The organism is Corynebacterium sp. CCUG 69979, from assembly GCF_024454095.1.
In the GTDB taxonomy this organism is placed as follows: domain Bacteria; phylum Actinomycetota; class Actinomycetes; order Mycobacteriales; family Mycobacteriaceae; genus Corynebacterium; species Corynebacterium genitalium.
Genome location: NZ_JAGPZA010000001.1, coordinates 56,081 through 112,859 on the forward strand (window position 1 = coordinate 56,081; position 56,779 = coordinate 112,859).

55 protein-coding genes, 4 tRNA genes, 1 pseudogene and 1 riboswitch (2 of these 61 cut by a window edge) are annotated in these 56,779 nt (G+C 63.7%); of the genes and pseudogenes, 46 read left to right on the forward strand and 14 right to left on the reverse strand.

Features of this window, described 5'->3' with window-relative positions; all coding sequences use genetic code 11:
• Nucleotides 1–682, reverse strand: the 5' portion of a protein-coding gene (menE, locus tag KBX18_RS00290; RefSeq protein ID WP_305082859.1) for an o-succinylbenzoate--CoA ligase. 395 nt of this gene lie to the left of the window's left edge; the window shows 682 of its 1,077 coding nt (coding positions 1–682); its start codon is at nt 680–682; its stop codon lies beyond the left edge, outside the window.
• Nucleotides 683–813: 131 nt separating this feature from the next.
• Between menE and KBX18_RS00295 the strand changes: the two genes are divergently transcribed.
• Genes KBX18_RS00295 through KBX18_RS00310 form a run of 4 tightly spaced genes read left to right on the forward strand, consistent with a single transcriptional unit; the run spans nt 814 to nt 4,772 of the window.
• Complete coding sequence (locus KBX18_RS00295) at nt 814–1,929, forward strand: sensor histidine kinase (protein WP_255994391.1); 1,116 nt, start codon at nt 814–816, stop codon at nt 1,927–1,929.
• A gap of 1 nt (nt 1,930) precedes the next feature.
• Nucleotides 1,931–2,599: a response regulator transcription factor gene (locus tag KBX18_RS00300; protein WP_255994392.1), complete on the forward strand. Its 669-nt coding sequence runs from the start codon at nt 1,931–1,933 to the stop codon at nt 2,597–2,599.
• Between the two features lie 41 nt (nt 2,600–2,640).
• Complete coding sequence (locus tag KBX18_RS00305) at nt 2,641–3,336, forward strand: ATP-binding cassette domain-containing protein (RefSeq protein ID WP_255994393.1); 696 nt, start codon at nt 2,641–2,643, stop codon at nt 3,334–3,336.
• 8 nt (nt 3,337–3,344) lie between these two features.
• Nucleotides 3,345–4,772 carry a hypothetical protein gene (locus KBX18_RS00310; RefSeq protein ID WP_255994394.1) on the forward strand — a complete coding sequence of 476 codons (1,428 nt, stop codon included), beginning with the start codon at nt 3,345–3,347 and terminating at the stop codon, nt 4,770–4,772.
• Here the strand turns inward: KBX18_RS00310 and KBX18_RS00315 are convergent.
• Nucleotides 4,769–5,689: a 1,4-dihydroxy-2-naphthoyl-CoA synthase gene (locus tag KBX18_RS00315; RefSeq protein WP_255994395.1), complete on the reverse strand. Its 921-nt coding sequence runs from the start codon at nt 5,687–5,689 to the stop codon at nt 4,769–4,771. The two genes, KBX18_RS00310 and KBX18_RS00315, sit on opposite strands and share 4 nt — an antisense overlap.
• A gap of 36 nt (nt 5,690–5,725) precedes the next feature.
• On the opposite strand from KBX18_RS00315, the pseudogene KBX18_RS00320 reads away from it, so the two are divergent.
• The 9 genes and pseudogenes from KBX18_RS00320 to KBX18_RS00360 form a co-directional block, all read left to right on the forward strand.
• Nucleotides 5,726–6,922: pseudogene (locus KBX18_RS00320) on the forward strand (nucleoside recognition domain-containing protein); the annotation flags it as partial.
• Nucleotides 6,923–7,000: 78 nt separating this feature from the next.
• A complete protein-coding gene (locus KBX18_RS00325; RefSeq protein ID WP_005286861.1) occupies nt 7,001–7,288 on the forward strand; it encodes a hypothetical protein in 288 nt (95 codons plus the stop codon).
• 131 nt (nt 7,289–7,419) lie between these two features.
• On the forward strand, nt 7,420–8,454 hold the full coding sequence (locus tag KBX18_RS00330) for an o-succinylbenzoate synthase (protein WP_255994396.1): 1,035 nt from the start codon (nt 7,420–7,422) through the stop codon (nt 8,452–8,454).
• Nucleotides 8,455–8,457: 3 nt separating this feature from the next.
• Entirely contained in the window at nt 8,458–10,041 is a 1,584-nt protein-coding gene (locus KBX18_RS00335; protein WP_005286854.1) for a DASS family sodium-coupled anion symporter, read from the forward strand.
• 54 nt (nt 10,042–10,095) lie between these two features.
• Nucleotides 10,096–10,767 (forward strand): hypothetical protein, encoded by a 672-nt coding sequence (locus tag KBX18_RS00340; RefSeq protein WP_040423427.1) that lies wholly within the window; start codon nt 10,096–10,098, stop codon nt 10,765–10,767.
• Nucleotides 10,767–12,419 carry a 2-succinyl-5-enolpyruvyl-6-hydroxy-3-cyclohexene-1-carboxylic-acid synthase gene (gene menD / locus KBX18_RS00345; protein ID WP_255994397.1) on the forward strand — a complete coding sequence of 551 codons (1,653 nt, stop codon included), beginning with the start codon at nt 10,767–10,769 and terminating at the stop codon, nt 12,417–12,419. The genes KBX18_RS00340 and menD overlap by 1 nt, the downstream gene beginning before the upstream one ends.
• Nucleotides 12,416–12,859: a DUF3592 domain-containing protein gene (locus KBX18_RS00350; RefSeq protein ID WP_005286845.1), complete on the forward strand. Its 444-nt coding sequence runs from the start codon at nt 12,416–12,418 to the stop codon at nt 12,857–12,859. The genes menD and KBX18_RS00350 overlap by 4 nt, the downstream gene beginning before the upstream one ends.
• Before the next feature lie 23 nt (nt 12,860–12,882).
• A complete protein-coding gene (locus KBX18_RS00355; RefSeq protein WP_005286842.1) occupies nt 12,883–14,040 on the forward strand; it encodes a glycosyltransferase family 1 protein in 1,158 nt (385 codons plus the stop codon).
• Between the two features lie 11 nt (nt 14,041–14,051).
• Nucleotides 14,052–14,738: a demethylmenaquinone methyltransferase gene (locus tag KBX18_RS00360; protein ID WP_005286839.1), complete on the forward strand. Its 687-nt coding sequence runs from the start codon at nt 14,052–14,054 to the stop codon at nt 14,736–14,738.
• Nucleotides 14,739–14,764: 26 nt separating this feature from the next.
• Here KBX18_RS00360 and KBX18_RS00365 read toward each other — a convergent pair whose 3' ends face one another.
• The gene (locus KBX18_RS00365) at nt 14,765–16,048 is read right to left on the reverse strand and encodes a geranylgeranyl reductase family protein (protein ID WP_370687212.1); all 1,284 of its coding nucleotides are present in this window, start codon (nt 16,046–16,048) and stop codon (nt 14,765–14,767) included.
• Nucleotides 16,049–16,133: 85 nt separating this feature from the next.
• Here KBX18_RS00365 and KBX18_RS00370 point away from each other — a divergent pair, with 85 nt between their 5' ends.
• The 17 genes from KBX18_RS00370 to KBX18_RS00450 all read left to right on the forward strand — a co-directional run bounded on the left by KBX18_RS00370 (nt 16,134) and on the right by KBX18_RS00450 (nt 35,039).
• Nucleotides 16,134–17,129: a polyprenyl synthetase family protein gene (locus KBX18_RS00370; RefSeq protein WP_255994398.1), complete on the forward strand. Its 996-nt coding sequence runs from the start codon at nt 16,134–16,136 to the stop codon at nt 17,127–17,129.
• Between the two features lie 66 nt (nt 17,130–17,195).
• Nucleotides 17,196–17,280: transfer RNA gene (locus KBX18_RS00375), tRNA-Tyr, on the forward strand.
• 154 nt (nt 17,281–17,434) lie between these two features.
• Nucleotides 17,435–19,012 carry a lamin tail domain-containing protein gene (locus KBX18_RS00380; protein WP_255994399.1) on the forward strand — a complete coding sequence of 526 codons (1,578 nt, stop codon included), beginning with the start codon at nt 17,435–17,437 and terminating at the stop codon, nt 19,010–19,012.
• 109 nt (nt 19,013–19,121) lie between these two features.
• A tRNA-Thr gene (locus tag KBX18_RS00385) sits at nt 19,122–19,194 on the forward strand.
• Between the two features lie 53 nt (nt 19,195–19,247).
• Nucleotides 19,248–19,319, forward strand: a tRNA-Met gene (locus tag KBX18_RS00390).
• Nucleotides 19,320–19,385: 66 nt separating this feature from the next.
• Nucleotides 19,386–19,461 (forward strand) — tRNA-Trp (locus tag KBX18_RS00395).
• Between the two features lie 27 nt (nt 19,462–19,488).
• Nucleotides 19,489–19,812, forward strand: a complete 324-nt coding sequence (secE, locus tag KBX18_RS00400) for a preprotein translocase subunit SecE (RefSeq protein ID WP_255994400.1) — start codon at nt 19,489–19,491, stop codon at nt 19,810–19,812.
• A 289-nt stretch (nt 19,813–20,101) separates the two neighbouring features.
• The gene (nusG, locus tag KBX18_RS00405; protein WP_370687213.1) at nt 20,102–20,959 is read left to right on the forward strand and encodes a transcription termination/antitermination protein NusG; all 858 of its coding nucleotides are present in this window, start codon (nt 20,102–20,104) and stop codon (nt 20,957–20,959) included.
• A 239-nt stretch (nt 20,960–21,198) separates the two neighbouring features.
• The gene (gene rplK, locus KBX18_RS00410) at nt 21,199–21,627 is read left to right on the forward strand and encodes a 50S ribosomal protein L11 (RefSeq protein WP_005286826.1); all 429 of its coding nucleotides are present in this window, start codon (nt 21,199–21,201) and stop codon (nt 21,625–21,627) included.
• Nucleotides 21,628–21,728: 101 nt separating this feature from the next.
• Nucleotides 21,729–22,439: a 50S ribosomal protein L1 gene (gene rplA, locus KBX18_RS00415; RefSeq protein ID WP_255994402.1), complete on the forward strand. Its 711-nt coding sequence runs from the start codon at nt 21,729–21,731 to the stop codon at nt 22,437–22,439.
• 221 nt (nt 22,440–22,660) lie between these two features.
• Complete coding sequence (locus KBX18_RS00420) at nt 22,661–23,665, forward strand: choice-of-anchor M domain-containing protein (RefSeq protein WP_255994403.1); 1,005 nt, start codon at nt 22,661–22,663, stop codon at nt 23,663–23,665.
• 71 nt (nt 23,666–23,736) lie between these two features.
• Nucleotides 23,737–24,714: a serine hydrolase gene (locus tag KBX18_RS00425; protein ID WP_255994404.1), complete on the forward strand. Its 978-nt coding sequence runs from the start codon at nt 23,737–23,739 to the stop codon at nt 24,712–24,714.
• 320 nt (nt 24,715–25,034) lie between these two features.
• Nucleotides 25,035–25,559 carry a 50S ribosomal protein L10 gene (gene rplJ / locus KBX18_RS00430; RefSeq protein ID WP_005286808.1) on the forward strand — a complete coding sequence of 175 codons (525 nt, stop codon included), beginning with the start codon at nt 25,035–25,037 and terminating at the stop codon, nt 25,557–25,559.
• A gap of 73 nt (nt 25,560–25,632) precedes the next feature.
• Nucleotides 25,633–26,025, forward strand: coding sequence for a 50S ribosomal protein L7/L12 (gene rplL / locus KBX18_RS00435; RefSeq protein ID WP_005286806.1), 393 nt, complete (start codon nt 25,633–25,635; stop codon nt 26,023–26,025).
• A gap of 122 nt (nt 26,026–26,147) precedes the next feature.
• Entirely contained in the window at nt 26,148–27,119 is a 972-nt protein-coding gene (locus KBX18_RS00440; protein ID WP_255994405.1) for a DUF3068 domain-containing protein, read from the forward strand.
• Nucleotides 27,120–27,432: 313 nt separating this feature from the next.
• Nucleotides 27,433–30,930: a DNA-directed RNA polymerase subunit beta gene (locus KBX18_RS00445; RefSeq protein ID WP_255994567.1), complete on the forward strand. Its 3,498-nt coding sequence runs from the start codon at nt 27,433–27,435 to the stop codon at nt 30,928–30,930.
• A 98-nt stretch (nt 30,931–31,028) separates the two neighbouring features.
• Complete coding sequence (locus KBX18_RS00450) at nt 31,029–35,039, forward strand: DNA-directed RNA polymerase subunit beta' (protein WP_255994406.1); 4,011 nt, start codon at nt 31,029–31,031, stop codon at nt 35,037–35,039.
• A 203-nt stretch (nt 35,040–35,242) separates the two neighbouring features.
• Here the strand turns inward: KBX18_RS00450 and KBX18_RS00455 are convergent, their stop codons facing one another.
• Nucleotides 35,243–35,899 carry a DUF1707 domain-containing protein gene (locus tag KBX18_RS00455; RefSeq protein ID WP_255994407.1) on the reverse strand — a complete coding sequence of 219 codons (657 nt, stop codon included), beginning with the start codon at nt 35,897–35,899 and terminating at the stop codon, nt 35,243–35,245.
• A 284-nt stretch (nt 35,900–36,183) separates the two neighbouring features.
• Between KBX18_RS00455 and rpsL the strand changes: the two genes are divergently transcribed.
• The 5 genes from rpsL (at nt 36,184) to KBX18_RS00480 (ending at nt 41,582) form a co-directional block, all read left to right on the forward strand.
• Nucleotides 36,184–36,555, forward strand: coding sequence for a 30S ribosomal protein S12 (gene rpsL / locus KBX18_RS00460; RefSeq protein ID WP_005286791.1), 372 nt, complete (start codon nt 36,184–36,186; stop codon nt 36,553–36,555).
• A gap of 3 nt (nt 36,556–36,558) precedes the next feature.
• Nucleotides 36,559–37,026 (forward strand): 30S ribosomal protein S7, encoded by a 468-nt coding sequence (rpsG, locus tag KBX18_RS00465; RefSeq protein WP_005286788.1) that lies wholly within the window; start codon nt 36,559–36,561, stop codon nt 37,024–37,026.
• Between the two features lie 165 nt (nt 37,027–37,191).
• Nucleotides 37,192–39,315: an elongation factor G gene (fusA, locus tag KBX18_RS00470; RefSeq protein WP_255994408.1), complete on the forward strand. Its 2,124-nt coding sequence runs from the start codon at nt 37,192–37,194 to the stop codon at nt 39,313–39,315.
• 264 nt (nt 39,316–39,579) lie between these two features.
• Nucleotides 39,580–40,770, forward strand: a complete 1,191-nt coding sequence (gene tuf, locus KBX18_RS00475) for an elongation factor Tu (RefSeq protein WP_005286783.1) — start codon at nt 39,580–39,582, stop codon at nt 40,768–40,770.
• 107 nt (nt 40,771–40,877) lie between these two features.
• Nucleotides 40,878–41,582 (forward strand): hypothetical protein, encoded by a 705-nt coding sequence (locus tag KBX18_RS00480; RefSeq protein WP_255994409.1) that lies wholly within the window; start codon nt 40,878–40,880, stop codon nt 41,580–41,582.
• On the opposite strand, the gene KBX18_RS00485 is transcribed toward KBX18_RS00480, so the two are convergent.
• From KBX18_RS00485 to KBX18_RS00510, 6 genes are read right to left on the reverse strand one after another with little or no spacing between them, the layout of a single operon-like run.
• Complete coding sequence (locus tag KBX18_RS00485; protein WP_255994411.1) at nt 41,579–42,142, reverse strand: hypothetical protein; 564 nt, start codon at nt 42,140–42,142, stop codon at nt 41,579–41,581. The two genes, KBX18_RS00480 and KBX18_RS00485, sit on opposite strands and share 4 nt — an antisense overlap.
• Nucleotides 42,139–42,771, reverse strand: a complete 633-nt coding sequence (locus KBX18_RS00490) for a DUF6286 domain-containing protein (protein WP_255994412.1) — start codon at nt 42,769–42,771, stop codon at nt 42,139–42,141. Before KBX18_RS00490 ends, KBX18_RS00485 begins: the two co-directional genes overlap by 4 nt.
• Complete coding sequence (locus KBX18_RS00495) at nt 42,764–43,783, reverse strand: Asp23/Gls24 family envelope stress response protein (RefSeq protein WP_255994413.1); 1,020 nt, start codon at nt 43,781–43,783, stop codon at nt 42,764–42,766. Before KBX18_RS00495 ends, KBX18_RS00490 begins: the two co-directional genes overlap by 8 nt.
• On the reverse strand, nt 43,783–43,983 hold the full coding sequence (locus KBX18_RS00500) for a hypothetical protein (RefSeq protein ID WP_005286768.1): 201 nt from the start codon (nt 43,981–43,983) through the stop codon (nt 43,783–43,785). Before KBX18_RS00500 ends, KBX18_RS00495 begins: the two co-directional genes overlap by 1 nt.
• A gap of 17 nt (nt 43,984–44,000) precedes the next feature.
• Nucleotides 44,001–44,336 (reverse strand): hypothetical protein, encoded by a 336-nt coding sequence (locus tag KBX18_RS00505; RefSeq protein WP_005286765.1) that lies wholly within the window; start codon nt 44,334–44,336, stop codon nt 44,001–44,003.
• Nucleotides 44,336–44,866, reverse strand: a complete 531-nt coding sequence (locus tag KBX18_RS00510; RefSeq protein ID WP_005286763.1) for an Asp23/Gls24 family envelope stress response protein — start codon at nt 44,864–44,866, stop codon at nt 44,336–44,338. The genes KBX18_RS00505 and KBX18_RS00510 overlap by 1 nt, the downstream gene beginning before the upstream one ends.
• Before the next feature lie 637 nt (nt 44,867–45,503).
• Between KBX18_RS00510 and rpsJ the strand changes: the two genes are divergently transcribed.
• The 11 genes from rpsJ to rpsQ are packed head-to-tail and all read left to right on the forward strand — an operon-like array spanning nt 45,504 to nt 50,701.
• Nucleotides 45,504–45,809, forward strand: a complete 306-nt coding sequence (gene rpsJ, locus KBX18_RS00515) for a 30S ribosomal protein S10 (protein ID WP_003848085.1) — start codon at nt 45,504–45,506, stop codon at nt 45,807–45,809.
• A gap of 13 nt (nt 45,810–45,822) precedes the next feature.
• On the forward strand, nt 45,823–46,476 hold the full coding sequence (rplC, locus tag KBX18_RS00520; protein ID WP_005286757.1) for a 50S ribosomal protein L3: 654 nt from the start codon (nt 45,823–45,825) through the stop codon (nt 46,474–46,476).
• Nucleotides 46,473–47,135 (forward strand): 50S ribosomal protein L4, encoded by a 663-nt coding sequence (rplD, locus tag KBX18_RS00525; protein WP_005286755.1) that lies wholly within the window; start codon nt 46,473–46,475, stop codon nt 47,133–47,135. Before rplC ends, rplD begins: the two co-directional genes overlap by 4 nt.
• Complete coding sequence (gene rplW, locus KBX18_RS00530) at nt 47,135–47,440, forward strand: 50S ribosomal protein L23 (RefSeq protein ID WP_005286752.1); 306 nt, start codon at nt 47,135–47,137, stop codon at nt 47,438–47,440. Before rplD ends, rplW begins: the two co-directional genes overlap by 1 nt.
• Nucleotides 47,441–47,486: 46 nt before the next feature.
• A complete protein-coding gene (gene rplB, locus KBX18_RS00535; protein WP_005286747.1) occupies nt 47,487–48,323 on the forward strand; it encodes a 50S ribosomal protein L2 in 837 nt (278 codons plus the stop codon).
• A 16-nt stretch (nt 48,324–48,339) separates the two neighbouring features.
• Nucleotides 48,340–48,615, forward strand: a complete 276-nt coding sequence (gene rpsS, locus KBX18_RS00540) for a 30S ribosomal protein S19 (RefSeq protein WP_005286746.1) — start codon at nt 48,340–48,342, stop codon at nt 48,613–48,615.
• A 3-nt stretch (nt 48,616–48,618) separates the two neighbouring features.
• Complete coding sequence (gene rplV, locus KBX18_RS00545; protein ID WP_005286744.1) at nt 48,619–48,975, forward strand: 50S ribosomal protein L22; 357 nt, start codon at nt 48,619–48,621, stop codon at nt 48,973–48,975.
• A gap of 6 nt (nt 48,976–48,981) precedes the next feature.
• A complete protein-coding gene (gene rpsC / locus KBX18_RS00550; RefSeq protein ID WP_005286742.1) occupies nt 48,982–49,731 on the forward strand; it encodes a 30S ribosomal protein S3 in 750 nt (249 codons plus the stop codon).
• 4 nt (nt 49,732–49,735) lie between these two features.
• Nucleotides 49,736–50,152: a 50S ribosomal protein L16 gene (gene rplP, locus KBX18_RS00555; protein WP_005286739.1), complete on the forward strand. Its 417-nt coding sequence runs from the start codon at nt 49,736–49,738 to the stop codon at nt 50,150–50,152.
• Nucleotides 50,152–50,382, forward strand: a complete 231-nt coding sequence (gene rpmC, locus KBX18_RS00560) for a 50S ribosomal protein L29 (RefSeq protein ID WP_005286736.1) — start codon at nt 50,152–50,154, stop codon at nt 50,380–50,382. The genes rplP and rpmC overlap by 1 nt, the downstream gene beginning before the upstream one ends.
• Nucleotides 50,383–50,386: 4 nt before the next feature.
• Nucleotides 50,387–50,701 carry a 30S ribosomal protein S17 gene (gene rpsQ, locus KBX18_RS00565; protein ID WP_005286733.1) on the forward strand — a complete coding sequence of 105 codons (315 nt, stop codon included), beginning with the start codon at nt 50,387–50,389 and terminating at the stop codon, nt 50,699–50,701.
• Between the two features lie 71 nt (nt 50,702–50,772).
• On the opposite strand, the gene KBX18_RS00570 is transcribed toward rpsQ, so the two are convergent.
• From KBX18_RS00570 to KBX18_RS00585, 4 genes are all read right to left on the reverse strand, one after another.
• Nucleotides 50,773–51,648: a carbohydrate kinase gene (locus tag KBX18_RS00570; protein ID WP_255994414.1), complete on the reverse strand. Its 876-nt coding sequence runs from the start codon at nt 51,646–51,648 to the stop codon at nt 50,773–50,775.
• Nucleotides 51,645–53,204: a bifunctional hydroxymethylpyrimidine kinase/phosphomethylpyrimidine kinase gene (locus tag KBX18_RS00575; protein ID WP_255994415.1), complete on the reverse strand. Its 1,560-nt coding sequence runs from the start codon at nt 53,202–53,204 to the stop codon at nt 51,645–51,647. Before KBX18_RS00575 ends, KBX18_RS00570 begins: the two co-directional genes overlap by 4 nt.
• Nucleotides 53,194–53,297: riboswitch (TPP riboswitch) on the reverse strand. (Overlaps the previous gene by 11 nt.)
• A 356-nt stretch (nt 53,298–53,653) precedes the next feature.
• On the reverse strand, nt 53,654–55,252 hold the full coding sequence (locus KBX18_RS00580; protein ID WP_255994416.1) for a GTPase: 1,599 nt from the start codon (nt 55,250–55,252) through the stop codon (nt 53,654–53,656).
• Nucleotides 55,252–56,779, reverse strand: the 3' portion of a protein-coding gene (locus KBX18_RS00585; RefSeq protein ID WP_255994417.1) for a GTPase domain-containing protein. The gene runs 341 nt beyond the window's last position; only the last 1,528 of its 1,869 coding nucleotides appear in the window; its start codon lies off the right edge, out of view; the stop codon is at nt 55,252–55,254. Before KBX18_RS00585 ends, KBX18_RS00580 begins: the two co-directional genes overlap by 1 nt.

Here is a 56,779-nt window from a genome sequence, read left to right on the forward strand (position 1 = left end):
AGCCGTGGGCGATGGTGGGGCCGCCGAGGTGGATGCGGTCGTCGATAAGCGTGATCTGCGTGCCGGGGAGCGGGCGACCGTTGTAGACGCAGCCGCCGGACGTCTCGGATGACCCGTACGTGGTGACCACGCGGATGCGCAGCTTGCCCGCAGCCTCAAGAATTTTCGGGTGAATGGCGCCACCGCCAACGAGCACAGCGCTGTAGAGGCGCAGCGCCTCGATACCCGCGAGCGTGCTCATCGCCTTGTCCAGCTGCATCGGCGTCATCGCGGTGTACATGCGCTCGCCGGTGTCCGCGAGATCGTGGGTGCGCGCGGCGAATTCGCTGATGTGGAAGCCGCTCGAGAGGTCCACAAACTCTGGCTCCACACCCGCGACCATACTGCGGACCAGGACCTGCAGCCCCGCGATGTGGTGGGCCGGCATGGCCAAGAGCCACTGGCCGGGCCCGCCGAGCGCCTGGTGCGTCGCATCCGCGCTGGAGACGAGGTTTGCAGCCGTGAGCTGCGCGCCCTTTGGCACACCGGTCGAACCGGACGTGGCCACAACGACCGCGATCTCGTCCGCGATCGACTGGCCCGCGCGCATCGTCGTGCGCAGCTGGTCCGCTCGCCGCGGGTCGTCTTTGGGGACGGGCAGCACCGCGCACTGGCCGCTGATCGCGGCTTCCAGGTCGGGCATGATCGCCAGCGGGTCGGCGAGGTCAACAGGCAGCAGTTCGAGGATGTGGGGCACGCTGGCAAGCTTACGGGGGTCAGTCTCCTCCCACGGGAGGAGGTCGCAGCGTGGGCGGAGCGGATACGCTGAGCAGGATGCGTGTGAAAAACGGTGATCTCGTGGTGGCAGCGCTGGCGGCCGTGCTGGCGAGCATGCACACGGGAGTGCTGTTCTCCGATTGGGCTGGCGCTGCCGATTGGGCGCAGGCGGTGTTGTCGTGGGGGTTCGTCGGCGCGCTCGCTGTGTGGCGTTCCCACCCGCGGTGGTCCGCTGCGCTCATGGTGGGGCTCAACGCCGCGTGGTCTGCGCTGTGGATCCTCGCACCGGTCAACATCGGTTACACGCTGTGGATCGTGCTGGTCCCGCTGGGTGCGTTCACGGCGCGGCGGTGGTGTTCGACGCCGTTCAGCCGCGGGGTGTTGGCGGCTTCGTTGGCGTGGTCGTTCGCGTCGCCGTTCATGTGGACCTGGGGGGACGACCTTATCCTGCACTACCGGACGCCGGTGGATGCGGTGATCTCGTTGGCGCTGCATTGGGCGGCAATAGCTGTGGCGTTCTTGTTCGCGAAGAACCTCGTGGCGGAGCAGGTGGCCAGGGCCAATGAGGCGTGCATGCGCGAGCAGCTGCTTGTCACCGCCCGCGATGAGGAGCGGCGCGAGACAGCCCGCGAGATTCACGACGTGCTGGGCCACACCCTCACCCTTCTCAAGGTGCAGGCGAACGCGGGGTTGGCCGGCGGAAACGAGCGTGAGACGCTGCAGACGATCCAGGCGGTGGCAGGCGACGCGCTGGCCGACATCCGGGGGCTGGTGCGGGAGCTGCGGGAGGAGAACGCGGGGCTGCAGCCCGCACCGGGGCTGCGCGATATCCCGGAGCTGGTCGAGCGCTTCCGCGACGCGGGGCTCAACGTGACGCTCGATCTCAGCGAGGTCTCGGTGCCGGCGGTGACGGGGTTGGCAGCGCACCGGATTGTTACGGAGTCGGTCACCAACGCGGCGAAGCACCAGGTGGATCCCATTGTTCGCGTGACGGTGGAGCCGGCCGAGGGCGGTGTGGCGGTCGCGGTCGTCTCCACGGGGCGCCGCGCGCCGCAGCCGGGCGCGGGTGCCGGGATTGAGGGGATGCGTGAGCGTGCGCGCGCCACCGGCGGGACCCTCGACGTCACGTACGACGGGGACACGGTCACAGTCAACGCGCGGCTGGGGGTGTGACATGCGCCTTCTGCTTGCCGACGATCAACCCCTCCTCCTCTCCGCCCTCGCCACCATCCTGAATTCCCAGCCGGACATCGACGTGGTCTGCACTGCCACGAATGGGCAAGAAGCGGTGGACGCGGTGGACAGGGTGCAACAGGCTTGCGCGGGTGGGATCGATATCGCGGTGCTGGACATTCGCATGCCGATCATGGACGGCATTACCGCGGCGAAGAAGATCATGCCGCTCGGGCCGAAAGTGATCATGCTGACCACGTTCAACGACGACGAGCTCGTCCAAGCCGCCATCACGGCCGGCGTGCACGGCTTTCTGCTCAAGGATGCTGACCCGGACGTGCTTGCCGATGCCGTTCGCGCCGTCGACAGGGGTGAATCCGTGTTGGCGAGTGGGGTGACGGGGGCGGTGTTGGAGTGGGTGCGTGGGGGCGTCGATAAGCGGAATGCGTTGAGCGACTACGAGCGGCAGGCGCTGTCCATGCTCACCGCGCGCGAGGTGGAAGTGCTCGCCGAGATCGCCGCCGGGGCGACGAACGCGGAGATCTCGCAGCGGCTGTTCATCGCGCCGACGACCGTGAAAACGCACGTCAAAAATCTGCTGGTCAAGCTGGGTGCGCGGGACCGCGTCGCGCTCGTGCTGTTGGCGCACCGCGCCGGAATTTCCTCCTGAGGGAGGATCACACGCGCCGGGCCGCGCGCCACAATGACCGCATGACTCACCTCGGATGTAGCGATGTTTCCCTGTCGTTCGGCGCACAGCGCGTCCTGGACGGCGTGACCCTGACCACCCAGCCCGGGCGCGTGCACGCGCTGCTCGGACCCAACGGTGCCGGTAAATCCACCCTCATGTCCGTCATGCTCGGGCTGACTGCGCCAGACTCTGGCGCCGTCACGCTCATGGGCCAGCCGTTCGATCGTGCGCTGCTGCGCAACGTCGGCGCGTCGATCAATGACCCTGCCTTCTACGGTCACTTGAGCGCGCGAAACAACCTCCGCGTGCACACGACGTTGCTCGGTCTACCTGATTACGAGGCCGACCGGGTGCTCGAGCTTGTCGGTCTTGCGGGGGCGGGGAAGAAGCGTGCGTCGGCGTTCTCCACCGGCATGAAAGGCCGCCTCGCGCTTGCCCAGGCGCTGCTCGGCGAACCGCCGGTGCTCGTGCTTGACGAGCCGCAAAACGGCCTCGACCCCGAAGGCATCGCCCACCTACGCACCTACCTGCGCGACTACGCGCGTTCCGGGCGGACAGTGCTGGTCAGCTCCCACCAGCTCGGCGAAGTCCTCCACCTTGCCGACGACGCCACCATCATCGCCGGCGGCACCGTCCGCTTCGCCGGTGAACTGCGCGAGCTGGGCCCGAACCTGGAAGAGTCCTTCTTCCAGCTGACCCGCGGAGTCGCAAGGTGACGGCGCGCGTGTCACTGGGCGCGACAGGGTATCTGCGCGCCGAAGCGATCCGCTCATGCGGTTCGGTCCTGTGGTGGCTCGCCCTGTCGGGCCTGCTGCTCGGGGGCGTGCTGACGCTGTTCGGGTTTGCCGGCGCTGTTCAGGACGCAACAGACCTGTTGAGCTGGCAGGCGTTATTGGTCACGGGGATGGCCGCACCGCTGGCCGCATTGTTTGCCGGTACAGCAGAAAACCGCGAGCGCGACGCTCGCAATGGCGGCACCGCGTGGCGGCCTGTCTCACCGGTGGCGTCCCGCGCCGCGCGCCTGGCGTTCGTGTGGGCTGCCCTCGGCGTGTTCTTTCTGCTGGACTTCGGTGTCACGGCTGCGGTCGCGTCTCTGCTCGGTCTTGATCGGGCGGGCGTGGTGCTGCTCGTCGGGTTCTTCGTGTGGATCGGTGCGCTCGGCCCGGCGGGGCTGGCAGCGGGGTTGACGCGGCGCGTCGGCCTGCTGCCCACGCTGGTGGTGTCGGTGGTGTGGCAGATCGGGCTCGGCTACTTCGTCGAGCGCGATTGGTGGTGGCTCAATCCGGGTGCGTGGCCGCTGCGCCTCGTCTTGCCGACGATGGGCCTGCAGTTCAACGCGTTGCCGCTCGAACCGGACTCGCCTATGCACGGCGAAGCGCCATGGCCAGCACTCGGGTTGTGTTTGCTGCTCGCGGCGGTGGGCGCGGTATGCGCAGCTCTCATGCCTGTCCGCCGCGCCCGGTCTCGGAAGAGGACGGTCCACGCGGTGAGCGCTCCGGCCGCGGCTGCAGGTCCTGCCGTCGCGCGCCCGGCGAAGCCCGGCTCGGCTCTCATCGGCGTTCACCGGGCGGCGGCGACGCCAGCCGTCTACGCATGCCTCGCGCTCACGGGGCTGGTGATGCTTGCCGCGGTGCGCTACTCCCCGGATGTCCGCCAGGGAGTGTTCACGTTCCTCATCCTCCCGGTCGGCACGGGCGTGCTGCCTGCGCTGGTCTGGCCGCGGCTGCATCCTGCGTGGGCGCTCATGCAGATCGAGCATCCGCGCGTGCGAAGCGCGCTGTGCACCTGGTGCGTGGCGGTCGTCGCGCTGGTTGCGCTTCTTGCGGTGCTCACCGGCACGCCAGCCGGCGGCGGTGTGCTCGCGCTTCTCGTCGGCACGGCGATGGTGCTGTTCGCCCTGTTCGTCACGGCCCGGTTCGGGGTGGCGTGGACGCTCGCACTGACGATCGTGTGGACCATCTTCGGTGTCACCATCGGCGGGGACGTGCTTGCCGAGACGCCACTGTGGATCCTTGCCCCGCAGGCATGGCCGTACACCGCGACGACGCCGGTGCGGTATGCCGCCGCGGCGGTTCTCGGCGTAGCGCTCGCGGCGAGCAGCTGGGTCGCGGCCCGGTGGCGGCTCACCGGCAACCGCTCGGCGCGGCGCTAGTAGTAGAAGGGGAAGTCTTCCCAGTTCGGTGGGCGCTTTTGTAGGAAGGAGTCGCGGCCTTCCACGGCTTCGTCGGTCATGTAGGCCAGGCGGGTGGCTTCGCCGGCGAAGACCTGTTGGCCCATGAGGCCGTCGTCAAGCAAATTGAATGCGAACTTGAGCATCCGCTGTGCTTGGGGCGACTTGCCATTGATTTCGCGGGCGACCTGGATGGCGTCGTCTTCGAGCGAACCGTGTGGCGACACGATGTTGACTGCGCCCATGCGGTGCATGTCCTCAGCGGAGTACTCCCTGCCGAGGAAGAAGATCTCGCGCGCGAATTTCTGCCCGACCTGTTTTGCCAGGTAGGCGGAGCCGTATCCGCCGTCGAAGGAGCCCACGTCGGCATCGGTCTGTTTGAAGCGGGCTTCCTCGCGCGAGGCGATGGTCATGTCGCACACAACGTGCAGCGAGTGCCCGCCGCCGGCTGCCCAGCCGCCCACCACCGCGATGACCACTTTCGGCATCGTGCGGATGAGGCGCTGGACCTCGAGAATGTGCAACCGCCCGCCCTCGGCCTTGACGCGCGCGGTGTCCACCTGGTTGTCGTCGTCGCCGTACTGGTAGCCGCTGCGGCCGCGGATGCGCTGGTCGCCGCCGGAGCAGAACGCCCAGCCGCCGTCCTTCGGCGACGGTCCGTTGCCGGTGAGCAACACCACTCCTACGGAAGGGTCGCGGCGCGCGTGGTCGAGTGCGCGGTACAGCTCGTCGACAGTGTGCGGACGGAACGCATTGCGTACCTCGGGGCGGTTGAACGCGATGCGGACGATGCCGTTTTCGCGGCCTTCGCCCACGTGGCGGTGGTAGGTGATGTCGGTGAACTCCCCGACGCTGCGCCACTGCGACGGGTCGAAGGGTTGGTCTGTGGTGTAGGCCATGGCGCCATCGTAGAGCTTGGAGTTCGTTTTAGGCGGTTCGCTGTCTTCCAAATCACCACGACGGTGGCGGCGCCGCTGCAAAGCCTGCTCGAGGACTTCGTGCTGGGCCCGTGTTCCGATTGGGCGCGCGCCGGGCTTGCTGCGGTCGGTCTCAATTACCCGTTCGTGGAGGGCTTGCTTGTCGACGGCATCATTAACGGCGTCGGCATGGTGCTCACCTTCGTGCCGTTGATGGCGTTGATGTTCCTCTGCTTGGCGGTGCTGGAGGACTCCGGCTACATGGCTCGGGCCGCGGTCGTCGCGGACCGACTCATGCGGGCGATCGGGTTGCCGGGCAAGGCGTTCATCCCGCTCATCGTCGGCTTCGGCTGCAACGTGCCAGCGATCTCGGCCACGCGCGTTTTGGCCACCCCGGAACAGCGCAGGTTGACCGCGCTACTGGTGCCGTTCACCTCCTGCTCGGCGCGGCTAACGGTGTACGTGATGCTGGCGCAGACGTTCTTCCCGGACAAGGCCGGATTGGTCGTCTTCGCCATGTACGTCATCTCGATCGCGCTGGTGGTGCTCTCCGGACTGCTGCTGCGCACGACGTTGTGGCGCACGATGGGCTCCGACCCGCTGGTCATCGATCTGCCCGTCTACCAATGGCCCACAGCGCGCTTGAGCTTCTCGGTGATGTGGAGCCGCCTGAAAGGCTTCCTGCAGACCGCGGGCGGGATCATCGTGGCCACGGTCGTGGTGATCTGGTTCCTCCTGTCTACCCCCGCTGCGCCGGGGCACAGCTGGGGTGATGAGGACTTGGCGCCCCAAGATTCCCTCTACGGCGTTGTCGCCGATTCCATGGCGCCGGTGTTCGAGCCCGCCGGTTTCGACTCGTGGTCGCTCACCGGCCCGCTGGTCACCGGCTTCCTGGCCAAAGAGGCTCTCATCGCCACGTGGGCCCAGACCTACGACCTCGAGGACGTTACCGACGCGGCCCCAGAGGAGCAGGGCGCATCCCCGCTCGCCCAGGCCGTGCGCGCGGACTTCGAAGAGACCTCCGGGGGCAACACCCTGGCCGCCGTGTGGGCCTACATGATCTTCCTGCTCGCCTATACCCCGTGCGTGGCCACGTTGGCCGCGCAACGTCGCGAGATCGGATGGAAGTGGACCGCGATCGGCCTCGTCGGCCAGTTAGCACTCGCCTGGCTGCTCGCCGTGGCCACCTTCCAGGGCCTGAGCTTGGTGCTCTAGAGAGGGACAACGATGGGAATCTTTAGGAGAGCAAACCAGCCACAAGCGCCCGCGGCACCCGCGGGCAGCCAGCGCCCGATGGAAGCAGTTGTCACTGCAATCCGCGGGGGAGCGCGGTCCCGCGCTGAGATCCGCACCATGACCGGCCTGAGCCCCAGCACTGTCGACGCAGTGGTGCACCACTTGCAACGCGTCGGCCGGCTCACGCTGGAGGAGATCGGGTCGTCGTGCGCGGGCGGCGCGTGCTCGTCCTGTGTGGCGGCGGCCCCGAACGGTGGTTGCGCATCGGCGAACCGCACTGACCGTCCGAGCGGACCCGTTGCGCTCGTGCTGACCAAACGGCCCGCGGATCCCGGGTACAGTTAGCCATGAATATGGGCCATAGCAGGAAGGTGCTGCCATGACTGAGAACGGTCAGGATGAGCGGTATCAGTTGGGGTTCGTTGACTACGAAGTCCCCGACAGTTTCTTCGAACCACTGCCGGAAGACGAAATCGGTGCTTGGGAATAGTTTTCTGCCGGATCCTGACGACATTCTCGACCGCGCCCACGTTGTCTCGCTGCCGATGGCGGTGCGGTTCCGCGGCATCACCACGCGCGAGGCCCTGCTTATCGACGGCCCCGCCGGCTGGGGCGAGTTCTCCCCCTTCCTCGAGTACAGCGACGAAGAGGCGGCGGCCTGGCTGCGCGCCGGGCTCGAAGCCGCCTACGAGGGATACCAGGGTTTGGGTGGCCCTAGCGAAGTGGAGGTCAACGGCACCATTCCCGCGGTGACACCCGGCGAGGTGCCTGACGTTCTCGCCCGGTTTGAAGGCGTGCGCACATTCAAAATCAAAGTCGCTGAGCCGGGGCAGGCGCTCGCAGACGATGTCGCGCGTCTCCGAGCCGTCCACGAGTTGCGCCCCGACACCGTGCTGCGTGTCGACGCCAACGGCGCCTGGACCGTGCAGGAAGCGATCGCCGCCGCGCGGGCTTTCGAGGACATCCTCCCGCCTGGGGAAGGCGCGTCGGATGGCTCGACCGGAACCGCGCGCGGCGGGTACTTGGAGTACATCGAGCAGCCGTGCCGCACGGCGGAGGAGCTGGCAGAAGTGCGCCGCAACGTGTGCACGCCGATTGCGGCGGATGAGTCGATTCGGAAGGTGGCGGACCCGTACCGCGTGGTCACGCTGGCGGCGGCGGATACGGCGGTGTGCAAGGTCGCACCACTCGGTGGGGTGCGCAATCTCACGCGGATCGCCCGCGACCTGGACCTGCGGATCACGGTGGCGTCGGCACTGGATACGGCCGTGGGGATTCACGCCGGGCTCGTTGCCGCGGCGGCGGTGGGCTCGCAGGCGGCGGGGCTGGCCACGCAACGGCTGTTCATTGAGGATGTCGCTGACCCATTCCCCATCGTGGAGGGGCGCATCAGTATCAATCCGACAGAGTTGTTCGCGCCGGATGCGGATAGGGTGGCGGGTTTGCGGGCGTCGTCGATAAGAAAAGACTGGTGGTTTTATCGTCTGAGGCGCTGTATGGCATATGTTTGATTCATGCCAGCAACAGCGATAACTCACGATTCCACTCAGTTCGCGGAAGGCGACATCGCCACCGCGCCGGAACGCAAGGACTGGCGCCGCCAGGTCATCGGCTTGTTTGTCGGGCTTGCGGCGGCAGTGGTCATCTACCTGTTGTTCCCGGACGGCGCCGCTGACACCGTAGCCCGGTCCGCCGGTGCTGACGCTGAGAAAGAGTACTCCGCGCAGGCAATGCGCATCGTGGCTGCAGTCGCGGTGTGGATGGCGGTGTGGTGGATGACGGAGGCGATCCCGCTCGCCGCCACTGCGCTGATTCCGTTGGCCATCTTCCCGATCATGGGCGTCGCCGAGTTCAAGGAAGTCAGCGCCCCGTACGCGTCCGACACGATCTTCCTGTTCATGGGCGGATTCATGATTGCGCTGGGTCTGCAACGGTGGAACTTGCACCGCCGGCTTGCGCTGTGGGTGGTCAAGCTCATCGGTACGTCCCCGAAGCGCATCATCCTGGGCTTCATGGTGGCCACCGGCTTCCTGTCGATGTGGGTGTCCAACACCGCCACGGCCGTGGTCATGCTGCCGATCGGTGTTTCCGTGCTCACTCTCACCGCGGAGCAGCTGGGCAGCATGGACAAGCAGAAGAACTTCGCCACGGCGCTGATGCTGGGCATTGCGTACTCGGCGTCGACAGGCTCGCTGGGCACGCTGATCGGTACGCCGCCGAACCTGCTGCTGGCCGGCTACATGAAGGAATCGCACGGTATCGAGATCGGTTTTGGCAAGTGGATGATGTTCGGTGTGCCCATTGCGGTGCTGTTCACGCTGCTTGCGTGGGTCATCCTGATCAATGTGTTCAAGCCCGAGATCGACGAGATCCCCGGGGGCAAAGAGCTTATCGACGACGAATTGAAGAAGATCGGCCGCTGGACCCCCGGCCAAATCCTCGCCGGTGTGATCTTCGTGTCTGCAGCGCTGGCCTGGGTGTTCATCCCGCTGGGGATGGAGACCTTCGGCTGGGACTTCCCCTACACCGATGCGAGCGTGGGCATGATCGCCGGGTTGTTGCTGTTCACCATCCCGGGCAAGCTCAACGGCATCCGCCTGCTGGATTGGGAGACCGCCAAGGACATCCCCTGGGATGTGCTGCTGCTGTTCGGCGGCGGTCTGTCGCTGTCGGCGATGTTCACCAAGACGGGCCTGTCGTTGTGGGTCGGTGAAGTGGCGAAGATTCTTGCAGGTCTGCCGGTCATCCTGCTCATCGCCGCAGTGGCTGTGCTCATCCTGCTGCTGACGGAGCTGACCTCCAACACGGCGACGGCCGCGACGTTCTTGCCGATCATGGGCGGTGTCGCCACCGGCATCGGCCTGACATCGGGCGGGGACATGAACGTCATGCTGCTGACCATCCCGGTCGCCCTGTCCGCCACATGCGCGTTCATGCTTCCGGTGGCCACCCCGCCGAACGCGATTGCCTACAGTTCCGGCTACGTCACCATGGGGCAGATGATCAAGGGCGGTATCTGGCTCAACGTCATCGCCGTGGTGATCATCACCCTGGCTACCTACTTCCTGGCGGTGCCTGTCTTCGGCCTGGTGCTGTAGGCCGCCGCTTCACCGCGGTAGGTCTCAGATCGCCGGGGGACTACGATGTGGCCCATGGATGATCAGACCCGCCGCGACGGCTCGAATAATGAGACCGAGTTCCTCGGCGCCGACGACCGCACTGCACAGTTCCAGCCCCGCGAGAAGGGGCCACGGCAGTACATGCCGGATGAGACGACCTACCAGGCTGCGTACCCGGAGACGCAGTACGGTGGCCACACCCAGTACGGCGGGCAGGACAGCTACGACGGATACGGCGGCTATGAAGGTTACGAGGGCTACGGCGATCCCGAACCTTACGAGCAGCCGTACCGCCCGCCGCGCGACCGCCAGGCCTACAGCGATCCCGAGCCCTACGAGCAGCCGCAGCGCGGCGGCAGGGCCGGCGGCGTCGCCATGGGCATCACCGCGTTGCTGTTGGCCCTGGCAGCCCTTGTCTTGTTCTTCTTGTGGCGCGGGGCGGAGGGCCGTGCGAACCAGCCGCCGCCGGCACCGGTGACCCTCACGGAGACAGAGACAGTGACGACGACCCCGGAGGGTCTGCTCGACGGCCTGTTCGGCCGCAACTCCGACGGTGATCCCCAGGTGACCATCCCGTCTGACCTGCCGGATGACCTTCCCTCCGAGGTTCCGACTGAGATTCCGCCTGAGCTGCAAGACGAGGCGGAAGGCGTCGTTAGCGAGATCCAGGGCTTCCTCGACGATCTGTTTGGGTCGGGGCAGTAATGGCGGATTCTGCAGTAGAGGCAATTGCGGTCGCGAATTACGTCGCGGAAGAGGTCGCCGGGCATGTCACGGATGTCGTGTTGTGCCCGGGTTCGCGCAACTCGCCGCTGGCGTACGCGTTTCTGGCGCGCAGGGACGTCACTGTCCACTCGCGTATCGACGAACGCGCCGCCTCCTTCCTCGCCCTCGGCCTCGCGCGTGTGCAACGCAGGCCGGTGGCGGTGGTGATGACCTCGGGAACTGCGGTGGCGAACTGCTACCCGGCCGTCATCGAGGCGCACATGTCGCACACCCCGCTGCTCGTGGTCAGTGCGGACCGGCCGGAGCGGCTGGTGGGCACGGGTGCGTCGCAGACGATCTGGCAGCAGGGCATCTTCGGCCGCTATGCCGCCACACAGCAGGTCGCCGCGGTGGGGGACCCGATCGAGCTAGACGCGGCCGCGAACGGCAGCAACGCCGCGCATATCAATGTCGCGTTGGACACCCCGCTCGTGCCGGAGGCGCTGGCGGAACCGGTGGGGACGCCGCGCCGGGTTGTCGGCCCTGGGCGGCTGCAGGGCGGGGCAGGTTTTGTCTATCACGGCGCGGTCGATGTCGACCTGACTTTGAACACACTGGTCATTGCCGGTGATGAGGCCTGGGAAGTCCCCGGACTTGAGCACGTGCCCACCATCGCTGAGCCGACCGCCCCGACCCCGTTCCATCAGGTGCACCCCTTGGCGGCGCGCTTTTTCACCCAGGACGAGGTGGCGGTGAGCCACGACGGCGGGGACTTCGCAGCGTCGACAAAGCCGGACCAGGTCATTGTGGTCGGCCACCCAACGCTGCACCGCGACGTGCTGGCGCTCATGGCGGACAACACCATTGAGGTCATCGGGCTGTCGCGCACGGAAGCGTTCACGGGCAACCCTGCCCGCCGCGGCAGCAGAGTGAACGTCACCGGACAACCGACCGATCAGTGGCTGAAGATTTGCGAGGCTGCTGGCGACGTCGGCGCCCAGACAGTCCGCGACGCTCTCGAGGACAAGCAATACGGTTTCACCGGCCTGCATGCTGCCGCAGCGGTGGGCGACACGTTAGCGGTGGGGGACACGTTGGTGCTCGGGTCGTCGAACCCAGTGCGCGATGCCAGTTTGGTCGGCCTGCCTTTCGACGGCGTGTCCACCTACTCCGCCCGGGGTGCTGCCGGCATCGACGGCACAGTGTCCCAGGCAGTCGGCATTGCTCTGGCCACGCAGGCACTGCACCCGGATGAGCTGCGCGCCCCGCGCACGGTCGCGCTCGTCGGTGACGTGACCTACCTGCACGACGTCGGCGGCTTGCTCATCGGCAGCCACGACCTGCCGCAGCCGCGTCCGAGCAACCTCACCATCGTGGTGGCCAACGACAACGGCGGCGGGATCTTCGAAGCTCTCGAACCCGGTGCTGAACCGTTGCGCGAGAACTTCGAGATGGCGTTCGGCACGCCTCACGACGTTGACATCGCCGCCCTCGCAGACGCATACGGTGTCGCGTACCGCCGGGCCGAGACGACGCAGGAATTGGTGGAGTGCCTGGTCGATGGCGTCGATAAGCACGAGCCCGTGACTGTGATTGAGGCCGTGACCACGCGCGCGACCAGGCGCGATTTGGCGGAGCAGCTGAAGAAGTGATTCAGCGCCGCCTGCACCAGCTGATCATCGCGCTATACCTGTGCGCGATGCTCGGCAGCGTGGCCATGGTCGCAGGGCCCGTGATGAACGATGCCACCATTTCCCGCGACCCCGGCCGCGGCATTGCCACCGTCACCAGCGTGACGTGGTTGCGCACCTCCGTCGAGTACCTGGACGAAACCGGGCGCGTGCACTTCCCGCCCCACGGTCTGCTCTACCCCTCGGGGCTGGGGGAGGGGCAGCAAGTGTGGGTGACGTACGCGAAGTCGGACCCGGACATTGTGAAGGTGGAAGGCCGCTCGTGGCCCCTTGCGATCATTCCGGCGCTATCGGTGGCGCTCATGTCCACGCTCATCGCGGCGGCGGGATGGCTGGCCGTGTCGCGGGCGGGACGGCGTGAAAATTCACCTGCCGTTACCGAGAAAGACGCGAACAGTTAGCAGGCCAAAGACATAATGGTGCAATGCGTGTCGCCATTGTTGCCGAAGCTTTCCTGCCCAACGTCAACGGAGTAACCAACTCCGTCCTGCGTGTGCTGGAGCATTTGGAGGCGAACGGCCACGAGGCGATTGTCATTGCTCCTGGTGCGCGGTCGAACCAGGAGGAGGTCCCGTCCTACGCCGGCTTCCCGGTCGTGCGTGTGCCCACGATCATGGTGCCGCTGGTTGATTCACTGCCGGTGGGCATTCCGAACACGACGCTGTGGAACACGCTGCGAGAGTTCCAGCCCGACGTGGTGCATCTGGCCAGCCCGTTCGTGCTTGGTGGTGTCGGAGCGATTGCTTGTCGACGTTTGAAGCTCCCCGCCGTCGCCCTCTTCCAAACCGATGTCGCGGGATTCAGCGCCCGGTACCACCTCGGCTTCCTGGAGAAGGCGGCGTGGCTGTGGACGCGCAGGCTGCACAACATGACCCAGATGACGCTCGCCCCGTCGTCAGTGACCATCGCGGAGCTTGAGAAGCACGGCATTGAAAACGTGCACAAGTGGGGGCGCGGGGTCGATTCGGAGCTGTTCCACCCGTCGAAACGCAGCGAGCAGCTGCGCGCGAAGTGGGACCCGACGGGAACGAAGAAATTCGTCGGCTTCGTGGGGCGCCTCGCGTCGGAGAAGGGCGTCGAGCGCCTTGCGGCCCTGCACGGGGATCCAGGCATTCAGCTGGTCATCGTGGGTGACGGGCCGGAGCGACGCGACTTGGGCAAGCTCATGCCGAATGCGATTTTCACCGGTGAGCTGCGCGGGGAGGCGCTCGCGGCGGCCTACGCGTCGTTGGATTTGTTCGTGCACACCGGCGAGTTTGAGACCTTCGGGCAAACGCTGCAGGAGGCGCAGGCTTCCGGCACGCCGACGATCGGGCCGCGCGCGGGCGGGCCCATCGACACGATCGTCGACGGCTACAACGGCCAGCTTCTCGACGTCCCCACCTTCGAACGCGACCTACCCGCCGCCGCTGCGACCATCCTCGCCGACGACAACCTGGAGCAGATGAGCGGCAACGCCCGCGAGTCGGTTGCGAACAAGACGTGGTCGGCGCTGTGCGACCAGCTCCTGGGCTACTACGAGCAAGCAATCGACGCCAGCCCGTACAAGGGGCGCAAAGGCCGGCGTAGTAAGGCGAAGTAGACTGTCTTCCTATGGCCAAGGCGAACCTGGAGAAGAACCCGCACGACGTGGCGGGGATGTTCGATGACGTCGGCAAGAACTACGACATCACCAACACCGTGATGACAGCTGGCCTGGACCGCCGCTGGCGCCGCCGCACCCGCGAACTGCTGGACCTGAAGCCCGGCGAGCGGGTGCTCGACTTGGCCGCCGGCACGGCAGTGTCCACCGAAGAGCTGGCGAAGTCCGGTGCGTGGTGCGTGGCCTGCGACTTCTCCCAGGGCATGCTCGCCGCCGGCGCGCACCGCAACGTGCCGAAGGTCGTTGGCGACGCCATGCACCTGCCGTTCGCCGATGAGACCTTCGACGCTGTGACCATCTCCTACGGTCTACGCAACGTGCACGATTTCGAAGCCGGGTTGCGCGAAATGGCGCGTGTGACCAAGCCGGGTGGCCGATTGGTGGTCAACGAGTTCTCTACCCCCGTCATCCCGGTGTTCTCCACCATTTACAGCACTGTCCTGCCGCGGATGATCCCGCTGCTGGGCAAGGTGTTCTCCTCCAACGCCCCCGCCTACGAGTACCTTGCAGAGTCCATCAAGGCATGGCCTGCCCAGGAGCAGCTGGCCAGCGCCATCAACGCTTCCGGCTGGGAGCGTGCCACCTGGAAGAACCTCGCCTTCGGCATCGTCGCGCTGCACCGCGCTGAGAAGCGCTGAGAAACGCTGAGAAACGCTGAGAAAGCCTAGCGGGCATCCCACAGCGGCGCGCCGCGGCGGATCGCTGAAGCTGAAACGACGGACCCGGCCGCGCGCCACGCCCGCGCGACGAGGTCCTTGTCTTCTTCGCTGATGAGGTTGCCCATCAGCCGGGCGGCGGCGGGCATGAGGTAGCGGCCGCCGAGGCCTCGCAACGCCATGGGCCCAGCCAGGGGCAGGAACTGCGGGTAGGTGAGCAGACGGGCAGCGGTGCGAGCGAGCACGAAGGCCTCGCCGTAGCGGCGGCGCAGTTCGTGCGGCCAGACCAATGTCAGGGCGCGGTCCAGTGAGCCCGCACCTGCTTCGGTGAGCAGGTCGACCGCCATGATGGCGGTCTCCAACCCGTAGTCGATTCCTTCACCGTTCAGGGGGTTAACGCAGGCTGCGGCGTCGCCGATGAGCATCCAGTTCGGCCCGGCGACGTTCGATACAGCCCCGCCCATGGGCAGGAGTGCCGACGCGATATCGCTTGGTTCACCCAGCTGCCACTCGTCGCGGACCTGGTCGGCGTATTCGACGAGCAGCTTTTTGGTGTTCACCTTGGCAGGCCGAGTGTCGGTGGACAGGGCCCCGCAGCCCAGGTTCACGGTTCCGTTCGCCTCTCCCTTTCCGCTTAGCGCGGAGCGTCCCAGCGGGAAGATCCAGCCGTAGCCGGGTTGAATCTCGCCGCTAGAGTCGCGGAGTTCGACGTGGGAGTGCATCCACGGCTCGTCAGCAAACGGGGTGGTGCAGTAGGAGCGCGCGGCGATGCCGTACACCTCGCCGCGGTGCCACTGCCTACCCAGCAGCTTTCCGACGGGCGAACGCACCCCATCGGCAACCACCACCCAGCGAGCACCGAACGTTCCCTTCGGGGTGACCACTGACGTGATCTCGCCTTCCGCGCCGTGCTCGAGGGCGGTGACGGGGCAGTCGTAGAGGACGGTGGCGCCGGTGGTGGTGGCCAGGTCGGCCAAGGAAGCGTCGAAAAGCGTGCGGGGAGATGCCGACCCCTCGGTGCCGTAGGAGCCGTTGGGCCACGGTGCGGTGACGGAGCCGCCGAAACCGTGCAACTTCAGGCCCTTGTTGCGGTAGGCAGGGAGTGCAGATTCGAGCCCCAGCGTGCGCAAGGAGTGGACTGCCCGTGGGGTGAGTCCGTCGCCGCAGGTTTTGTCGCGGCGGCGGGAAGAAGCGTCGATAAGCAACGTGCTCATGCCCGCGCGCACCGCGGCGATCGCTGCGGCGGAACCGGCGGGACCGGCCCCGACGACAACGCACTCGAAGGATTTCACCGCACTTATTGTGCCAGACTCACACACTGTCGACTACGGTAAAGGGGACCAACAAGCCCGCCCGCACGACCCGCAAGGACAATCAATGACCAACGGCACACCCCAGCTAGACCTCGGGGATCAGGAGCTGGCTGAGCGCGTTGCGGCAGGGTTGGACGGCGTGGAAAAGCTCATGTTTGAGCGTTTGTCCAACGGGCAGGACTTCCTCAACGAGAAAGTCACGCACCTGGCCAAGGCGGGAGGGAAGCGTTTCCGCCCGATGATGGCCATGCTCGCCAGTGAGTTCGGGGATGAGCCACAGGCGGAGAACGTGGTCAAGGGTGCGACGATTGTTGAAATGGTGCACTTGGCCACGCTGTACCACGACGACGTGATGGACGAAGCCGCAAAGCGCCGCGGGGTCGATTCCGCCAACGCACGGTGGACGAACACCGTCGCGATTCTTTCTGGCGACTTCCTGCTGGCGGAGGCATCGCGCATCATGAGTGAAATTGACACCGCCACCGTCGCGCACTTCGCCGACACGTTCAGCGACCTAGTCACTGGCCAGATGCGCGAGACGGTGGGCCCCGGTGAAGGCGACCCGGTCGAGCACTACCTCAACGTCATCCGCGAAAAGACCGGCGTGCTCATCGCGTCCGCCGCGTTCCTCGGGGCGACGCACTCCGGCGCGAAAGAGGAGGACGTGCGCACGCTCAAGGAGCTCGGCGAGGCAGTGGGCATGATCTTTCAGATCGTAGACGACATCATTGACATTTTTTCCGACTCCACACAGTCCGGGAAGACCCCCGGCACCGACCTGCGCGAAGGCGTGTTCACGCTGCCTGTGCTTTACGCGATGCGCGATTCCAGCCCCGCAGGCGAGGAACTGCGTGCGATGCTCACCGGCCCGCTTATCGACGATGCCGACGTCGCCCGCGCCCTCGACCTCATCGCGCAAACGGACGGCCGTCAGCGGGCGCTTGACGATGTCCGGGGATACCTCGCCGACGTCGACAAGCATCTCGACGCGCTGCCCGACATCCCCGCGAACCGTGCAATCCGCCAGATCTCGCGGTACACCGTCGAACGCGTCGGGTAGCGTTTAGTGCTCCGAGCTGGTGATTTGCACTTTTTCGGGGCGCGTCCTGTAATGTAGTCCGAGCACGCCAGGTTGCCCGAGCGGCCAAAGGGAGCGGACTGTAAATCCGCCGGCATTGCCTTCAGAAGTTCGAATCTTCTACCTGGCACCAACAAACGCACCGAGGGATTTCCCGCGGTGCGTTTTTCTTTCGACAAGGCGGAGTTCACGGGGCGGTCACGCGCGCTTTACTTAGAAATAGCTAAGCGTTCATCTCGCGCTTCTAAGTTCGGGAGCGTCCTGTTCTCTCTCCTGAAGGGTCCTTTATGTCTCGCTCCCGTTTCCGCAGCGCGGTTGCTGTTGCCGTCTCCGCTGCTCTTGGTTTCTCAGCGCTCGTCGCGCCGCACGCGTTTGCTCAGCCAGCTAACTCTCCCGTTGTCATCAACGAGGTCGAATCCAACGGCGACCCCGTCGCTGACTGGGTAGAGCTGGCTAACACCAACAATGATCAAGACATCGATATCTCCGGCTGGAAGATCCTCGATGACAACGACAAGCACGCTCCGATCGTCATCCCGGACGGCACAAAGATCGAGTCGGGCGGCTACTTCGCCCTCTACACCGAGAAGCAGACTCCGGACGGCTCCAAGGGCTACGGCCTGGGTGGGAACGACTCTGTTCGCGTGTACAACGCCGCGGGCGAGCTTGTCGCTGAGACCACCTGGAACGGCCACGCCGAGAACACCTGGGGCCGTATCCCGGACAAGACTGGGGAATTCACCGGGACTGGTGAGGCGACCCGTGGGTTGGCCAACAAGGCGGCAGGGGAGAAGCAGCCGGCCGCGGAGGAAGCCTGGCCGTTCGACCCGCAGGAGATTCAAAACATCGACTTGGGTGGCGCGTTCGCGGAAGAGGACATGTCCGGCATTGACTTCGACAACAACGGCCGCGCGTGGATTGTCAACAACGACAAGGGAACGCTTCTCGCTGTCGACTACGACGAGGCCACCAGGCAGTATTCCAATGCCGGTTCCTGGAAGCTGCGCTACAAGGACGGTTCCGGTGACCCGGATACCGAGGGCATTACCGTCGGCCCGGACGGCGCACTCTACGTGGCCACCGAGCGCGACAACACTCAGAAGGACGTTTCCCGCCCGTCCATCCTGCGCTACGAACTGCCCGGTGGCGACGAGAAAGAGCTGAAGGCCACCCACGAGTGGGATCTGAAGTCGCTCACGGGGGAGATCGGTGCGAACGCCGGGTGGGAAGCGATTTCCTACATCCCTAATCAGAGCGTGTACGCCATTGGTTTGGAGGCTAACGGCAAGGTCTACTTCGTCGACCTCAAGGACGATGAAACCCACGAGCTGAAGCAGGAATACCAGTCTCCGTTCCAGGGGGCGATGGCGCTGGACTACAACTCCGTCGACAAGCAGCTGCGTGTGCTGTGCGACGAGGTCTGTGAGGGCGCATCCATCAACTTGGCTCACAACGGAACGGACTTCGCGCCGGTGTCCAAGGTTCAGGCGCGGCCAGAAAAGATGGAGAACTTCGCTAACGAGGGCTTCGCCACCTTCGTGTCCCGCAGCCAGTGCAAGAATGGGAAATTCACCGACACCACGCGCTTCCTCTGGGCTGACGACGGCGTGTCGGGCGGTATTTCCCTGCGCGGCGCCGTCTCCACGAAGGAGACGGAATGCGAGCCGACCACGGGTGGCGGATCAGGTGAAGGCTCGGCAGAGGGTTCGGGTGAGTCGTCGTCACGCGATGCGGACGGCAACCTGAACCCGGGCGCGAAAGCAGGAATTGCACTTGGCGTTCTCGCGGCGCTGGGCGCAATCGTCGCTGCTTTCAAAGACCAGATCAACGGTGTCCTGGGGCAGCTCTTCGGCATCCGTTTCTAGCGGTATAAACAAGCTGAAACAGAGATTGACCTGCTGATTTGTGAATGTGCGCAATGGCAGGTTAATCTTTCAAAGGCTTCAAACAAGCGGCTAACGCTTCAGAGGCTGCGCCCCCTTAGCTCAGTCGGCAGAGCGTCTCCATGGTAAGGAGAAGGTCAGCAGTTCGATTCTGCTAGGGGGCTCTGTTGTTTGCTGCCATCTGACCGGGAAACTGGGCAGAAGGAAGTAGGCACATGGCGGTGTAGCTCAGTGGTAGAGCAAGCGACTCATAATCGCTGTGTCGAGAGTTCAATTCTCTCCATCGCTACTCACCTTCTAGGGGCGGTTCTACGCTCGTGGTAGGGTTGGCGTACTGTTTTACGCAGTGCACCAAAGGGGCGTGGCGCAATTGGTAGCGCAACGGTCTCCAAAACCGTAGGTTGCAGGTTCGAGTCCTGTCGCCCCTGCCATAGACGACCAAAGCCTTGAGGAGAGCTGTGACTAACAACCAGCCAGGTAGAAGTACGGCGAAGCCCACCGGTAAACGCCAACTGAGCGGTTCCACCTCCGTCACCTCTGAGTCTTACGAGGCAAAGCGCACTCCCGCGACCACTGCCGATGACCAGGACAACACTGGTGACGGCCCACTCGCGTTCCCCGGTGAAGTTGTCGGCGAGATGCGCAAGGTGGTGTGGCCCACCGGCTCGCAGATGGCCAACTACACGCTCATCGTGTTCGGCTTCCTCATTGTTCTCACCGCCCTGGTGTGGGGCGTGGACCAGGGCGCAGCCTGGGTAGTTGAGCGAATCCTGGTGCCTTAGGTATGGTCTTTTCAGACCAACAAATATCCCGCCGCCCGTCAAGGGTAAGGCGGGATCAGTTTTTGGCCCAGCAGGTAGGCTGGGTCACACCAGATATCCCGATAAACAAGGAGCTGTCATGGCAGAAGACACCACCAACAACGAAGCCACCACTGAAGAGCGCAACGAAGAAGAAATGGTTGCCGAAGGCGGCGCGGTGCAGGAGTCCACGGACCCGGAAACCGGTGCAGACGACGCTGAGGCTGACAGTCAGGGCTCCGGCGCCACTACCGACCTCCAAGAAGACGAGATGATCGGTGAAGGCGGCGCTGTCGGCGACGGCAACGCTGACGCTGAGCCGGCGCTCGACGTGGAGCAGGACGAGGCGCCGGAGGTTGAAACCCAGCCCGTGCAAGAGGTCGACCTCGAATCGGCTGATGCCACGGAGGCTGACGCTGAGGCGCCGGTGTCCCCGGAGGCCGCTCTCGGCGCTGAGCCGGAGGAGGCTGCTGACGCGGATTACAAGCGCCGTCTGCGTGAGTACACCCGCGAGCTGAAGAAGCTTCCCGGTTCCTGGTACATCATCCAGTCCTACTCGGGCTACGAGAACAAGGTGAAGACCAACCTGGACATGCGTATCCAGACGCTCGAGGTGGAGGAATCCATCTACGACGTGGTCGTGCCCATCGAGCAGGTCTTTGAGAAGGACAAGAACAGCAAGAAGAAGATCGTCAAGCGCAAGCTTCTTCCCGGCTACGTCCTGGTGCGCATGGATCTCAATGACGCAGCATGGTCCGTGGTCCGCGAAACTCCGGGCGTGACCAGCTTCGTCGGCAACGAGGGCAACGCGACCCCGGTCAAGCACCGCGACGTGGCGAAGTTCCTCATGCCGAAGGCCGCGCCTGTGGACGGCGAGGCGACCGCTTCCGAGGCAAATACCGAGGGCGAGACCGTCATCGCGATGCCGGAGCAGGAAGAGAAGCCGAATGTCGCGCACGACTTCCAGGTCGGCGAGGCTGTCACCATTCTCTCCGGTGCGCTGGCATCCGTCTCTGCGACCATCAACGAGATCGACCCGGAGACCGGCAAGATCCAGGCGCTCGTGTCCATCTTTGGCCGCGAGACCCCGGTGGAGCTCACTGCGGATCAGATCGAGCGCATCATGTAGCTCGAGCACTTTGCTTATCGACGAATCACCGGACCCCACCTCAACGGGGGCCGGTTTTCGTGATTTGGGCTGGTCGGGGTCTATCCCGTACACTGAGCGATCGTGCCTGCTTACGGGTGGGTGCGGTAATGAACGTCCCCGGTGGCTGCGTCGATAAGCAAGCGGCGTTGGCGTGGCATCCGGAAGGCCGCCGTTAAACATCGTGGCGGGGGCCTGTACCAAGGAAATGAGGTAATTCGATGGCTAAGAAGAAGGTCACTGGCCTGATCAAACTGCAGATCGAGGCTGGTATGGCAAACCCGGCACCGCCGGTCGGTCCGGCTCTTGGTGCGCACGGCGTGAACATCGTCGAGTTCACCAAGGCGTACAACGCTGCAACCGAGTCCATGCGCGGCAACATCATCCCGGTGGAGATCACGGTCTACGAAGACCGCTCCTTCGACTTCATCCTGAAGTCCCCGCCGGCTGCGAAGCTCCTGCTCAAGGCTGCTGGCCTGCAGAAAGGCTCCGGTGTCCCGCACACCGACAAGGTGGGCAAGGTCACCTGGGAGCAGTGCAAGGAAATCGCCGAGACCAAGAAGAACGACCTCAACGCCCGTGACATCGAGGCAGGTGCCGCCATCATCGCCGGTACCGCTCGCTCCATGGGCATCGACGTGGAGAAGTAGTCCGCGCGGACTCCTGCTCGTGGGAGGGTCTGGTCAGGCCCGCACCACACTTCCCGCCGCCTGATGTGGCGGCAGCAATCAATACTGCAAAGGAATTCAACATGGCCAAGAAGCACTCCAAGACTTACGCCGAGCAGCTGGCAAAGATCGACCGCGAGTTGGTCTACTCCCCGCTGCAGGCAGTCACACTGGCGAAGGAGACTGCCTCCGATAAGTACGACGCAACCATCGACGTGGCAATGCGTCTCTCCGTCGACCCGCGCAAGGCTGACCAGCTTGTCCGCGGCACCGTCAACCTGCCCAACGGCACCGGTAAGACCGTCCGCGTCGCTGTTTTCGCTGAGGGCGAGAACGCAACCAAGGCTCAGGAAGCTGGCGCCGACATCGTCGGTTCCGACGAGCTGATCGAGCAGATCAACGCCGGCAACATCGACTTCGACGTTGCTATTGCGACCCCGGACCAGATGGCGAAGGTCGGCCGCGTTGCCCGCGTCCTCGGCCCGCGTGGTCTGATGCCGAACCCGAAGACCGGTACCGTCACGCCGGACGTGGCTAAGGCTGTCAGCGAGTCCAAGGGCGGCAAGATCGCCTTCCGCGTGGACAAGGCATCCAACCTGCACGCTCTGATCGGCAAGGCATCCTTCACCCCGGAGCAGCTCGCCGAGAACTACGGCGCACTCCTGGATGAAGTTCTGCGCCTCAAGCCGGCATCCGCCAAGGGCATCTACCTGAAGAAGGTCACGGTGTCTGCGACCCAGGGCCCGGGCGTTCCGGTTGACCCGTCCGTGCAGAAGAACTACACCGAGGCTTAAGCCCGCGTAGTTCCTACGCTCACGACCCCGGTTCTCGGCATTCACGCTGAGAAACGGGGTCTTTTGCTGTGGTGCCGTCGCGCTGGTTCTCGTGACCCCACGTGCTCGTTATCCTGTGAGAAGGGTGAGACCTTTATGAAGTTGTAATCATTATGTTATTCTTTTGGAGTCGCCCGCATTCATGATTTAGCCGACTTTCAGACTTCCAGAAAGGCCTCCTCGTGTCTCTTCAGCCAGCCTCCGTCCGCCGCTCCGCTCTCGCCGTCGCCCTGACTGGATCCCTTGCATTCGCAGGTAGCCCTGTAGCGAACGCGCAGGATCTCGTTCTGGAAAGCGGCCACATGAATGTCTTCAATGTCACCGCGAAAGACGGCCAGCTCAAGCTCGACCTCAAAGAGGACATCACTGGCTCCAACGTGGAGCGCCCGGCAGAAGATGTCACCATGGTGGTGCACAAGGATGCGTTCACCGAGGACACGAAGAACCTTCCCCAGGTGGGCAAGCCCGGATACGTCCTGCCGCAGGGCTACCACCAGGGCATGCTGCGTCCTGGCTGGACTACGTTGATGGCGCGCTGGGATGGTTTCACGGATGTGAAGATCCGCATCGACGAGGTCTCTGGCCCGGGCGAAATCCACGCATTCAACACAGACGGCAAGGGTGGTTTCAAGGCTGCGGCTGACGACGGTGAGTTCCAGCTCACCCCGGGCAGCGCCATCCACCAGGACACCCCGGCGCACCTGCACACCCACTGGCTGTTCACTGAACCGGGCACCTACACCATGAAGGCAACCGCACTGAGCAACGGCAAGGAATCGAACCAGGCGACCTACACCTGGGAAGTGGGGCAGAAGGCCAACGAGCGCCCGATCATGGATGAGCCGCTCTCGCTCGACCGCTTGCAGGATTTGGCAAGCACGGCGCCCGCGCCGGCGCCGGTTGCGGTTGATCCGGTTGAGAAGGGGGCAGCTTTGCCGCCGTCGCCAGCTGGTGAGCAAAAGGCACCTGCCAAGAACGGCGTAGACGCTAAGGACAGCAAGGCCGACAACAACAAGCCGAAGGCTGATGAAAAGGGCAAGGCGGAGAAGGGTAGCCCCGCTGCGACTGCAAACGCGCAGGAGCAGCGCCCGCTGAATGGTATCGCCACGGTGCTGTCCCTCATCGGTGCAACGTTCAACTTCCTGCAGGACAACCTGCTGAAGTTGTTCTGGCCCTCGAAGAAGTAACTGATCCGTCGGCGCGGGGGCAAAAGGTCGCCAGCTTTACTAATCGCGCATCTGAGGTACGACTGGGTGTCATGCTGAAACGCGTTGCTCTCTCCCAGAACCAAACCGGCGATCAGCGTTTGGCGGGTTTGCTCACGGCCTCGGCCGCGAAAGCGGGGGAAGACGTCTACCCGCTGCGCAATATCGCGGCCTTCGTCCTCGAGGACGGGCAGACCCGCTTCGCCGGTCTCGGCGCGGACGAGCACACGGAGTTCGAGATCGCGTCGGTGACGAAGACGTTCACCGCTGATCTCTTGGAGCAGGCGATCGAGCTGGGTGAGGCCACGCCTGACACGACGGTTCACGATGTGCTGGGGGAGCGGGTACGCGGCGCGGCAGTATCGACGGTGACGTTGGCGGAACTTGCCAACCACACTTCCGGTTTGCCGCGGATGGGCAAGCAGCGACTCAGTAGCAGAGTAAGAGCGGTGCTGGGCTTGAATCCTGACGTGGGCATCACAGTCGACGATGTTGTCGACCAAGCGTTAGCGGCGCGGTTGGAGGGCCGCGGCGCCGAGACGTACTCGAACCTCGCCCACGATCTCCTTGGTCTCCTGCTGGCCGAGGTTGCCGGGACCCGCTACCCCGAGCTGATCAAGCAGCGCGTGCTCGATCCGCTGGGCATGACGGAAACGTACGTGGCGCTGCCGGGAACAGTGGGGCCAGGCAAGCGGGGGGGGGGGGGAGTGTCCATGCTGGGCTGGCGCGTCCAGGCGTGGGAGATGGACGGCACGGCTCCTTCCGGTGGGTTACGGTCCACCACCTGCGATATGGCGAAATACGCCGCATATGTGCTCGAGCGCGACAAGTTCCGCTTCACCTGGCCGAATATCAAAGGCACTGAGCTGTACTGGCATAACGGCGGAACGTTCGGGTTCTCGTCCATGCTGCTGCTCGACACGGGTAAACAGCGTGCGTCTTTCGTGGCCGCCGACTCGTCCACGGAGATTGAACCGTTCGCGTTCGAGCTCCTCGGGCTGGAAGACCCTGCCAAGAACAAGAAGCAGTGATTGCGCGATTTGGTTTCCCAAGCCACCCTGCACTAAGGTTCATCAGCGAAGTTTGAACGGGAAGTCTTCCCGCGCTCAAGTTTCACCGAAGACCGTCGGTCATCCCGAAGGCGAAAGCCTAGAAGGATCGAAGACTCCACCCATGGAGTGACCCACGCAGGAGAAACGTGGCTTGTATAGCGCTTGAAAAGCGCATTGCCTCGTGCTTCTGCACGGGGCATTTTGTTTTACGCCGGTCGCGTGGTGGCTGCCACGTGGTGTCGATAAGCGAAATGCTCCGGGCGGATACAACATGAAGTAATTGGAAGGAGGCGTGTGTCATGGCAAACCCGAAGAACACAGCTGAGCTGGCTGAACTGAAGGAGAAGTTCGAAGGCTCGTCCGCTGTTTTCCTCACCGAGTACCGCGGTCTGACCGTGAGCCAGCTGCAGCAGCTGCGCGGTGAGCTCGGATTTGATGTTGAACTGCACGTCGCCAAGAACACCCTCGTCAAGATCGCTGCTAATGAGCACGGTATTGAGGGTCTCGACGATTACCTGACCGGCCCCACCGCTGTCGCCTTCATCAAGGGTGACGCGACTGTGGATGCCGCGAAGACCATGAAGAAGTTCGCTAAAGACAATGACCTGTTCATTGTCAAGGGCGGCTACATGGACGGTAACGCTCTCGACGCATCCCAGGTGGCTGCTGTCGCAGAGATGGACAACCGCGAGACCACTCTGGCCAAGCTTGCTGGCGCTTTCCAGGGCTCTTTGGCGAAGGCTGCTGGCCTGTTCCAGGCTCCGGCCTCCAAGACGGCACGACTTGTTGCCGCACTGCAGGACAAGCAGGACGAAGCCGCTTAAGAGCGGTGCGTCCCGAACGACCAAAACACACTCTTACGGCCTTGTGTAAGGCCACAACAGAAAGGAAGCCACAATGGCTAAGCTCACCAAGGACGAGCTCATCGAGCAGTTCAAGGAAATGACCCTTATCGAGCTCTCCGAGTTCCTGAAGGAATTCGAGGAGGTCTTCGACGTGACCGCTGCCGCTCCGGTTGCAGTTGCAGCAGCTGGCGCTCCGGGCGCTGCTGGCGACGCTCCGGCTGAGGAGGAGAAGGACGAGTTCGACGTCGTTCTCGAGGACGCTGGCGACAAGAAGATCGGCGTTATTAAGGCTGTCCGCGAGATCGTCTCCGGCCTGGGTCTGAAGGACGCCAAGGAGATGGTTGAGGGTGCTCCGAAGGCCATCCTCGAGGGCGCTAACAAGGATGACGCTGAGGCTGCTAAGGCTAAGCTGGAAGAGGCTGGCGCTAAGGTCTCCCTCAAGTAAGCGTTTCACGCATCTTGCCCCTGCCTGTGTGCAGGGGCTTTTTGCTTTTCGACGTTTTCTGCCCCCGCGTCCTGCCGTGGCGGGGATAGGGGCTGGGGTGATGGGATTGTAAAGTGGCACGCATGCTTCCCAAGTCCCGCATTTTGTCCGCCCTCCTTGTCGGGGTAGGCATCGCGCTCATTGTCGCGGGACTGGTGGCTCCACGGTTTCTTCTCGGGGATGCCCGTTTCCCGCTGAACCTCGAGCACACCACCTGGGCAATGCACGACCCGCACGGCCGGGTTTTCGACCCTGATGCCGGTGAGGACGGTAAGGTCGTTGAGGTCCCCGTTACCCGCCAGCTGCACATGACCGTGCAGAACCCGGCGACGGAGGAACGCACTGGGCTGCGGATCGGTGATTCTTTGCTGCGCGGTGATAAAGACTCGGACTTCGACAATCTAATCACTGCGTCGACGTGGTCGTACGAGATGGACCGCAAGTCTGGGGCGTTCGTGACCACGGCGAATCTGAGCACGGTGATGGCCATGCCGGACGCGGAGGTCCCCGTCGACGGCGTGTGGCTGAAGTTCCCCCTCGACGTCGAGCAAACGGATTACGCCGTCTTTGAGCCGTCGCTGCGCACGACGGTACCGGCCACATTCAAAGAGGAGCGCGAAGTCGCCGGCCGTTCTGTCTATGTGTTTGAGCAGCGGGTCGAGGCGGTCAACGTCGCAAAGCTGTATGCGGACGCGGCGAACACCAAGACGTTGCCAGCGCCCGACGGCGGGCAGCGCCAGGTGTTCCGCCACCACGATGCGACGCGTGAGTTCACTGTCGATCAGATCACCGGTGTTGTCGTAGGCATCAATGAGCGTGTGGACGACTACTATGCCGACCACACCGGCCGCCGTGCCCAAGACATCGTCGCGTACGACGCCGTAATGGATCCGGCCGACGTGGAGCAGATGGCGGGCCAGCTGACCACCGTGACTCAGTCTGTCTCTCGCTGGGTGACATGGGGCACGATCGGGCTGGGATCACTGCTAGCAATCGGCGGTTTGATTGGAGCGCTGCGCCCGGGCCGGGGAAGGTCTGCGCAGGTCACATCCTGACACGCGCCGAATCACCCCTCCAGGGTTGCACTCCGCAAGCAGTGAGGTGGTAGAGTTCCACGACAAGCGATCGCGCTTCGACGGAGCATTATGCAAGACTGCTTTACAAACAGTCATCGGGGGTATAAGCTGTCTCCTTGCGCTGGAAGCCGTCGCCGGTGCGTGAATGAAACCTTGGATCCATGTTTTAGAAAAATGGGTTTGACAAGGTGACTTTGTGCATTTTAGGGGGACGGGGCTTCCACTAAATGAAACGCTATTTATCCAGCGGGTGTCCACGAGCATAAGCGCCGATGCACGTGCCCCGCGTGAGGTGCTGGAAGGACCCATCTTGGCAGTCTCGCCCCAGACCAAGTCAGTGGCCGCAATCCCCGGAGCCCCGGAGCGTTATTCCTTCGCGAAAATCGCGGAGCCAATCGCGCTGCCTGGTCTTCTTGACGTTCAATCGGAGTCTTTCGCCTGGCTCGTCGGCACGCCTGAGTGGCGTGAGCGCCAGGCGGAGGAGCGTGGCTCGGATGCCCGCATTACCTCCGGCCTCGAGGACATCCTCGAGGAAATTTCCCCGATTCAGGACTACTCGGGCAACATGAGCCTGTCTTTGTCCGATCCGTACTTTGAGGACATCAAGTACACGATCGACGAGTGCAAAGATAAAGACATCAACTACTCCGCACCCCTGTACGTGACGGCGGAGTTCATTAACAACGACACCCAGGAGATCAAGTCCCAGACCGTCTTCATCGGCGACTTCCCGCTGATGACGGACAAGGGCACGTTCATTGTCAACGGCACCGAGCGCGTCATTGTCTCGCAGCTGGTGCGTTCCCCGGGTGTGTACTTCGACGAGACAATCGACAAGTCCACCGAGCGCCCGCTGCACTCCGTGAAGGTCATTCCTTCCCGCGGCGCATGGCTGGAATTCGACGTGGACAAGCGCGACACCGTCGGTGTGCGCATTGACCGTAAGCGTCGTCAGCCGGTGACTGTGCTGCTCAAGGCCCTGGGTTGGACCACTGAGCAGATCAAGGAACGTTTCGGCTTCTCCGAGATCATGATGACCACGCTGGAGAACGACGGCGTGGCCAACACCGATGAGGCTCTGCTGGAGATTTACCGTAAGCAGCGCCCGGGTGAGCAGCCGACGCGCGATCTGGCGCAGTCCCTGCTGGAGAACGCGTTCTTCCGTGCGAAGCGCTACGACTTGGCTCGCGTCGGCCGCTACAAGGTCAACCGCAAGCTCGGTCTGGGCGGCGACCACGACGGTGAGATGACTCTGACTGAAGAGGACATTGCCACCACCCTCGAGTACTTGGTGCGCCTGCACGCCGGCGAGCGCGAGATGACCTCCCCGGAGGGCGTGATCATCCCGATTAACACCGACGACATCGACCACTTCGGCAACCGTCGCCTGCGCACCGTGGGCGAGCTGGTGCAGAACCAGGTCCGTGTCGGCCTGTCCCGCATGGAGCGTGTGGTTCGTGAGCGCATGACCACCCAGGACGCGGAGTCCATCACTCCGACGTCCCTGATCAACGTGCGCCCGGTGTCTGCCGCGATCCGCGAGTTCTTCGGCACCTCCCAACTGTCGCAGTTCATGGACCAGAACAACTCTCTGTCCGGCCTGACCCACAAGCGCCGTCTGTCCGCGCTGGGCCCGGGCGGTCTGTCCCGTGAGCGCGCCGGCATTGAGGTCCGCGACGTGCACCCGTCGCACTACGGCCGCATGTGCCCGATCGAGACCCCGGAAGGTCCGAACATTGGTCTGATCGGTGCGCTGGCGTCCTACGCTCGCGTGAACCCGTTCGGCTTCATCGAGACGCCGTACCAGAAGGTCATCGACGGTCAGATCACTGACGAGATCGACTACCTCACCGCCGATGAAGAGGACCGTTTCGCCATCGCTGAGGCCGCTACGGCCCACGACGCTGACCGCAACATCACCGCGGACCGTATTGAGGTGCGCCTCAAGGACGGCGACATCGGTGTCGTCGGTCCGAAAGACGTCGACTACGTGGACATCTCCCCGCGCCAGATGGTCTCAGTCGCGACGGCGATGATTCCGTTCCTGGAGCACGACGATGCGAACCGTGCTCTCATGGGTGCGAACATGCAGAAGCAGGCTGTGCCGCTGCTGCGCTCTGAGGCTGCATACGTGGCCACCGGTACGGAGATGCGTGCGGCGTACGACGCTGGCGACATCGTCATTGCGAACAACGCCGGTGTCGTTGAAGATGTGACCGGCGACGTGATCACCGTCATGGACGATGAGGGCCAGCGTGAGTCCTACCTGCTGCGCACCTTTGAGCGCACCAACCAGGGCACCTGCTACAACCAGACCCCGATCGTCTCTGCAGGCGACCGCGTTGAGGCTGGCCAGGTCATCGCTGATGGCCCGGGCACCAAGAACGGTGAGATGGCGCTGGGCACCAACCTGCTCGTCGCATTCATGCCGTGGGAAGGCCACAACTACGAGGACGCAATCATCCTCAACCAGCGCGTGGTGGAGCAGGACGTGCTCACCTCCGTGCACATCGAGGAGCACGAGATCGACGCCCGCGACACCAAGTTGGGTGCGGAAGAGATCACCCGCGAGATCCCGAACGTGTCCGAGGACGTGCTCAAGGACCTCGACGAGCGCGGCATCATTCGCATCGGTGCGGACGTGCGCGACGGCGACATCCTGGTGGGTAAGGTCACCCCGAAGGGTGAGACCGAGCTGACTCCGGAAGAGCGACTGCTGCGCGCCATCTTCGGTGAGAAGGCCCGCGAGGTGCGCGATACCTCCCTGAAGGTGCCGCACGGTGAGACCGGCAAGGTCATCGCTGTCCGCCGCTTCTCCCGCGAGGACGACGACGATCTGTCTCCGGGCGTCAACGAGATGATCCGTGTCTACGTCGCTCAGAAGCGCAAGATCCAGGACGGCGACAAAATGGCCGGCCGCCACGGCAACAAGGGTGTCGTGGGCAAGATCCTGCCTGAGGAGGACATGCCGTTCATGGCGGACGGCACCCCGGTGGACATCATCCTGAACACCCACGGTGTGCCGCGCCGTATGAACATCGGTCAGGTGCTCGAGGTTCACTTGGGCTGGCTGGCTCACGCTGGTTGGACCGTCAACCCGGATGACCCGGCGAACGCGAAGCTCCTGGAGACTCTGCCTGAGCAGCTTTACGACGTGCCTCCCGAGTCCCTGACCGCCACCCCGGTCTTCGACGGCGCGACGAACGACGAGATCGCAGGTCTTCTGGCCAACACCAAGCCGAACCGCGACGGCGACGTCATGGTCGATGGCGACGGCAAGACGGTGCTTTTCGACGGACGCTCCGGCGAACCGTTCAAGTACCCGATCTCCGTCGGCTACATGTACATGCTCAAGCTGCACCACCTGGTGGACGAGAAGATTCACGCCCGCTCCACCGGCCCGTACTCCATGATTACCCAGCAGCCGCTGGGTGGTAAGGCCCAGTTCGGTGGCCAGCGCTTCGGCGAGATGGAGGTGTGGGCGATGCAGGCATACGGTGCCGCCTACACCCTGCAGGAGCTGCTGACGATCAAGTCGGACGACGTGGTCGGACGTGTCAAGGTCTACGAAGCCATCGTCAAGGGCGACAACATCCCCGACCCGGGAATCCCGGAGTCGTTCAAGGTGTTGCTCAAGGAGCTGCAGTCGCTGTGCCTGAACGTGGAGGTCCTCTCCACCGACGGCACCCCGATGGAGCTGTCCGGCGATGATGACGAGTACGACCAGGCTGGATCCTCGTTGGGCATTAACTTGTCCCGTGACGAGGGTTCCGCGGCTGACACGGCATAAGTGCTAGGCGGGGGCGGGCGTCGATAAGCGAAAAGCGCCGCCCGCTCCTACAGATACGAACTTGAACTCATAAAACCTAGAAGAAAAGGAACATTTACGTGTTTGACGTAAACCTCTTCGACGAGCTCCGCATCGGCCTGGCCACCGCCGAAGACATCCGCCGTTGGTCCCACGGTGAAGTCAAGAAGCCGGAGACCATTAACTACCGCACCCTCAAGCCGGAGAAGGACGGCCTGTTCTGCGAGCGCATCTTCGGCCCGACCCGCGACTGGGAATGCTCCTGCGGTAAGTACAAGCGTGTCCGCTACAAGGGCATCATTTGTGAGCGCTGCGGTGTTGAGGTGACCAAGTCCAAGGTCCGCCGTGAGCGCATGGGCCACATTGAGCTGGCTGCTCCCGTCACCCACATCTGGTACTTCAAGGGTGTGCCGTCCCGCCTGGGTTACCTGCTGGACCTGGCGCCGAAGGATCTTGAGCGCATTATTTACTTCGCCGCCAACATCATCACGTCCGTCGACGAGGAGGCACGTCACAACGACATGTCCACCCTCGAGGCGGAGATGATCCTGGAGAAGAAGGAAATCGAGCAGGACACCGAGGCTGAGATCGCCGACCGTGCCCAGAAGCTCGAAGAAGACCTCGCTGAGCTGGAAGCTTCCGGTGCTGCTGCGTCTGCCCGCAAGAAGGTGCAGAACGCCGCTGACAAGGAAATGCAGCACATGCGCGAGGCTGGCGAGCGCGAGATCGAGCACCTGGACGAGATCTGGAACACCTTCATCAAGCTCGCTCCGAAGCAGATGATCATCGACGAGAACCTCTACGAAGAGCTCGTTGACCGCTACGAGGACTACTTCAGCGGCGGCATGGGCGCTGAGGCGATTCAGACCCTGATCCGCAACTTCGACCTGGACGCCGAGTCCGAGGAGCTGCGCCACATCATCGCCGAGGGCAAGGGCCAGAAGAAGGTCCGTGCTCTCAAGCGCCTGAAGGTTGTCGCCGCGTTCCAGCGCTCCGGCAACGACCCGGCCGGCATGATCCTCGACGCGATCCCGGTGATCCCGCCGGAGCTGCGCCCGATGGTTCAGCTTGATGGTGGCCGCTTTGCCACCTCCGACTTGAACGACCTGTACCGTCGCGTGATCAACCGCAACAACCGTCTCAAGCGCATGATTGACCTCGGCGCCCCCGAGATCATCGTGAACAACGAGAAGCGCATGCTGCAGGAGTCCGTGGACGCGCTGTTCGACAACGGCCGCCGTGGCCGTCCGGTCACTGGCCCGGGCAACCGTCCGCTGAAGTCCCTGTCCGACCTGCTCAAGGGTAAGCAGGGCCGCTTCCGCCAGAACCTGCTGGGTAAGCGCGTGGACTACTCCGGTCGTTCCGTGATTATCGTGGGTCCGCAGCTAAAGATGCACGAGTGCGGTCTGCCGAAGCTGATGGCTCTCGAGCTGTTCAAGCCGTTCGTGATGAAGCGCCTGGTGGACAACGACTACGCGCAGAACATCAAGTCCGCGAAGCGCATGGTGGAGCGCCAGCGCCCTGAGGTGTGGGACGTTCTGGAAGAGGCTATTGCGGAGCACCCGGTGCTGCTCAACCGCGCACCGACGCTGCACCGCCTGGGTATTCAGGCCTTCGAGCCGGTCCTGGTTGAGGGTAAAGCGATCCAGCTGCACCCGCTGGCGTGTGAGGCCTTCAACGCCGACTTCGACGGCGACCAGATGGCTGTCCACCTTCCGCTGTCCGCGGAGGCACAGGCAGAGGCACGCATCCTCATGCTGTCCTCCAACAACATCCTGTCCCCGGCATCCGGTAAGCCGTTGGCTATGCCGCGCCTGGATATGGTGACCGGCCTGTACTTCCTGACCATGGTCAAGGGCGAGGGCGAGATCGGTGGCGAGGGCGCGTACGCTCCGGCCGACGAGAACGGTCCGGCACGCGGTGTGTACTCCTCTCACCGTGAGGCCATCATGGCCTATGACCGTGGCGTTCTGGGCCTGCAGGCCCCGATCAAGGTCCGCATCGATCACCTGCGCCCGACCGCAGAGATTGAGGCGGAGCAGTTCCCCGATGGCTGGGAGAAGGGTCAGTCCTGGTTGGCTGACACCACCTTGGGCCGCATCATGTTCAACGAGATGCTCCCCTTCAACTTCCCGTACCAGGAAGGCGCCATGGTGCGTAAGGGCGGCAAGGACAAGGTGCTGCTGGGTGACATCATCCAGGCGATGGTGGAGAAGTACCCGATGATCACCGTCGCGCAGACGATGGACAAGCTCAAGGACGCTGGTTTCTACTGGGCGACCCGCTCGGGCATCACCATCACCATGTCTGACGTTCTGGTTCTGCCGAACAAGACGGAGATCCTTGACGAGTACGAGCGTGAGGCGGAGGCCATTGAGCGCAAGTACTTCGAGAAGGGTGCGCTGACCGAGAAGGACCGCTACGACCGCCTGGTTGAGCTGTGGCAGGACGCCACCGACAAGGTCGGTAAGGCTGTTGAGGCTCTGTACCCAGACGACAACCCGATTCCGATGATCGTGAAGTCCGGTGCTGCCGGTAACATGCGCCAGATCTGGACCTTGGCCGGTATGAAGGGCATGGTCGTGAACTCCCGCGGTGAGTACATCACCCGTCCGATCAAGACCTCCTTCCGCGAGGGCTTGAGCGTGATGGAGTACTTCAACAACTCCCACGGTTCCCGTAAGGGCCTGGCTGATACCGCTCTGCGTACCGCTGACTCCGGTTACCTCACCCGTCGTCTTGTCGACGTCGCTCAGGACGTCATCGTCCGCGAAGAGGACTGTGGCACCCACCAGGGTGTCAAGGTTCCGGTCGCCGAGGCTGCAGGCACGGGCCGCTTCAACCGCCACGACCTGGTCGAGACCTCGGTCTCCGGCCGCGTGCTGGCGTCCGACGCGACCGACACTGACGGCAACGTCCTTCTCGAAGCAGGCTCGGACCTGTCCGAGGAGCGTATCGACGCTCTCGTCGACGCCGGCATCGAGTCCGTCAAGGTCCGCTCCGTGCTGACCTGCCAGACCCCGACCGGTGTCTGCGCGAAGTGCTACGGCAAGTCCATGGCGACGGGCAAGCTCGTCGACATCGGCGAGGCCGTCGGTATCGTCGCCGCCCAGTCCATTGGTGAGCCGGGTACCCAGCTGACCATGCGTACCTTCCACCAGGGTGGTGTCGGTGGCGACATTACCGGTGGTCTGCCGCGTGTCCAGGAGCTGTTCGAGGCCCGCGTTCCGAAGAACCGCGCCCCGATCGCCTCTGTCGCCGGCGAGATCTCGCTGGAGGACGAGGGCAACTTCTGGACCCTGACCATCCACCCGGAGGACGGCTCCGACGACGTGGTCTACGAGAAGCTGTCCAAGCGCCAGGGCTTGGCCCAGGTGCGCCGCCCGATGGAGTCCAACCCGGAGGCCATGATCGAGCGTTCGCTTCGCGACGGCGACACGGTCAAGGTCGGCGACCGCCTCCTGCGCGGTGCGGCTGATCCGCACGACGTGCTTGAGGTGCTGGGACGCCGCGGCGTCGAAAAGCACCTCATCGACGAGGTGCAGGCTGTGTACCGCACGCAGGGTGTGTCGATCCACGACAAGCACATCGAGATCATCATCCGCCAGATGCTGCGTCGCGGCACCGTCATCGACGCAGGCTCCACAGAATTCCTTCCGGGCACCCTGGTGGACCTGTCCGAGGCACGCCAGATCAACGGCCAGGCTGTCGCCGAGGGTGGCGAGCCGGCAGAGCTGCGCAGCGAGATCATGGGTATCACCAAGGCCTCGCTGGCCACGGAGTCCTGGCTGTCCGCCGCCTCCTTCCAGGAGACGACCCGCGTGCTTACCGACGCCGCTATCAACAAGCGCTCCGATAAGCTCATCGGCCTCAAGGAGAACGTGATCATCGGTAAGCTGATCCCGGCCGGTACGGGTATTTCCCGCTACCGCAACATCTCCGTGAAGCCGACCGAGGCCGCGCGTTCCGCCGCCTACTCGATCCCGACCTTCGGCGATGCCATCTACGGCGACGAAGGCTACGGCGAGTTCACTGGTGCGTCCGTGCCGCTCGACGAGTACGGCATGGGTGGCTACGACACCTACCAGTAGGTAGCCCGTCGCGCTTAAGCGTGAAGGCCCGGTCTCTCCGCGTGGGAGGCCGGGCCTTTCGCTGTGTTCAGGGCTCGTTGGGAGGGCGGTTGCGGAAAAGTTGACAAACCCGATGTCGATCTACCGGCCAAGAACGCTGTGACCAGCGTAGACGGTTCTAGGTGGGAATCCAGTTTGTCAACTTTTCCGCAGGGCTGTGAGCTCTACATCTTCGCGCTCCTTGCCGCCCGGATGATGTCCACGCCACCCATGAGGGCGATGCCGGCGATGGTGATGGTGGGGGCGTCGTCAGGCAGATCCCGCTGAGCGATAGTGACGCTGGGGTGGTCGGTAACCCCGAACCCGCCCATCAGGGCGAAACCTTCGGACTTCACCCGCACGTCTTCCGGGACGACGATGGTGATCCCGCCCATGATCGCATTGGCACTAATTCGAATGTGATCGGAGGCCAAGCGAGCTTGGAGCAGGTTTAGCTCGGTTTCACCCATGAGTCCGAGTGAGAAGTGGTTGCTGTTGATCAGCCAGTCTCCGGAGCGCTCCACGCCACCCATGACGGCAATGGAGCTGGACGTGCCGCCGGGCTCGCCAGTGACAAAGTCGAGAGCCTTGGATCGCGGCTGATGTGCGGCAGAGGACCAGCCTGCTGTGTCCGGGAGTTGCTGGACAGGGGAGAGGTCGACAGTGAGCTCGTCGAGCTGGTCGGCGTAGGTGGCGCGCCAGGCTACCGCCGTGCGCTCGTCGAACTCCGTGGTGTTCAGTTGGCCGTCGGCAAAGGCCGCGGCGAGGACATCGGCGATCTCTTGGCGGCGTGCGTGTGAAACGCGCTTACGGGGCACATTGTCTGCAGAATCGGTCGACATGCCCCCAAAGCTACTTAGTTCTAAGCGGCGAAGCGTGCCCGTCACCTTGAGAGCGGGGAAGCGATTTGCTTTCCGCCGCCCGTACCCTGTACTTTTGAACCCGATTCCGCCGCTGCGCGTTTATCGCGTCGCGGAAATGGAAAAGAACTCCCCGTTCTCCTCGGACGGCGCGATGTTCGCACACGCGGAAGGGCCCCGAAGAAGAGCCCCCATTTTTGCGTGTTCGGGCGCGATGCCGGACGGTGGAGACTTGAGACACCAGACGACGACAAGAAAGTGTTGGTATGCCAACTATTCAGCAGCTGGTCCGTAAGGGCCGCCACGACAAGAAAGCCAAGGTCGCTACGGCTGCCCTGAAGGGCTCCCCGCAGCGCCGCGGTGTGTGCACCCGCGTGTACACCACTACTCCGAAGAAGCCGAACTCCGCTCTGCGTAAGGTCGCGCGTGTGCGTCTGACTTCCGGTATTGAAGTTTCCGCTTACATCCCGGGTGAGGGCCACAACCTGCAGGAGCACTCCATGGTGCTCGTGCGCGGTGGCCGTGTGAAGGACCTTCCGGGTGTCCGCTACAAGATCATCCGTGGTGCTCTGGATACCCAGGGTGTCAAGGACCGCAAGCAGGCTCGCTCCCGTTACGGCGCGAAGAAGGGACAGTAATCAATGCGTAAGCAGCAAGCACCGAAGCGTCCCGTAGTCAAGGACCCGGTTTACGATTCTGAGCTGGTCACCCAGCTGATCAACAAGATTCTCAAGGACGGTAAGAAGTCCACCGCGCAGCGCATTGTCTACGGCGCAATGGAGATGTGTCGCGAGAAGACCGGCACGGATCCGGTTGGCACCCTCGAAAAGGCGCTGGGCAACATCCGCCCCGACCTGGAGGTTCGCTCCCGCCGTGTTGGTGGCGCAACCTACCAGGTGCCGGTTGAGGTCCGTCCGGGCCGTTCCACCACTTTGGCTTTGCGCTGGATGGTCACCTTCACCCGGCAGCGCCGTGAGAACACCATGACCGAGCGTCTGGCTAACGAGATCCTGGATGCGTCCAACGGTCTTGGTGCATCCGTGAAGCGCCGCGAAGACACGCACAAGATGGCTGAGGCTAACCGCGCCTTTGCTCACTACCGCTGGTAATTGTCGCTACAGCTCCGGTTGCCAGGGGCGCATTTAGTGTCTCGGCCTGCCATAATCGCGATTTAGTGGCAGAATCGACAAAGGAAAACATTCAAATCGCTGTCGCTTTTCCCGCAGGTGCGGGTGTAAGCGGCCGCAACAAGACGACAAGTTGGGGTATACAACGTGGCACAAGAAGTGCTTAAGGACCTAGCTAAGGTCCGCAACATCGGCATCATGGCCCACATCGATGCCGGTAAGACGACCACGACCGAGCGCATCCTGTTCTACACGGGTATTAACCGCCGCGTCGGTGAGACGCACGACGGTGGCGCGACCACGGACTGGATGGAGCAGGAGAAGGAGCGCGGTATCACCATTACCTCCGCTGCTGTTACTTGCTTCTGGAACAACAACCAGATCAACATCATCGACACCCCGGGCCACGTTGACTTCACCGTTGAGGTTGAGCGCTCCCTGCGTGTTCTCGACGGTGCTGTTGCAGTGTTCGACGGTAAAGAGGGTGTGGAACCGCAGTCCGAGCAGGTTTGGCGTCAGGCCGCTAAGTACGACGTGCCGCGTATCTGCTTCGTGAACAAGATGGACAAGCTCGGTGCGGACTTCTACCACACCGTCCAGACCATCATTGACCGCCTCGGCGCTAAGCCGTTGGTCATGCAGCTGCCGATCGGCGCTGAGGACGACTTCGATGGTGTCGTTGACCTCATCGACATGAAGGCCATCACCTGGCGCGGCAAGGTCGAGACCGGTGCGGAACCGACCATCGAGGAGATCCCGGCTGACCTTCAGGACAAGGCTGAGGAGTACCGCGAGCAGCTGCTCGAGGCTGTCGCTGAGTCCGACGAGGAACTCATAGAGAAGTACTTCGGCGGCGAGGAGCTCACTGTTGAGGAGATCAAGGGCGCCATCCGCAAGATGACCGTCAACTCCGAGATTTACCCGGTCTTTTGCGGTACCGCGTACCGCAACAAGGGTGTGCAGCCGCTGCTCGATGCTATTGTTGACTACCTGCCGAACCCGCTGGACATTGGCGAGGTCCAGGGCACCTCTGTCGACGGTGAAGAGAAGATGACGCGTAAGCCGTCTGTCGAGGAACCGTTCTCCGCTCTGGCGTTCAAGATTGCCGTTCACCCGTTCTTCGGCAAGCTGACCTACGTGCGCGTTTACTCCGGCCAGGCCATCCCGGGCGAGCAGATGCTCAACTCCACGAAGTCCAAGAAGGAGCGCGTGGGCAAGCTCTTCCAGATGCACGCGAACAAGGAGAACCCGGTCGAGCACGCTGATGCCGGCAACATCTACGCGTTCATCGGTCTGAAGGAAACCACCACGGGTGACACCCTGTGCAACCCGGACCACCCGATCATCCTGGAGTCCATGGACTTCCCGGACCCGGTGATCCAGGTCGCTATTGAGCCGAAGACCAAGGCTGACCAGGAGAAGCTGGGTACCGCTATCCAGAAGCTCGCGGAGGAGGATCCGACCTTCACCGTGCAGCTCGACGAGGAGTCCGGCCAGACCGTCATCGGCGGCATGGGCGAGCTCCACCTCGACGTCCTGGTTGACCGTATGAAGCGCGAGTTCAAGGTCGAAGCGAACATCGGTTCCCCGCAGGTTGCGTACCGCGAGACCATCCGCAAGCCGGTTGAGCACCTCGACTACACGCACAAGAAGCAGACTGGTGGTTCCGGTCAGTTCGCGAAGGTCATCATCTCCATCGAGCCGTACGCTCCGGAGGCAGACGAGCTCGAAGAGGGCCAGTCCCCGACCTACACCTTCGAAAACGCCGTCACCGGTGGCCGCGTGCCGAAGGAGTACATCCCGTCGGTTGACGCTGGTATCCAGGATGCGATGCAGTACGGCTACCTTGCTGGCTACCCGCTGGTGAACATCAAGGCCACGCTCGAGGACGGCGCTTACCACGAGGTCGACTCCTCTGAGATGGCGTTCAAGCTCGCTGGTTCCCAGGCCCTGAAGGAAGCTGTCGCGAAGGCGAAGCCGGTGCTGCTCGAGCCGCTCATGGCTGTCGAGGTTGTCACCCCCGAGGAGTACATGGGTACCGTCAACGGCGACATCAGCTCCCGCCGCGGCCAGGTGTACGCCATGGAAGACCGTTCCGGCGCCAAGGTTGTCAAGGCGAAGGTGCCCCTGTCCGAAATGTTCGGTTACATCGGTGACCTCCGTTCCTCCACCGCTGGCCGTGCGAACTTCACCATGGTGTTCGACTCCTACGGTGAGGTTCCGTCCAACATCGCTCAGGACATCATCGACGAGCGCAACGGCCGGGCTTAAGCCCAGCTAACCCTCCCTTCTGTGCCAGGAGGGAGGGGCGGTAGCGGCCGAGCTGAGCGGAGCATCGCTTGACGACGTTTCACTGAGCCGGCCGTTACCACAGATCAACTGCCTACCGCAGTGGTTGGAGCCCTAGACTAGCCCCGGCCTGTGGTTTGAAAAACGGCATTAACAAATCTAGGATCATGTAACTGGCACATTTGCAAATGAACAACCACGTGATTGTGAGATTCACAATCACACGATCGTCCAGGAGGACAATCAGTGTCTAAGGCTAAGTTTGAGCGCAGCAAGCCGCACGTAAACATCGGCACCATCGGTCACGTCGACCACGGCAAGACCACCACCACTGCTGCCATCACCACGGTTCTGGCTAGCCAGTACCCGGAGGAGAACCAGGCATTCGACTACGCTGCGATCGATAAGGCTCCGGAGGAGCGCGAGCGTGGTATTACCATCAACATTTCCCACGTTGAGTACAACACCCCGAAGCGCCACTACGCACACGTTGACGCCCCGGGCCACGCCGACTACATCAAGAACATGATTACCGGTGCTGCTCAGATGGACGGCGCGATCCTCGTGGTTGCTGCTACCGACGGCCCGATGCCGCAGACCCGTGAACACGTGCTGCTCGCTCGCCAGGTTGGCGTTCCGTACATCCTCGTCGCTCTGAACAAGTGCGACATGGTTGACGATGAGGAGATCATCGAGCTCGTCGAGATGGAGGTCCGCGAGCTGCTGGCTGAGCAGGAGTACGACGAAGAAGCTCCGATCGTCCAGATCTCCGCTCTGAAGGCTCTTGAAGGCGACGAGAAGTGGGTTCAGTCCATCGTCGACCTCATGCAGGCTTGCGATGACTCCATCCCGGACCCGGAGCGCGAGACCGACCGTCCGTTCCTGATGCCGGTCGAGGACATCTTCACCATTTCCGGCCGCGGTACCGTTGTTACCGGCCGTGTTGAGCGTGGTGTCCTGAACCTCAACGACGAGGTTGAGATCATCGGTATCCGGGAGAAGTCCCAGAAGACCACCGTTACCTCCATCGAGATGTTCAACAAGCTTCTCGACACCGCTGAGGCTGGCGACAACGCTGCTCTGCTGCTGCGTGGTCTCAAGCGTGAGGACGTTGAGCGTGGCCAGGTCGTCATCGCACCGGGCGCCTACACCCCGCACACCAAATTCGAGGGTTCCGTCTACGTCCTGTCCAAGGACGAGGGCGGCCGCCACACCCCGTTCTTCGACAACTACCGTCCGCAGTTCTACTTCCGCACCACCGACGTGACCGGTGTTGTGAAGCTGCCGGAGGGCACCGAGATGGTCATGCCGGGCGACAACGTTGAGATGTCCGTCGAGCTGATCCAGCCGGTCGCTATGGATGAGGGTCTGCGCTTCGCTATCCGCGAGGGCTCCCGCACCGTCGGCGCTGGCCGTGTCACCAAGATCGTCGAGTAATCACTCGCGATCGAGCGCTAGCGCGCTGATCTAACCGCTGTTTCCGGGTTCATCCCGGGGCAGCGGTTTTTTCGTGCCTTCACCCGGGCGAGTGTAGATTCAGTTGCGTGAGCCCGTCCGACATGCCTGACCCGACCCGGATCCCCACTGTTTTGGATGAGCTGCGCCTGACGTGGGAGGGGCAGCCTGAGTTGTCGCTGGCCACGCTTCTCGGTGTGCTGTCTAACCGCGGGGTGGGGTGGGGCACCTCCGACGAGGAGTTGATTGAGGCTCTCCGTGCCGAGCGCGCCATTCATCCAGCAGACGTGCCCCGTGATGAGAACGGTCGCGCAGCGCATTCTTTCCTCGTTGAAACCGCATCGCCCGACCATAGCGTCACGCTCACCCGGTCCCATGTCGTCGTCAGGTCGGTACAGGACCGCGACCGGCAGCCGAGCATGTGGGCGTATGAGTCTGTCCGGGCGACGGGTCCCGGCCGGTTGCTTGTGGTCAGGGATGGGGAGGGGGTTGAGCACCGCTTGGGCGTCGTCACGCGAATTGAAGCGCTGGGGGACGCGCCTGAGCTGGAGGGGCTCGAGCTCGCGGAAGTGGGCAACGCTGTGTGGCTTGTGCTTATCGACGGTGCCCGCGCCCTGATCAGCCATCGCCTCCACACATGGCGCGTCGAGGGGCGGGAGGTCAAGAAAACTACGCTGGCGTGGGAGCGCGTTGTGCGGTGCGAAATAGGCGAAGACCTGGTCGTCTCCCCGGTAGGTGGGGGAGAGGACCAGGTCTTGGGCCGGGTGGAGCAGATCGTGCTCTTAGAGAGCTAGTTTGCCGCCACCTTGTCGAGGTGAAGCTTGAACACCGTGTCAATATCCATGGTGTCCACAGCGTCCCGGAAGTCCTTGTCGAGCTGCTCGACGTGGGCGACGATCGTCTCGAAGTCGAACTCGGGGTTCGCTGTGATGGTGAACGTCGCGGTTGGGCGCTGTCCCACGTAGGACACGTTCTGGGTCGCCTTGGTGATCGGCTCAGTGGATTCGGCGTAGTTGCACGCAGCCTGAGCGAGGCGGGCGACATTGACGCGGGTCTCACCCAACGCCGGATTGGCGGGGGCGATGGCGCGGTTGTTGAACCCGCGGCTGCGAATGTTCGACAGGATCATCCACAGCCCCAGGATGATGGAGGCGACCATGACGGCGATGAGCGCGCCGGTGTACCAATTCATTCCTGGCACATCGGCAATCATGGAGCGGTTGATGTCGCGGACAAAGTCCGAAACGTACGGAATGTTCCAGTACAGCGCCGCGGGGATCAACCCGCCAAGGAGCAGAAGCAGCCCCAGCAGGAAGATGATCAGGCGGTCGAAGAACGCGAGTGTCCGTGTCATTGCAGCTCCCTCACCGGTTCGGGTTGGTGGATGTTGACCTTGACGTGCGGCGGCGGATTGAGCCTCTGAACCTGCTCGGTCAGGGTTGCCGCCAGACGCTGGTCGAGGTGGCCGGAACCGTCATCCTCTACGTCCACGATGAGCTTCTTGCGGGTCGCCTTGGAGGAAATGCTCGAGCGGCCGAGTTCGGACCGTGCAGATGCGGTCGCCTTGCGGGCCACGTCCACCGGGCGAACCCAGATGGAGGACGGCGAAGCGACCTGCATGTGGGTCCGTGGACGCGGCATGAGAGCAGTGATGAGCAGCCACAGGCCCACCAGCGCCACGATAATGCCGACGGTGATTCCCACCGGGTTCACCGCGGCGCCACCGAGCCACTGGAAGACCGGGCGGATCCACGAGTTCTGCGGGTCGTTCTCCTGGTAGCGGTACCACAGGTCGCGTCCGATCACGCCTGCCAAACCGAGCAGGAGCAGGCCGAGTAGGACGGTCAGCCAGCGCACAACCGGGTTGCCGCGCGGTTCACCGCCGGGTTGCGGGGCGACGTGATCGGGCCCCTGAGCTGGCGGCGCCTGAGGTTGGGGAACCTGCGGCTGCGCCAAATCAGTGATGTCGTGGATCTCAGCCATCGCTTTCCTCCTCGAGGTTGTCCGGGCTGACGGTGATCGGTGTCAACGCTTGCGGCTTAGGCGCCTGCGGCACGAGGATCTGCTTGGGATTGTCCACACCCACGCGTCGCAGCGGTTGCGGCTCCGGCCGGAGGACCTCAACGTGCTGGGGCTTCGGTGCATAGATCGGGTCGAGCGGTCGGCGTGCCGGCAGGGACACCGGTGCGATTCGCGCCGGAGCGGTAACGGTGATCTGGCGCAGCGGCTCCGTCGGCGGAATGATCACCGGCTTGCGCGGGAATGCGCGGGTAACCGTGATCGGCCGCTGGGGTGCGAACTGCGTGACGGTGATGCTGCGCAGCGGGGCCGGTGCCGGCGCAACGGGGGAGCGTGGCGCCGGCGGCTGCGGCAGCTGAATACCCGCCAACGGTAGCGGCGGGGGAGTGAGCACCGGATCGAGCGGGCGAATCGGCGGCTGTGGCACCCCGCGAACGCTTGGCGCTGGCGGGGCGGACACGTGCTGCACGGTCGGTGCCGGCGGCGTGCTCACGTGAGCGATCTGGTCGTACGTGGAGTCGTCCACAACGATTGGGGTCAGCTCGGCCTGCGGCTTGACCACGGGTGAGGTGACAGTCGATGGGGTGGTCTCCACCGGGGCCGGCACAATGCCGACGGGGTGGTGTGCCAAGTCGGTGCGCGTCACGCGCCGTTGGGAGGACACTTCCGCATCCGCCACGGCAATGTTGATGCGCGTGACCGTCAGACCGGTGAGCGTTTCCACATGGGTGCCCACCGTCTGCCGGACTTCGTCGGTAATCGCGCCGACCGGGGCGGGGTAGGTGGTCACCATCTCTACGTCGAGTGCGACAGCGCCGGAGGGACGGTCAATATGGGCATCCACGCGCGGAAAACTACGACCGGCAAGGCCGGCCAGTTTTGCGTCGATCGCGCAGGTGCCTGGAACCGTCAGCACAGCCGCTTCGGCGACGCGACCAACGGCCTTCTCGCTGATGCGGTAGGAATCTGGATCCATTAGCCGCGACCCCGGCCCGAGGTTGTGCTCACCAGCTCGGCGAGGTCAATGCGGCCTTCGAGCTGGGCGCCGACGACACCACCGATGGCGCCGAAGAGCGCGGTGAAGAAGAAGCCGAGCCACCCGCCCAAGATGAGCGCGAACGCCAGCACAACACCGATCAGTGCGCCTAGGACGGTCTTATTGGAGAAAATGTTCATTTCTGTGTCCCATACTCTTAGTTTTGCGTAGCCGTCTGGGGTCTGCGCACGGCGTCCGCCACGACGACATCAATACGCGGCGCGCCCATGCTCGCAATGGCGGGGGTCTGTGCGACGGCGCTCTGAATGTCGGCGACGATGTGCGGAATCTCGCGGCGGGAGGACAGGTCGTAGATGACGTGGATGGCAATGTGCGAGGGCCCGATCAGCTCGATGCCCTCAATCATTGCGCCCGGCACCCGCAGGAAAGCCCTGCCCATGCGGCCGCTGGTCAACCCCGCCACGCCTTTCACGGATGTCGCGGCACCGCAGATTTGCTCGGCGGTGTCGCGGGTGACGGAGAACGAAGCCATTACTGTTCCAGGACCTGACCGTTAGCCGGGTAGGTCGGCTCGTTGCGGACGGCCTCTTCCTCGGTGTTCTGCTCCGGCAGGTTGACATCGTGGACGGTGACGTCGACGCGGTCGACGATCAGGCCGGTCATGCGGGTCACGGCGATGGTGACGTTCTCGCGGATAGCGTTAGCCAGCTCGTGGATGGCAACTCCGTACTCGGCGATGATGGCAACGGCGACGTCAGCGTGGCCGTTCTCCACCACAACGTTCACGCCCTGCTGGACATTGGTGGAAGCGGTCAGGGACTCACGGACTGCGCCCCACATGCGGGCCGCGCCGCCGCCCAGGTTGTGCACACCGGAGACCTCGCGGGCAGCGATGCCGGCGATCTTGCCCACAACGTTGTCGTCGATGACGGTAGAACCGTGCTCGGTCTCGAGCGCCTCGTTGCGCGGTTGAGCTGCTGCTTCAGGAGTGGTGGAGCCGCCGGTCTCGGCGGTTGCGGGAACGTCAGCGGAGGTCGGGTTCTGGTTGTTGGTGTCCATCATGGTCCTTCCGGGAAAGTTGGGTTAGTTGCGCTTATGCGTCACTCGCCATACTAGGCTCGCCTGCGTACCTCGGCAATGCGAGAAGAAGATCGGTACCGTTTCGAGACCAAGTCCTCCTATTTGCTTTCGGTTTGAGCTGTGTGTTTAAATACTCGGGTTGCTTTAACACGGCGTCTTCAACACGGCGTCGCTGGTAAGGCGAACATGACACCTTTTGCACGGTAAGCCAGCATTGCTTATCGACGAAGGACCTGCGATCGAGCACAGGCCACCACGAGGCACTCTCGAGACCGGGGACCGGAGAAGGGGCATGGCAAATAAACAGCGGCAGTACACGAAGGCCACGGGGCGCTGATCGTCGATAAGCGATCTGCCCACCTCCTTCCAAGCCTGACACTGAGCTTTCTTGCTCAGCGGAAGCACTGACAAGCGCGTTGTTTTCACGCCATGCATCTTCCGCCGATTGTCATGGCAGTCAATTCGTTTGAAAGACACTGGCGTTGTCAGCCGGGCCCTGAACCGGACAACGTTATAGAGAAAAGAAGCAAGCTAGTCCTCACCTCTTCGCTCTCAATTCACTTTGTTCACATCGAGCGAAGCGAGAGAGTGAACGTGGGGAAGCGAGGAAGAGGTTTACGTGGCGGGACAGAAGATCCGCATCCGGCTCAAGGCCTACGACCACGAAGCGATTGACGCATCTGCGAAGAAGATCGTTGAGACGGTCACCCGCACGGGTGCCCGCGTCGTTGGACCGGTGCCGTTGCCTACCGAAAAGAACGTGTACGCCGTTATTCGTTCTCCCCACAAGTACAAGGACTCGCGCGAGCATTTTGAGATGCGCACTCACAAGCGCCTCATCGACATCCTCGACCCGACGCCGAAGACGGTGGATGCCCTCATGCGCATCGACCTTCCTGCCAGCGTCGACGTGAACATCCAGTAGGGAGAACTGACACATGACTAACGAGATCAAGGGCATTCTGGGCCGCAAGCTCGGTATGACCCAGATCTTCGACGAGGAGAACCGTGTTATCCCGGTGACCGTCGTCGAGGCTGGGCCGTGCGTTGTCACCCAGATCCGCACTGAAGAAACCGATGGCTACTCCGCCATCCAGATCGCTTACGGCGACATTGATCCCCGTAAGGCGAAGAAGCCGCAGGCAGGCCACTACCAGAAGGCCGGCCAGAACCCGCGCCGCCACGTGGCTGAGATCCGCATGGACGACACCTCTGCCTACGAACTTGGCCAGGAAGTGACCGTCAACATCTTCGACGGCGATACCTTCGTCGACGTTGCCGGCACCACCAAGGGCAAGGGCTACGCAGGTGCCATGAAGCGCCACGGCTTCGCAGGCCAGGGTGCCGCTCACGGTAACCAGGCTGCGCACCGCCGCGTCGGCTCCATCGGTGGCTGCGCCACCCCGGGCCGCGTGTTCAAGGGCAAGCGCATGGCAGGCCGCATGGGCAGCAACCGTGTGACTACCCAGAACCTGAAGATTCAACGCATCGACGGCGACTCCAACCTGCTGCTGATCAAGGGCGCCATTCCCGGCGCCAAGGGCAGCCTGGTCACCGTCAAGACCGCAGTGAAGGGCGGTGCTCACGCATGACGAACCTGACACTTGATGTCCACACCGCTGACGGAGCAACCAAGGGCACTGTCGAGCTCCCGGCCGAGCTGTTCGACCGTGAAGCTTCCGTGCCCCTGATGCACCAGGTGGTCAACGCGCAGCTCGCCGCTGCACGCCAGGGCACCCACAAGACCAAGACCCGCGGCGAGGTCCGCGGCGGTGGCCGCAAGCCGTTCCGCCAGAAGGGCACCGGCCGCGCACGCCAGGGCTCCATCCGCGCACCGCACTACACCGGCGGTGGCACGGTTCACGGCCCGGTGCCGCGTGACTACTCGCAGCGCACCCCGAAGAAGATGATCAAGGCAGCTCTTGCCGGCGCCCTGACCAACCGTGCTCAGAACGACCGCATTCACGTGGTCGAAGAGCTCGTTCCGGGTCAGACCCCGTCGACCAAGTCCGCCCGCGCCTTTGTCGAGCGCCTCACCGACCGCAAGTCGGTTCTGCTCGTCATCGGCCGTGAGGATGTCAACTCCCGTCTTTCCGCACGGAACCTGCCGGGCGTGACCATCCTTGAGCCGGGTCAGCTGAACACCTACGACGTGCTCAACGCAGACGACGTGGTCTTCTCCGTGGAAGCTCTCCACGACTTCGTGGGCCGCGCAAACGCTGTTGGTGCCGCAGAGGAGGCAAAGAACTAATGGCTAAGATCGCCAACCCGCGCGACATCATCATCGCCCCGGTCCTCTCCGAGAAGACCTACGGCCTGATGGAGCAGAACACCTACACGTTCTACGTCGCTCCGGAAGCCAACAAGACCCAGATCAAGATTGCCGTGGAGGAAATCTTCGGCGTGAAGGTCGATTCCGTGAACACCGTCAACCGCGAGGGCAAGCGCAAGCGTTCCCGCACCGGTTGGGGCAAGCGGAAGGACACCAAGCGCGCCTACGTCACCCTCCGCGAGGGCAGCGACTCCATCGACATTTTCGGAGGCGCGACTGCCTAGCGGCAGCCAGCGCTAACGAAAAGAGTTAGATCGAAAAGGAACTACTATGGCTATTCGTAAGTACAAGCCGACAACCCCGGGTCGCCGCAACAGCTCCGTTTCCGAGTTCGAGGACATCACTCGTTCCACCCCGGAGAAGTCCCTGCTGCGCCCGCTCCCGAAGAAGGGTGGCCGCAACACTCACGGCCACATCACTACCCGCCACCGTGGCGGCGGCCACAAGCGCCAGTACCGCGTTATTGACTTCCGCCGCTCCGACAAGGACGGCATCCCGGCAAAGGTCGCTCACATCGAGTACGACCCGAACCGCACCGCCAACATCGCTCTGTTGCACTACGCAGACGGCGAGAAGCGCTACATCATCGCACCGAAGGGCCTGACCCAGGGCACCACGGTAGAAGCTGGCGCCAACGCCGACATCAAGGTGGGCAACAACCTGCCGCTGCGCAACATCCCGACCGGTACGACCATCCACGCCGTGGAGCTCAAGCCGGGTGCCGGCGCCAAGCTGGCCCGTTCCGCAGGCACATCCATCCAGCTGCTGGGTAAGGAAGGCACCTACGCCGTTTTGCGTATGCCGTCTTCCGAAATCCGCCGCGTGGACATCCGCTGCCGCGCGACCGTCGGCGAGGTTGGCAACGCTGACCAGATCAACATCCGCTGGGGTAAGGCCGGCCGTATGCGCTGGAAGGGCTGGAGGCCCACTGTCCGCGGTGTTGTCATGAACCCGGTCGACCACCCGCACGGTGGTGGTGAGGGTAAGACCTCCGGTGGCCGCCACCCGGTTTCCCCGTGGGGCCAGCAGGAAGGCCGTACCCGCAACCCGAACCGTTATTCCAACAACATGATCGTGCGCCGTCGTCGCCCGAACAAGAAGCGCTAAGAGGAGGTAACTTCACATGCCACGCAGCCTAAAGAAAGGCCCGTTCGTTGACGAGCACCTCCTCAACAAGGTGGATGCTCAGAACGAGGCCGGAACCAAGCAGGTCATCAAGACCTGGTCCCGCCGCTCGACCATTCTCCCCGACTTCATCGGGCACACCTTCGCCGTCCACGACGGCCGCAAGCACGTGCCGGTGTTCATCGACGAGTCCATGGTCGGCCACAAGCTCGGTGAATTCGCACCGACGAAGACCTTCAAGGGTCACGTCAAGGAAGAGAAGGGGCGTCGATAAGCAATGAGTGACACCATCACCTCCGCACGCGCTACCGCCAAGTACGTTCGCACCTCGCAGATGAAGGCGAACCGGGTCCTCGACCTCGTCCGCGGCAAGTCCGTGTCCGAGGCCCTGGCAATCCTGAAGTACGCGCCGCAGTCCGTGTCCACCCAGGTGGCCAAGGTCGTCGCGTCTGCAGCTGCCAACGCTGAGAACAACTTCGGTCTTGACCCGCGCACGCTGGTCATTTCCGAGGCATACGCCAACGAAGGCCCGACCATGCGCCGCTACCAGCCGCGCGCCCAGGGCCGCGCATTCCAGATCCGCAAGCGCACCTGCCACATCACCGTGGTAGTTGAGAGCCAGAAGGAGGCTTAAACTCACATGGGTCAGAAAATTCACCCGCACGGCCTCCGGCTGGGCATCACCGCTGACTGGAAGTCCCACTGGTACGCCGACAACAACTACGCAGACTATGTCGCTGAAGACATCAAGATACGCGAGTTCTTGAACAAGAACTTGCAGCGCGCAGGCATCGCTGACATTGTCATCGAGCGCACCCGCGACCGCGTCCGCGTCGACATTCACACCGCCCGCCCGGGCATCGTGATCGGCCGCCGCGGTGCAGAGGCTGACCGCATCCGCCGCGAGCTGGAAAAGCTCACCGGCAAGATGGTCGCCCTGAACATCCTCGAGGTCAAGAACGTCGACGCCAACGCCGCTCTGGTCGCCCAGTCCGTGGCAGAGCAGCTGGTCAACCGTGTTGCATTCCGCCGCGCCATGCGTAAGGCCATCCAGTCCGCGATGCGCCAGCCGCAGGTCAAGGGCATCAAGATTCAGTGCTCCGGCCGTCTCGGCGGCGCTGAGATGTCCCGCGTCGAGCGCTACCACGAGGGCCGCGTCCCGCTGCACACCCTGCGCGCCGAGATCGACTACGGTCTCGCTGAGGCAGAGACCACCTTCGGCATCATCGGTGTCAAGGTTTGGATCTACAAGGGTGACGTCGTCGGCGGTGTCCGCGAGTCCGAACTCAACGCACCGAAGAACGAGCGCGGTGGCCGTGGCGACCGCGACCGTCGTCCGCGCCGTGGCGGCCAGCGCCGCCAGCGCGCTGAGCAGAAGAAGGAGGGTTAAGTTCATGCTTATCCCGAAGCGCGTCAAGTACCGTCGCCAGCACCGCCCGAACCGTTCGGGCGTGTCCAAGGGCGGCAACACCATCAACTTCGGCGACTACGGCCTGCAGGCTCTCGAGCCGGCGTACATCACCAACCGCCAGATCGAGTCCGCACGTATCGCCATCAACCGCCACGTCAAGCGCGGCGGTAAGGTTTGGATCAACATCTTCCCGGACCGCCCCCTGACCCAGAAGCCGCTCGGTGTGCGTATGGGTTCCGGTAAGGGCCCGGTGGAGAAGTGGGTGGCCAACGTCAAGCCTGGCCGCATCCTGTTCGAAATGTCTTACCCGAACGAGCAGGTCGCCCAGGAGGCTCTGCGCCGCGCCGGCGCGAAGCTGCCCTGCAAGACCCGCGTTATCTCGAAGGAGGACCTGTACTAATGGCTACTGGTACCCCCGCACACGAGTTCCGCGAGCTCACCGAGGCTGAGCTTAAGGACCGCCTGTCCGCTGCTAAGGAAGAGCTGTTCAACCTGCGCTTCCAGAACGCTACCGGTCAGCTGACCAACAACCGCCGGATCTCGACGGTCAAGCGCGACATCGCCCGCATCTACACGGTGCTGCGCGAGCGCGAGCTGGGCCTGTCCACTGTCCCTGGTGAAGGAGCGTAAGTAAATGACTGAAGCAACTGGAACCGCCACCGGCAAGGGTCCGAAGCACACTGAGGCCCAGCCGAAGGAGAAGGGTCTGCAGAAGCGCCGCCGTGGCTACGTCGTGTCCGACAAGATGGACAAGACCATCGTCGTCGAGGTCGAGGACCGTAAGTCCCACGCCCTGTACGGCAAGATTGTCCGTACTACCAAGCGCGTGAAGGCTCACGACGAGAACAACGAGGCTGGCGTGGGCGATCTCGTCCACATCATCGAGACCCGTCCGCTGTCCAAGGACAAGCACTTCCGCCTCCTGGACATTGTGGAGAAGGCTCGCTAGTCCTCTCTCTTCGCGAAGAAACCCGCCGATTTCAATCGGCGGGTTTCTTGCTGTTTAGTGCATCGGCTACATCATTGAATGAGGTGCTCGAGTTCGCGCGCGTAGGGTGTGTCTGCGCCTGCTCGGGACACCGTGATCGATGCGGCGAAAGCGGCGAAATTGAGGAATTCCCGCCACTCGCTGCCGTTCAAATTCAGCAGGTCGTCGCGGCCCAAACCACGCCGGTCGAACTGGTGCACCAGCGCGGCCATCACGGTGTCACCGGCGCCGATGGTGTCCACGACGCGCACTTCGTGCGTTGGGACGGAGCACTCGCCGAACGGAGCGCGCACGCGGATGCCGTCTGAGGAGGTGGTCACTACGACGGGGACGGTCGAGGTATCGCCGAGGAACTCGACTTCGTCATCGGAAAGCTTCAGCACCGTCACGCATTCCAGCATGCCCCGCAGGAACGCGCGATGCTTTTCCGTGGTTGTGGCCGGGCGGATATTCGGATCGAGGCAGACGACGGTATCGGCCTGAGCACTTGAACGAGCGGCGGAAACGTAGCGCGACGCGGCCGGCTCACGTGTCAGCGAAAGGCTGCCGAACACCGCGAAGCCCTCTGACACAGGCACTGGTTCTGCCTGACGGTCGGCTGTGCCCTCGGTGTAGAACTGGTAGCTTGCCGATCCATCGTCCCCGATGGATGCCACCGCCAATGTGGTGGGCTCGGGCCCGGTGCGGCAGTGGGGGAGGGCGACGTGGGCGTCGATAAGCGACGCGCGCAGCTCGCGGCCGAAACTATCGCTGGATAACCGCGATTGGAACGAGACGGTGGATCCCATGCGGCCGAGAGCGCGCGCGACATTGAACGGGCCACCGCCGAGCGCTGGCCGCAGAGGCGCAAGTGGAGGCGTGCCGGCGGGCACGAGGTCCACCAGCGCCTCGCCGTAGACCGTGATCATTGGGTGCGCGATGCCTGGTCGAAGAATTCCCGCTCGTAGTAGCAGGCGTGCATGAAGGCCTCGGTGGCCTTGGCGCGCTGCTGCTCCGTGGTATTCGACAGCGCCTTCTCCACGCTCTGCAGCGCGATGCGCACACCGTCGACGAAGTCCTCGCCGCCGTACATGGACAGCCACGCGTTGTAGGGGTGGGCGTCGCGGTTGTTCTCGGCGAGGTGCATGCCCACCTCGGCGTAGAGCCAGAAGCACGGCAGCACGGCGGCGGCACCGACGGCGTAGTCGGCCAGCGCCGCTTCAGACTTGAGCATGTTCACATACCCGAGTGTCACCGGCGACGGGGGAGTGTCCGCCGCGACCTCGTGCGTGGTGATCCAGTTGCGGTGCAGATCGGATTCCGCCTCAATGGCGACAGTCGCAGACTGGGCCCACCACACCTGGTCTTCAGCGTCTGGAGCTTTCACGCTTAACGACGCCAACGCCCGCGAGTACTCACGCAAGTAGTACGCATCCTGAACCAGATAGAAGGAGAACTGCTCCTGCGGCAACGTGCCGTCGCGCAGAGCGCGGATGAACGGCAGATCGAGGGTCTCCGGCCACACCTTCGCCGCTGCCCTTTCCCATAGGTCGCGGGTGTAGGGGCCGGCAGCCTCGATCTTGGGTTCGAGGATGGGGGAAGAGGTGGTGTTCGGGGCGGTCCAATCGTCACTAAGCTGCCACGGCTGGGTGGACCCTGCTGCTGCGAGACGGCGAGCGCGGTGGGAGTGGTCGATGGGGCCGTGGCCGGTGCCAACGTTGAGGTCGTCCGCGTGCGCGATCGCTTCATGCAGCCAGTTCGACGTCCACGCGAGCGCAGTGTCCGGGTCGATAGCCATGCGGGTGGCGAAGGCCGACGACAAGGAACAACCCGTGCCGTGCGTGTTCTTCGTGTCCACGCGGGGGACCTCCGCGACCTCGGTTTCACCGCCGGGGGAGACCAGCGCGTTCGATGCCATTCCTTCGCGCAGGTGACCGCCCTTGACCACGACTTTCACGCCGCTGGCGTCTGCGTAGGCCCGGCCCTGCTCCATAGCCTCCTCGAGCGTGTCCGCAGGCTGCGTGCCCGCCAGAACCGCCAGCTCCGGAATGTTCGGCGTGACCACGGTCGCGTGGTCCTCCACAAACTGCCGCAGCGCATCCTCCGCGTCCTCGGTGAGCAGGCGGTCGCCGCTGGTGGCCACCATCACCGGGTCCACCACGACGACTGGGACCGGGTGCGCGGCCAGGTAGTCGGAGACAGTCTGTGTAGTCTCCGCGTCACCCAGCATGCCGATCTTCACCGCGTCGACCTGGACGTCGTCGAAGACCGCATCGAGCTGAGCCTTGAGAAACTCCTGCGGCGGGGTGTGAATGTCGCGCACGCCGTGGGTGTTCTGCGCCACCAGCGAGGTGACCACGCACATGCCGTACCCGCCGGCAGCCGCAATCGACTTCAGATCTGCCTGGATGCCCGCACCGCCTGTCGGGTCGGTTCCGGCAATGGACAAGATGTTAGGGATAGCGCCAGGCGTGCGTTCAACCATCAGACAATTCCTCCGCGAATTCGAGTTCGATCAGGTTCAACGGGTGTGATCTCAGCCCGGCCTACTACGGGCTGGGCACCCCGTGTCTTATCCCTCAACCATACGTGAGGCTCGCGTCCGTCAGGGGGTCTTCAAACAATCAAAGACCTGACTTCGACGTGTATCGAGGTCAGGGCTGGCGGCTTAAGAGCCGCGGCTTCGGACTGCTGCGGATTCCTGGGGGACGGTTCGTGCCCTTTGGGAGCTGGAATACTGCTCGGGCATATAAGCATTGACGCACGTTTTTGACCTGCGAGTTTAGATGAGCAGTATTCTGAAAAACCGCCAGTAGTATTCCGGGTAGACGGTGCCCCCCATTGGTAGGGCTCCCCTTCGCAACGACCCGGGGTTATTGCAGCACTCTGCTCTGCTCAAGGTGCTGCATCCGAGGCCAAGCGCGGCCGCCGCTCCTACCCCACAGCATTGTTCACGGCACCGACGAACCTGTCATAATCCGCGCGTATTCCCTCCAGTGGCTCCACCACGGCTGTGTGAGATATCGCCGCCACCTCTTTGCGCACAGCCTGCCGGGTGCGGCGCTTCACCCCGGAGCCGATCACCCCACCGAAGACGGTAGTGACCAGACCGATGATGAGTCCCATCAATAGCCCGGCCATGATCAGCAGCGTAGGCACTGGCCACCCCTCGACCGTGGGCACGAGATCATCGCCCAGCAAGGGCATCAGAGCGCCCGGCACGAAGGCGACAAGGAGATACCACACCACACCGGCGAGAGCGGCGATGAGCGCCAGCCATTGAATCACCGTGAGCAGGAACCATCCGCGTGACGGTTCTGCGGGGAGGCGGGTGCGCGCCACGGCACGGTCCAGTTCACCCGGCAGAGATTGGGAAATCTCCTCGGTGCGGTCTGCCACCGCCGCCGACCACGCATGGGGCAACCCGGCTGCGGCAGCTGCGGAATAGTCACGCAGGCCCTTGTTCGCCACCGCCTTGCCGGACGCGTCCAGCTCCGGCATCGAGGTGCGGTGCACACCCACTTCGTCGGACTCCTCCCGCAACCCAAGGCGGCGCAACGGATCGGGGCGGAACCTGGTGATCCAGCTGGTCAACAACCACCCGGTGCGCTCATGCAGCCGCTTGCGGTAGGCGGCGGCAGTGGTCGAGGCGATGCGCTCCGCCCCGGCCGCTTGAGACAAGGTCGCATCAAGGGCACGCTTCGCGTGCTTTTCGACGCCACCCACCCCACTTGCCGGCGCATAGTCCTCCGTCACCGCCCGAATGTCAGCTTCGATGCGGGCGGCCTGAGCAGTGTGCGCGCGGGCAACCTTGGAAATGGAGCCCCGCAGCGCCTCAATGCCCTCACCGGTGCGGGTGGAGGTGGGGATGACGGAGATGCGGGAAAGGCCGTCGTCGAGAAGCAAATTCTCGAAGTTCCCGGCAACCGTGGGCACATCGTCCGCATGCAGCAGGTCAGCTTTGTTCAGTACGGCGAGGGTGACTTCGGCGTGGCCGGCGTGGGGGCGGATGAATTGGTCGTGGATCACGCTGTCGGCGTACTTCTCGGGGTCGGTGACCCAAACCAGCACGTCGACTTGGCCGGCAAGGCGTTCCGCGATCGCACGGTTGGAGGCTTCCACCGAGTCGAAGTCAGGCAGGTCCAACAAGATGAGTGGGCCGGCGCCGGGAGCGAACTCACCTTCGCGGCTCCGGCGGTCTTCCACCCCAAGCCAGTCCAGCAGCGCTTCGGACCCTTCCGGCTCCCAAATCGCCGCGAGAGGTGAGGATGTGGTCGGGCGGCGCGCAGCTGCCTCGCCTAAGTCCTCGCCTACGACCGCATTGAACAGAGACGTCTTGCCGGAGCCGGTCGCGCCAAAGAATCCTACGACGGTGTGGTCAGCAGACAGGGCGCGGCGTTCCGCTCCCGCGCGCGCGACCGCTTGGAAGCGCTGGACCTCGTCGGCAGGCAAGTAGGGCGCGCCGATGGAGGCAGCTTCCTCCAACGCGGCGAGCCGGTCGCCGAGCGGAGTTGTGCGTTTGAATAGCGCCACTATCCCTCGCCCTCCGTTCGGTGAGCTTCAGCGTCAGACGATTGCGTGCCAAACGAGCCGCGCAGTTGGTCGAATAAGCTGCGCAGGGTGCCGTGCTCGTAGCTTTCCCGCACATCCTCGGGGACATGGGCGGCGGGAACCTGCTCAGTGGGGGCCGGGGTGAGGATGCCGGGGAAACGCTCGTCGATCGACACACGCGCCTCAGCAGCGGCGGTACGGATGGATTCGGCAGAGGTTCCCTCGAGCAGCGGGTCAGTGATGGCGTAGTAGCGCTCGCGTTCGCCGCGCAGCAGCACATCGAGACGCTGGTTGAGGTCTTCGCGCGCGTCGGCAGCCATGCGGCGCACTGTGTCCTCGCCGAACACCGTCTCCAGCAACTTCTGGCCTAGCACTGCGGAACCTCCCGCGATGCCGATCTCAGCGCCGGTCAGTCCGGCCGTGGTGGAGAACACCACCAGCATGAGTGCGACGGTGAGCACGTTGAGCCCCAGCGACATTACGCGCGCACGCTGGCGTTTCTCGCCCGCGGTGTCCTGAATGCGCGTCAGCATCGCCCCCTGCCATTCGCGGATGAGCTGGGCGGCCTTGTCGTCGATGTCCTGGCTGGCGCGGGCCAAGGAGGGATCAGCTGCGTGACGACGCTCCGGTGCCACCGCCCCCACATGCGCCCACGCCCGAGACGCCGCCGAGTCCGCCGCATCCACGATCACGGCGTGCAAACCCGACTCCAGCTCCGTCTCCACTTCCCGCAGGGGAGCGGGCTCACCGCTGAAGAAGCTGCCCACCTTGTCCACCGCCTGGCTGAACCAGCGCTCCACACCGCGGAACACGTCCGAGGTGCCTACCACGTCCTGCCAGCGGTCCATGACCTCGGTGCGCAGCATCTTTCCGTCGGACGTGGCATCAATGATGTGGTGGTGCGCGGAGCGGTACAGCTCTAAGATCGACTCGTCGATGTGGTTCGCGAATTCTTCGCTGCGCTGGCGCGTAGCCACCAACTCATCCACGCGGGCAAGGGCGCCGTTGGCCGCACCTGCCACGGTCTTGCCGGCCACCTCGCGCCGGGCAGCCGAATCGTCCGCCAATGAGGTCAGGTAGTCCCGGAGCGGCGCCACCATCTCAGTCGGGAGGAACTCCTCCTGCGAGTCCTTCACGTACGGCACTTCGAAGACGGTGGCCCGCTCCAGGCCGGCCTCGTTCATCATGCGGCGCAGATCGGCTGGGACCGTGGCTGCGGCTGCCTCGTCGAGGCGGTTGAGCACGACCACGACTTCGATGCCGCGACCGGCGGCGTCATGCAGAAAGTTCCACACCAGCTGATCGGCGTAGCGCGCGGGGGTGGTGACGAAGATCCACAAGTCCGCTGCGGCGAGCAGTTGGCTGGCAAGGGCGCGGTTGCGGTCATCGATGGAGTCGAAATCCGGGGCGTCGAGAAGCGAAAGACCCTCAGGAATGCTGGGTGTTTCCACCACTCGCAGCGTCGTGGACTGCTCGTTGCCCGCGCCGTGGGAACGGGCAAGGCCGGGC

Coding starts and splice junctions, on each gene's coding strand:
- KBX18_RS00295 (WP_255994391.1), top strand. CDS start 814: ATGCGTGTGAAAAACGGTGATCTCGTGGTGGCAGCGCTGGCGGCCGTG.
- KBX18_RS00300 (WP_255994392.1), top strand. CDS start 1,931: ATGCGCCTTCTGCTTGCCGACGATCAACCCCTCCTCCTCTCCGCCCTC.
- KBX18_RS00305 (WP_255994393.1), top strand. CDS start 2,641: ATGACTCACCTCGGATGTAGCGATGTTTCCCTGTCGTTCGGCGCACAG.
- KBX18_RS00315 (WP_255994395.1), bottom strand. CDS start 5,689: ATGGCCTACACCACAGACCAACCCTTCGACCCGTCGCAGTGGCGCAGC.
- KBX18_RS00325 (WP_005286861.1), top strand. CDS start 7,001: ATGGAAGCAGTTGTCACTGCAATCCGCGGGGGAGCGCGGTCCCGCGCT.
- KBX18_RS00335 (WP_005286854.1), top strand. CDS start 8,458: ATGCCAGCAACAGCGATAACTCACGATTCCACTCAGTTCGCGGAAGGC.
- KBX18_RS00340 (WP_040423427.1), top strand. CDS start 10,096: ATGGATGATCAGACCCGCCGCGACGGCTCGAATAATGAGACCGAGTTC.
- menD (WP_255994397.1), top strand. CDS start 10,767: ATGGCGGATTCTGCAGTAGAGGCAATTGCGGTCGCGAATTACGTCGCG.
- KBX18_RS00355 (WP_005286842.1), top strand. CDS start 12,883: ATGCGTGTCGCCATTGTTGCCGAAGCTTTCCTGCCCAACGTCAACGGA.
- KBX18_RS00360 (WP_005286839.1), top strand. CDS start 14,052: ATGGCCAAGGCGAACCTGGAGAAGAACCCGCACGACGTGGCGGGGATG.
- KBX18_RS00370 (WP_255994398.1), top strand. CDS start 16,134: ATGACCAACGGCACACCCCAGCTAGACCTCGGGGATCAGGAGCTGGCT.
- KBX18_RS00380 (WP_255994399.1), top strand. CDS start 17,435: ATGTCTCGCTCCCGTTTCCGCAGCGCGGTTGCTGTTGCCGTCTCCGCT.
- nusG (WP_370687213.1), top strand. CDS start 20,102: ATGATCGGTGAAGGCGGCGCTGTCGGCGACGGCAACGCTGACGCTGAG.
- rplK (WP_005286826.1), top strand. CDS start 21,199: ATGGCTAAGAAGAAGGTCACTGGCCTGATCAAACTGCAGATCGAGGCT.
- rplA (WP_255994402.1), top strand. CDS start 21,729: ATGGCCAAGAAGCACTCCAAGACTTACGCCGAGCAGCTGGCAAAGATC.
- KBX18_RS00425 (WP_255994404.1), top strand. CDS start 23,737: ATGCTGAAACGCGTTGCTCTCTCCCAGAACCAAACCGGCGATCAGCGT.
- rplJ (WP_005286808.1), top strand. CDS start 25,035: ATGGCAAACCCGAAGAACACAGCTGAGCTGGCTGAACTGAAGGAGAAG.
- rplL (WP_005286806.1), top strand. CDS start 25,633: ATGGCTAAGCTCACCAAGGACGAGCTCATCGAGCAGTTCAAGGAAATG.
- KBX18_RS00440 (WP_255994405.1), top strand. CDS start 26,148: ATGCTTCCCAAGTCCCGCATTTTGTCCGCCCTCCTTGTCGGGGTAGGC.
- KBX18_RS00455 (WP_255994407.1), bottom strand. CDS start 35,899: ATGTCGACCGATTCTGCAGACAATGTGCCCCGTAAGCGCGTTTCACAC.
- rpsL (WP_005286791.1), top strand. CDS start 36,184: ATGCCAACTATTCAGCAGCTGGTCCGTAAGGGCCGCCACGACAAGAAA.
- rpsG (WP_005286788.1), top strand. CDS start 36,559: ATGCGTAAGCAGCAAGCACCGAAGCGTCCCGTAGTCAAGGACCCGGTT.
- KBX18_RS00485 (WP_255994411.1), bottom strand. CDS start 42,142: ATGACACGGACACTCGCGTTCTTCGACCGCCTGATCATCTTCCTGCTG.
- KBX18_RS00490 (WP_255994412.1), bottom strand. CDS start 42,771: ATGGCTGAGATCCACGACATCACTGATTTGGCGCAGCCGCAGGTTCCC.
- KBX18_RS00495 (WP_255994413.1), bottom strand. CDS start 43,783: ATGGATCCAGATTCCTACCGCATCAGCGAGAAGGCCGTTGGTCGCGTC.
- KBX18_RS00500 (WP_005286768.1), bottom strand. CDS start 43,983: ATGAACATTTTCTCCAATAAGACCGTCCTAGGCGCACTGATCGGTGTT.
- KBX18_RS00505 (WP_005286765.1), bottom strand. CDS start 44,336: ATGGCTTCGTTCTCCGTCACCCGCGACACCGCCGAGCAAATCTGCGGT.
- KBX18_RS00510 (WP_005286763.1), bottom strand. CDS start 44,866: ATGATGGACACCAACAACCAGAACCCGACCTCCGCTGACGTTCCCGCA.
- rplC (WP_005286757.1), top strand. CDS start 45,823: ATGACTAACGAGATCAAGGGCATTCTGGGCCGCAAGCTCGGTATGACC.
- rplD (WP_005286755.1), top strand. CDS start 46,473: ATGACGAACCTGACACTTGATGTCCACACCGCTGACGGAGCAACCAAG.
- rplW (WP_005286752.1), top strand. CDS start 47,135: ATGGCTAAGATCGCCAACCCGCGCGACATCATCATCGCCCCGGTCCTC.
- rplB (WP_005286747.1), top strand. CDS start 47,487: ATGGCTATTCGTAAGTACAAGCCGACAACCCCGGGTCGCCGCAACAGC.
- rpsS (WP_005286746.1), top strand. CDS start 48,340: ATGCCACGCAGCCTAAAGAAAGGCCCGTTCGTTGACGAGCACCTCCTC.
- rplV (WP_005286744.1), top strand. CDS start 48,619: ATGAGTGACACCATCACCTCCGCACGCGCTACCGCCAAGTACGTTCGC.
- rpsC (WP_005286742.1), top strand. CDS start 48,982: ATGGGTCAGAAAATTCACCCGCACGGCCTCCGGCTGGGCATCACCGCT.
- rplP (WP_005286739.1), top strand. CDS start 49,736: ATGCTTATCCCGAAGCGCGTCAAGTACCGTCGCCAGCACCGCCCGAAC.
- rpmC (WP_005286736.1), top strand. CDS start 50,152: ATGGCTACTGGTACCCCCGCACACGAGTTCCGCGAGCTCACCGAGGCT.
- rpsQ (WP_005286733.1), top strand. CDS start 50,387: ATGACTGAAGCAACTGGAACCGCCACCGGCAAGGGTCCGAAGCACACT.
- KBX18_RS00570 (WP_255994414.1), bottom strand. CDS start 51,648: ATGATCACGGTCTACGGCGAGGCGCTGGTGGACCTCGTGCCCGCCGGC.
- KBX18_RS00575 (WP_255994415.1), bottom strand. CDS start 53,204: ATGGTTGAACGCACGCCTGGCGCTATCCCTAACATCTTGTCCATTGCC.